Annotated in this window: 66 protein-coding genes and 1 pseudogene; 24 read left to right on the top strand and 43 right to left on the bottom strand. The window is 70.0% G+C overall.

The window, feature by feature from the left end:
* Nucleotides 1-174 precede the first annotated feature (174 nt).
* Genes ACGFYQ_RS33975 through ACGFYQ_RS33965 form a run of 3 tightly spaced genes read left to right on the top strand, consistent with a single transcriptional unit; the run spans nt 175 to nt 1,561 of the window.
* Complete coding sequence (locus ACGFYQ_RS33975; RefSeq protein WP_393750051.1) at nt 175-576, top strand: hypothetical protein; 402 nt, start codon at nt 175-177, stop codon at nt 574-576.
* A 34-nt stretch (nt 577-610) separates the two neighbouring features.
* Nucleotides 611-967, top strand: a complete 357-nt coding sequence (locus ACGFYQ_RS33970; protein ID WP_393750050.1) for a hypothetical protein — start codon at nt 611-613, stop codon at nt 965-967.
* 57 nt (nt 968-1,024) lie between these two features.
* Nucleotides 1,025-1,561: a DUF6233 domain-containing protein gene (locus ACGFYQ_RS33965; RefSeq protein ID WP_393750049.1), complete on the top strand. Its 537-nt coding sequence runs from the start codon at nt 1,025-1,027 to the stop codon at nt 1,559-1,561.
* Between the two features lie 72 nt (nt 1,562-1,633).
* On the opposite strand, the gene ACGFYQ_RS33960 is transcribed toward ACGFYQ_RS33965, so the two are convergent.
* The 9 genes from ACGFYQ_RS33960 to ACGFYQ_RS33920 form a co-directional block, all read right to left on the bottom strand.
* A complete protein-coding gene (locus ACGFYQ_RS33960; protein WP_393750048.1) occupies nt 1,634-2,098 on the bottom strand; it encodes a hypothetical protein in 465 nt (154 codons plus the stop codon).
* Nucleotides 2,095-2,655, bottom strand: coding sequence for a hypothetical protein (locus tag ACGFYQ_RS33955; RefSeq protein WP_393750047.1), 561 nt, complete (start codon nt 2,653-2,655; stop codon nt 2,095-2,097). Before ACGFYQ_RS33955 ends, ACGFYQ_RS33960 begins: the two co-directional genes overlap by 4 nt.
* A gap of 727 nt (nt 2,656-3,382) precedes the next feature.
* Nucleotides 3,383-4,402, bottom strand: coding sequence for a hypothetical protein (locus tag ACGFYQ_RS33950; protein WP_393750046.1), 1,020 nt, complete (start codon nt 4,400-4,402; stop codon nt 3,383-3,385).
* A gap of 52 nt (nt 4,403-4,454) precedes the next feature.
* Nucleotides 4,455-6,242: a hypothetical protein gene (locus ACGFYQ_RS33945; RefSeq protein ID WP_393750045.1), complete on the bottom strand. Its 1,788-nt coding sequence runs from the start codon at nt 6,240-6,242 to the stop codon at nt 4,455-4,457.
* 294 nt (nt 6,243-6,536) lie between these two features.
* Nucleotides 6,537-6,824 (bottom strand): hypothetical protein, encoded by a 288-nt coding sequence (locus tag ACGFYQ_RS33940; protein ID WP_393750044.1) that lies wholly within the window; start codon nt 6,822-6,824, stop codon nt 6,537-6,539.
* 297 nt (nt 6,825-7,121) lie between these two features.
* Nucleotides 7,122-7,736 (bottom strand): hypothetical protein, encoded by a 615-nt coding sequence (locus ACGFYQ_RS33935; protein WP_393750043.1) that lies wholly within the window; start codon nt 7,734-7,736, stop codon nt 7,122-7,124.
* Nucleotides 7,737-7,872: 136 nt separating this feature from the next.
* Complete coding sequence (locus tag ACGFYQ_RS33930) at nt 7,873-8,112, bottom strand: hypothetical protein (RefSeq protein ID WP_393750042.1); 240 nt, start codon at nt 8,110-8,112, stop codon at nt 7,873-7,875.
* Nucleotides 8,113-8,120: 8 nt separating this feature from the next.
* A complete protein-coding gene (locus tag ACGFYQ_RS33925) occupies nt 8,121-8,429 on the bottom strand; it encodes a hypothetical protein (RefSeq protein ID WP_393750041.1) in 309 nt (102 codons plus the stop codon).
* Nucleotides 8,430-8,491: 62 nt separating this feature from the next.
* Complete coding sequence (locus ACGFYQ_RS33920; RefSeq protein WP_393750040.1) at nt 8,492-8,845, bottom strand: HNH endonuclease; 354 nt, start codon at nt 8,843-8,845, stop codon at nt 8,492-8,494.
* A 146-nt stretch (nt 8,846-8,991) separates the two neighbouring features.
* Between ACGFYQ_RS33920 and ACGFYQ_RS33915 the strand changes: the two genes are divergently transcribed.
* Entirely contained in the window at nt 8,992-9,513 is a 522-nt protein-coding gene (locus ACGFYQ_RS33915; protein WP_393750039.1) for a hypothetical protein, read from the top strand.
* A 307-nt stretch (nt 9,514-9,820) separates the two neighbouring features.
* Here ACGFYQ_RS33915 and ACGFYQ_RS33910 read toward each other — a convergent pair whose 3' ends face one another.
* Both ACGFYQ_RS33910 and ACGFYQ_RS33905 read right to left on the bottom strand, forming a co-directional pair.
* Nucleotides 9,821-10,282, bottom strand: coding sequence for a hypothetical protein (locus ACGFYQ_RS33910; protein ID WP_393750038.1), 462 nt, complete (start codon nt 10,280-10,282; stop codon nt 9,821-9,823).
* Between the two features lie 28 nt (nt 10,283-10,310).
* A complete protein-coding gene (locus ACGFYQ_RS33905; RefSeq protein ID WP_393750037.1) occupies nt 10,311-11,351 on the bottom strand; it encodes a hypothetical protein in 1,041 nt (346 codons plus the stop codon).
* A gap of 283 nt (nt 11,352-11,634) precedes the next feature.
* Between ACGFYQ_RS33905 and ACGFYQ_RS33900 the strand changes: the two genes are divergently transcribed.
* Nucleotides 11,635-12,195: a hypothetical protein gene (locus tag ACGFYQ_RS33900; RefSeq protein WP_393750036.1), complete on the top strand. Its 561-nt coding sequence runs from the start codon at nt 11,635-11,637 to the stop codon at nt 12,193-12,195.
* Nucleotides 12,196-12,277: 82 nt separating this feature from the next.
* Here ACGFYQ_RS33900 and ACGFYQ_RS33895 read toward each other — a convergent pair whose 3' ends face one another.
* From ACGFYQ_RS33895 to ACGFYQ_RS33885, 3 genes are all read right to left on the bottom strand, one after another.
* On the bottom strand, nt 12,278-12,571 hold the full coding sequence (locus ACGFYQ_RS33895) for a hypothetical protein (RefSeq protein ID WP_393750035.1): 294 nt from the start codon (nt 12,569-12,571) through the stop codon (nt 12,278-12,280).
* A gap of 27 nt (nt 12,572-12,598) precedes the next feature.
* Nucleotides 12,599-14,080, bottom strand: coding sequence for a DNA-methyltransferase (locus ACGFYQ_RS33890; RefSeq protein ID WP_393750034.1), 1,482 nt, complete (start codon nt 14,078-14,080; stop codon nt 12,599-12,601).
* 96 nt (nt 14,081-14,176) lie between these two features.
* Nucleotides 14,177-14,392, bottom strand: coding sequence for a hypothetical protein (locus tag ACGFYQ_RS33885; protein ID WP_393750033.1), 216 nt, complete (start codon nt 14,390-14,392; stop codon nt 14,177-14,179).
* 73 nt (nt 14,393-14,465) lie between these two features.
* Here ACGFYQ_RS33885 and ACGFYQ_RS33880 point away from each other — a divergent pair, with 73 nt between their 5' ends.
* Nucleotides 14,466-14,765: a hypothetical protein gene (locus ACGFYQ_RS33880; RefSeq protein ID WP_393750032.1), complete on the top strand. Its 300-nt coding sequence runs from the start codon at nt 14,466-14,468 to the stop codon at nt 14,763-14,765.
* A 42-nt stretch (nt 14,766-14,807) separates the two neighbouring features.
* Here ACGFYQ_RS33880 and ACGFYQ_RS33875 read toward each other — a convergent pair whose 3' ends face one another.
* From ACGFYQ_RS33875 to ACGFYQ_RS33800, 16 genes are all read right to left on the bottom strand, one after another.
* Complete coding sequence (locus ACGFYQ_RS33875) at nt 14,808-15,284, bottom strand: DNA (cytosine-5-)-methyltransferase (RefSeq protein WP_393750031.1); 477 nt, start codon at nt 15,282-15,284, stop codon at nt 14,808-14,810.
* Between the two features lie 151 nt (nt 15,285-15,435).
* Complete coding sequence (locus ACGFYQ_RS33870) at nt 15,436-16,065, bottom strand: DNA cytosine methyltransferase (protein ID WP_393750030.1); 630 nt, start codon at nt 16,063-16,065, stop codon at nt 15,436-15,438.
* Between the two features lie 170 nt (nt 16,066-16,235).
* Nucleotides 16,236-16,700 (bottom strand): hypothetical protein, encoded by a 465-nt coding sequence (locus ACGFYQ_RS33865; protein ID WP_393750029.1) that lies wholly within the window; start codon nt 16,698-16,700, stop codon nt 16,236-16,238.
* 247 nt (nt 16,701-16,947) lie between these two features.
* Nucleotides 16,948-17,286, bottom strand: a complete 339-nt coding sequence (locus tag ACGFYQ_RS33860) for a hypothetical protein (protein ID WP_393750028.1) — start codon at nt 17,284-17,286, stop codon at nt 16,948-16,950.
* Nucleotides 17,287-17,440: 154 nt separating this feature from the next.
* Complete coding sequence (locus ACGFYQ_RS33855) at nt 17,441-17,770, bottom strand: hypothetical protein (protein ID WP_393750027.1); 330 nt, start codon at nt 17,768-17,770, stop codon at nt 17,441-17,443.
* A gap of 124 nt (nt 17,771-17,894) precedes the next feature.
* Complete coding sequence (locus ACGFYQ_RS33850; RefSeq protein WP_393750026.1) at nt 17,895-19,196, bottom strand: DNA cytosine methyltransferase; 1,302 nt, start codon at nt 19,194-19,196, stop codon at nt 17,895-17,897.
* Between the two features lie 197 nt (nt 19,197-19,393).
* Nucleotides 19,394-20,254: a hypothetical protein gene (locus tag ACGFYQ_RS33845; RefSeq protein ID WP_393750025.1), complete on the bottom strand. Its 861-nt coding sequence runs from the start codon at nt 20,252-20,254 to the stop codon at nt 19,394-19,396.
* Between the two features lie 72 nt (nt 20,255-20,326).
* Entirely contained in the window at nt 20,327-21,157 is an 831-nt protein-coding gene (locus tag ACGFYQ_RS33840; protein ID WP_393750024.1) for a hypothetical protein, read from the bottom strand.
* Between the two features lie 121 nt (nt 21,158-21,278).
* Nucleotides 21,279-21,761: a hypothetical protein gene (locus ACGFYQ_RS33835; RefSeq protein WP_393750023.1), complete on the bottom strand. Its 483-nt coding sequence runs from the start codon at nt 21,759-21,761 to the stop codon at nt 21,279-21,281.
* Between the two features lie 103 nt (nt 21,762-21,864).
* Nucleotides 21,865-22,347, bottom strand: coding sequence for a hypothetical protein (locus tag ACGFYQ_RS33830; protein ID WP_393750022.1), 483 nt, complete (start codon nt 22,345-22,347; stop codon nt 21,865-21,867).
* Between the two features lie 95 nt (nt 22,348-22,442).
* A complete protein-coding gene (locus ACGFYQ_RS33825; RefSeq protein WP_393750021.1) occupies nt 22,443-23,006 on the bottom strand; it encodes a hypothetical protein in 564 nt (187 codons plus the stop codon).
* 99 nt (nt 23,007-23,105) lie between these two features.
* Nucleotides 23,106-23,774, bottom strand: a complete 669-nt coding sequence (locus ACGFYQ_RS33820) for a hypothetical protein (RefSeq protein ID WP_393750020.1) — start codon at nt 23,772-23,774, stop codon at nt 23,106-23,108.
* A gap of 91 nt (nt 23,775-23,865) precedes the next feature.
* A complete protein-coding gene (locus ACGFYQ_RS33815) occupies nt 23,866-24,408 on the bottom strand; it encodes a hypothetical protein (protein ID WP_393750019.1) in 543 nt (180 codons plus the stop codon).
* 64 nt (nt 24,409-24,472) lie between these two features.
* Nucleotides 24,473-24,859 carry a hypothetical protein gene (locus tag ACGFYQ_RS33810; protein WP_393750018.1) on the bottom strand — a complete coding sequence of 129 codons (387 nt, stop codon included), beginning with the start codon at nt 24,857-24,859 and terminating at the stop codon, nt 24,473-24,475.
* A gap of 188 nt (nt 24,860-25,047) precedes the next feature.
* The gene (locus ACGFYQ_RS33805) at nt 25,048-25,290 is read right to left on the bottom strand and encodes a hypothetical protein (RefSeq protein WP_393750017.1); all 243 of its coding nucleotides are present in this window, start codon (nt 25,288-25,290) and stop codon (nt 25,048-25,050) included.
* A 310-nt stretch (nt 25,291-25,600) separates the two neighbouring features.
* A complete protein-coding gene (locus tag ACGFYQ_RS33800; protein WP_393750016.1) occupies nt 25,601-26,035 on the bottom strand; it encodes a hypothetical protein in 435 nt (144 codons plus the stop codon).
* A gap of 244 nt (nt 26,036-26,279) precedes the next feature.
* On the opposite strand from ACGFYQ_RS33800, the gene ACGFYQ_RS33795 reads away from it, so the two are divergent.
* The 7 genes from ACGFYQ_RS33795 to ACGFYQ_RS33765 all read left to right on the top strand — a co-directional run bounded on the left by ACGFYQ_RS33795 (nt 26,280) and on the right by ACGFYQ_RS33765 (nt 32,369).
* Nucleotides 26,280-26,573 (top strand): hypothetical protein, encoded by a 294-nt coding sequence (locus ACGFYQ_RS33795; RefSeq protein ID WP_393750015.1) that lies wholly within the window; start codon nt 26,280-26,282, stop codon nt 26,571-26,573.
* Nucleotides 26,574-26,735: 162 nt separating this feature from the next.
* Nucleotides 26,736-27,536: an SAM-dependent methyltransferase gene (locus ACGFYQ_RS33790; RefSeq protein ID WP_393750014.1), complete on the top strand. Its 801-nt coding sequence runs from the start codon at nt 26,736-26,738 to the stop codon at nt 27,534-27,536.
* A gap of 126 nt (nt 27,537-27,662) precedes the next feature.
* Nucleotides 27,663-28,355, top strand: a complete 693-nt coding sequence (locus ACGFYQ_RS33785; protein ID WP_393750013.1) for a hypothetical protein — start codon at nt 27,663-27,665, stop codon at nt 28,353-28,355.
* A 141-nt stretch (nt 28,356-28,496) separates the two neighbouring features.
* Nucleotides 28,497-29,579 carry a hypothetical protein gene (locus tag ACGFYQ_RS33780; protein ID WP_393750012.1) on the top strand — a complete coding sequence of 361 codons (1,083 nt, stop codon included), beginning with the start codon at nt 28,497-28,499 and terminating at the stop codon, nt 29,577-29,579.
* A gap of 228 nt (nt 29,580-29,807) precedes the next feature.
* Nucleotides 29,808-30,230 (top strand): hypothetical protein, encoded by a 423-nt coding sequence (locus ACGFYQ_RS33775; RefSeq protein WP_393750011.1) that lies wholly within the window; start codon nt 29,808-29,810, stop codon nt 30,228-30,230.
* Between the two features lie 130 nt (nt 30,231-30,360).
* Complete coding sequence (locus tag ACGFYQ_RS33770; protein WP_393750010.1) at nt 30,361-31,299, top strand: hypothetical protein; 939 nt, start codon at nt 30,361-30,363, stop codon at nt 31,297-31,299.
* A gap of 389 nt (nt 31,300-31,688) precedes the next feature.
* Nucleotides 31,689-32,369, top strand: a complete 681-nt coding sequence (locus tag ACGFYQ_RS33765; RefSeq protein ID WP_393750009.1) for a hypothetical protein — start codon at nt 31,689-31,691, stop codon at nt 32,367-32,369.
* A gap of 187 nt (nt 32,370-32,556) precedes the next feature.
* Here the strand turns inward: ACGFYQ_RS33765 and ACGFYQ_RS33760 are convergent, their stop codons facing one another.
* From ACGFYQ_RS33760 to ACGFYQ_RS33735, 6 genes are all read right to left on the bottom strand, one after another.
* Nucleotides 32,557-33,465, bottom strand: coding sequence for a hypothetical protein (locus ACGFYQ_RS33760; RefSeq protein WP_393750008.1), 909 nt, complete (start codon nt 33,463-33,465; stop codon nt 32,557-32,559).
* Nucleotides 33,462-34,310, bottom strand: coding sequence for a ParA family protein (locus ACGFYQ_RS33755; protein WP_393750007.1), 849 nt, complete (start codon nt 34,308-34,310; stop codon nt 33,462-33,464). The genes ACGFYQ_RS33760 and ACGFYQ_RS33755 overlap by 4 nt, the downstream gene beginning before the upstream one ends.
* Nucleotides 34,311-34,459: 149 nt before the next feature.
* Nucleotides 34,460-35,644: a cytochrome P450 gene (locus ACGFYQ_RS33750; RefSeq protein ID WP_393750006.1), complete on the bottom strand. Its 1,185-nt coding sequence runs from the start codon at nt 35,642-35,644 to the stop codon at nt 34,460-34,462.
* Nucleotides 35,641-36,852 carry an MAB_1171c family putative transporter gene (locus ACGFYQ_RS33745; protein ID WP_393750005.1) on the bottom strand — a complete coding sequence of 404 codons (1,212 nt, stop codon included), beginning with the start codon at nt 36,850-36,852 and terminating at the stop codon, nt 35,641-35,643. Before ACGFYQ_RS33745 ends, ACGFYQ_RS33750 begins: the two co-directional genes overlap by 4 nt.
* A 9-nt stretch (nt 36,853-36,861) precedes the next feature.
* Nucleotides 36,862-37,392 (bottom strand): toxin, encoded by a 531-nt coding sequence (locus tag ACGFYQ_RS33740; protein WP_393750004.1) that lies wholly within the window; start codon nt 37,390-37,392, stop codon nt 36,862-36,864.
* 114 nt (nt 37,393-37,506) lie between these two features.
* Nucleotides 37,507-37,983, bottom strand: a complete 477-nt coding sequence (locus tag ACGFYQ_RS33735; protein WP_393750003.1) for a helix-turn-helix domain-containing protein — start codon at nt 37,981-37,983, stop codon at nt 37,507-37,509.
* A 320-nt stretch (nt 37,984-38,303) separates the two neighbouring features.
* Between ACGFYQ_RS33735 and ACGFYQ_RS33730 the strand changes: the two genes are divergently transcribed.
* Nucleotides 38,304-38,774: a hypothetical protein gene (locus tag ACGFYQ_RS33730; RefSeq protein WP_393750002.1), complete on the top strand. Its 471-nt coding sequence runs from the start codon at nt 38,304-38,306 to the stop codon at nt 38,772-38,774.
* A gap of 53 nt (nt 38,775-38,827) precedes the next feature.
* On the opposite strand, the gene ACGFYQ_RS33725 is transcribed toward ACGFYQ_RS33730, so the two are convergent.
* Nucleotides 38,828-39,145 carry a type II toxin-antitoxin system PemK/MazF family toxin gene (locus ACGFYQ_RS33725; RefSeq protein WP_393750001.1) on the bottom strand — a complete coding sequence of 106 codons (318 nt, stop codon included), beginning with the start codon at nt 39,143-39,145 and terminating at the stop codon, nt 38,828-38,830.
* Nucleotides 39,142-39,351 (bottom strand): hypothetical protein, encoded by a 210-nt coding sequence (locus ACGFYQ_RS33720; RefSeq protein ID WP_393750000.1) that lies wholly within the window; start codon nt 39,349-39,351, stop codon nt 39,142-39,144. The genes ACGFYQ_RS33725 and ACGFYQ_RS33720 overlap by 4 nt, the downstream gene beginning before the upstream one ends.
* A 260-nt stretch (nt 39,352-39,611) precedes the next feature.
* Between ACGFYQ_RS33720 and ACGFYQ_RS33715 the strand changes: the two genes are divergently transcribed.
* Both ACGFYQ_RS33715 and ACGFYQ_RS33710 read left to right on the top strand, forming a co-directional pair.
* Nucleotides 39,612-40,913, top strand: a complete 1,302-nt coding sequence (locus tag ACGFYQ_RS33715) for a hypothetical protein (protein WP_393749999.1) — start codon at nt 39,612-39,614, stop codon at nt 40,911-40,913.
* A gap of 102 nt (nt 40,914-41,015) precedes the next feature.
* Entirely contained in the window at nt 41,016-41,534 is a 519-nt protein-coding gene (locus tag ACGFYQ_RS33710) for a hypothetical protein (protein WP_393749998.1), read from the top strand.
* A 138-nt stretch (nt 41,535-41,672) separates the two neighbouring features.
* On the opposite strand, the gene ACGFYQ_RS33705 is transcribed toward ACGFYQ_RS33710, so the two are convergent.
* Nucleotides 41,673-42,188, bottom strand: coding sequence for a hypothetical protein (locus tag ACGFYQ_RS33705; protein WP_393749997.1), 516 nt, complete (start codon nt 42,186-42,188; stop codon nt 41,673-41,675).
* A 683-nt stretch (nt 42,189-42,871) separates the two neighbouring features.
* Here ACGFYQ_RS33705 and ACGFYQ_RS33700 point away from each other — a divergent pair.
* Genes ACGFYQ_RS33700 through ACGFYQ_RS33690 form a run of 3 tightly spaced genes read left to right on the top strand, consistent with a single transcriptional unit; the run spans nt 42,872 to nt 45,538 of the window.
* Nucleotides 42,872-43,552, top strand: coding sequence for an RNA polymerase sigma factor (locus ACGFYQ_RS33700; protein ID WP_393749996.1), 681 nt, complete (start codon nt 42,872-42,874; stop codon nt 43,550-43,552).
* Nucleotides 43,536-43,922, top strand: coding sequence for a hypothetical protein (locus ACGFYQ_RS33695; protein ID WP_393749995.1), 387 nt, complete (start codon nt 43,536-43,538; stop codon nt 43,920-43,922). The genes ACGFYQ_RS33700 and ACGFYQ_RS33695 overlap by 17 nt, the downstream gene beginning before the upstream one ends.
* Nucleotides 43,919-45,538 carry a hypothetical protein gene (locus ACGFYQ_RS33690; protein ID WP_393749994.1) on the top strand — a complete coding sequence of 540 codons (1,620 nt, stop codon included), beginning with the start codon at nt 43,919-43,921 and terminating at the stop codon, nt 45,536-45,538. Before ACGFYQ_RS33695 ends, ACGFYQ_RS33690 begins: the two co-directional genes overlap by 4 nt.
* A 134-nt stretch (nt 45,539-45,672) precedes the next feature.
* Here the strand turns inward: ACGFYQ_RS33690 and ACGFYQ_RS33685 are convergent.
* The 4 genes and pseudogenes from ACGFYQ_RS33685 to ACGFYQ_RS33670 form a co-directional block, all read right to left on the bottom strand.
* Nucleotides 45,673-46,039 (bottom strand): annotated as a pseudogene (locus ACGFYQ_RS33685) (single-stranded DNA-binding protein); the annotation flags it as partial.
* Nucleotides 46,040-46,099: 60 nt separating this feature from the next.
* Complete coding sequence (locus tag ACGFYQ_RS33680) at nt 46,100-47,131, bottom strand: peptidoglycan-binding protein (protein ID WP_393749993.1); 1,032 nt, start codon at nt 47,129-47,131, stop codon at nt 46,100-46,102.
* Nucleotides 47,132-47,206: 75 nt separating this feature from the next.
* A complete protein-coding gene (locus ACGFYQ_RS33675; protein WP_393749992.1) occupies nt 47,207-47,848 on the bottom strand; it encodes a hypothetical protein in 642 nt (213 codons plus the stop codon).
* Nucleotides 47,849-47,866: 18 nt separating this feature from the next.
* Nucleotides 47,867-48,496 carry a hypothetical protein gene (locus ACGFYQ_RS33670; RefSeq protein ID WP_393749991.1) on the bottom strand — a complete coding sequence of 210 codons (630 nt, stop codon included), beginning with the start codon at nt 48,494-48,496 and terminating at the stop codon, nt 47,867-47,869.
* A 433-nt stretch (nt 48,497-48,929) separates the two neighbouring features.
* On the opposite strand from ACGFYQ_RS33670, the gene ACGFYQ_RS33665 reads away from it, so the two are divergent.
* The 5 genes from ACGFYQ_RS33665 (at nt 48,930) to ACGFYQ_RS33645 (ending at nt 53,046) form a co-directional block, all read left to right on the top strand.
* Nucleotides 48,930-49,511, top strand: a complete 582-nt coding sequence (locus ACGFYQ_RS33665) for a hypothetical protein (protein ID WP_393749990.1) — start codon at nt 48,930-48,932, stop codon at nt 49,509-49,511.
* Nucleotides 49,512-49,575: 64 nt separating this feature from the next.
* Nucleotides 49,576-49,890 (top strand): hypothetical protein, encoded by a 315-nt coding sequence (locus ACGFYQ_RS33660; RefSeq protein ID WP_393749989.1) that lies wholly within the window; start codon nt 49,576-49,578, stop codon nt 49,888-49,890.
* The gene (locus ACGFYQ_RS33655; RefSeq protein WP_393749988.1) at nt 49,887-50,879 is read left to right on the top strand and encodes a hypothetical protein; all 993 of its coding nucleotides are present in this window, start codon (nt 49,887-49,889) and stop codon (nt 50,877-50,879) included. The genes ACGFYQ_RS33660 and ACGFYQ_RS33655 overlap by 4 nt, the downstream gene beginning before the upstream one ends.
* A gap of 17 nt (nt 50,880-50,896) precedes the next feature.
* Nucleotides 50,897-51,712 (top strand): hypothetical protein, encoded by an 816-nt coding sequence (locus ACGFYQ_RS33650; protein WP_393749987.1) that lies wholly within the window; start codon nt 50,897-50,899, stop codon nt 51,710-51,712.
* A gap of 146 nt (nt 51,713-51,858) precedes the next feature.
* Nucleotides 51,859-53,046: a DUF2637 domain-containing protein gene (locus ACGFYQ_RS33645; protein WP_393749986.1), complete on the top strand. Its 1,188-nt coding sequence runs from the start codon at nt 51,859-51,861 to the stop codon at nt 53,044-53,046.
* Nucleotides 53,047-53,270 lie beyond the last annotated feature (224 nt).

The raw sequence follows: 53,270 nt of genomic DNA, 5'->3' as shown, positions 1-53,270 counted from the left end.
CTGGCACCTTCGCCTCAGTGCTCCCAGTCATGGGCTGAGACGAGCTTGGGCCGGTGCGCGGCCTGAGTAAAGCGTAGCCGAGACCACGGACCAAGCGTTTGCACAACGGGCAAAGTCCAGGGCCGACATAGTGGTGCCTGGCCGTCCGCAGCGCTTGCCGAAATGGAGATCATCATGACCATCGAGACGCCAGCCCAAGCCCTCATCGACGCCGCTTCGGACGGTATCGGCAATGAGCAAATGCTCGCCGCGATCCACCTGCTCGGCCACCACGATGGCGGCTACTGGCTGCGGCGATTCCTCACCCCTGATGAAGGACCGCAGTACGACCTCTTCGGCGAATCCTGGTCAGAGGTCGTACAACTCGACGAGAAGGGGCGCTCTCACCTGGGGTGGGACCGCATCGGCGAACTGCTCGAGGAAGACGCCTTCAAGGCCTCCAGCAGTCAGAAGGCGATCCTTTCCGTAGCCGTCTCCCTGACCGGGCACTACCGGGTCGACCTCCAGCGGATCGTCACCCTGCTCGATGACCAGCAGATGCGGCTGGTCAACGAAGCCCTCGCCAACGCCACCTGATCACCTGTCCGGCTATCGAAGAGGGATGGAATCCGTGACCACAGACAAGACTGCTGCTGCCGTCTCCGACGTCGCCGCCGAGGCGATCCGAGACCTGAACCACCTCACGCGCTCGGCCCGTGAAGGATTCGAGTACCCCGCTGACGCGTACAGCACGGTCGCCAATCTCGCCGCAATGGCAGCCCGCCTGCCACAGGCCCTCGACCAGCTCGCCGCGTTCATCAAAGGCCTGGAGGAGAGCGGACGCCTTCGCAGCGACAAGGACACCCTCGCTGACGACCTCGAGGCCACGTACGCGGGTCTGACCATCGCCGCCGGAGCCGCGAAGACTCTGCAAGGGGCACTGGACCGGGCGCACAACGGCCTCGGTCCGATTGCGTACAAGGAGTGATGCTCCGCAGCAGGCCCTGACGCTGTTCCCGGGACTTGACGCCGTACGGTGGGCCTCGTGAACGTCGATCCGCCCCCCACGCCGCCCCCAGTGCGGGTACGGCTCCCGGGAGGGGACGAAGTGACGGGCCTCCTCTTGGAACGGCGGCAACTCCCGGGCGGCTGGTACTACCTGGTCGCCGTCGACTTGTGGGTGTCCGACGAGGATGGCGTCATGGCAGCGGCGCCGGCGCGGATGTGGGTGGACGCCCCAGGCCACGTGCGGCCGGCCGAGGGGGTGGATCCGGCCGCGTACGAGGCGGTCCCCACCCACCCCCTGCCCGACGACGAAGCTCGGCCACCATCGCTGAAAGCCGAGCTCGGCCCGCGCCGGCCGCACGGATGGGTAGTGCAGAAGCTGAGCGCGCGCCGCGGCCCTGATCGCGCCGTAGTCCATGCAGTCGACTGCGAGGAGGCACCGGCCGGGGCGCCCGTCATGGGCTGGAAACAGGCGCTGGACGCCGCGGAGCGGCCCGGTACCCGCCTATGCGCCCTGTGCGGCGCGGCCCATGAGCTGACGCCACTGCTCAAGGGATTCGACACGGGCTTCGAGTAACCCGCGCACCAAGGTCATCCGTTTGCAAACCGGCGGAGGCCCGGAACGCGTTCCGGGCCTCGTCGTGCTTTCTCAGCCGGCGATGCGGAGGAACGGCTGCGCCTCGGGCATCGGGGCGTCTTCGCCGCCGTCGGGGTCTGGGTCGAAGTCCGTTCCGGCCCGGGCATCGAGGCGGCGGGGAGGCCGGACTCCGGCGTCGTACCGCAAGCCCCACACCTCTGTACTGGGGTCATTGAGCGTGTTGACCATATGCGCGAGCGACTCGTAGCCGGCCAGCATGGGGTTGATCCGGTACCGGCCGGGCGTCGTACGTGCGTGCAGAATGCCGAGGTCTCGGAGATCACCGATAGCCCGGCCTACACCGGACTGCTGTATCCCGAGCTTCTCCGCGATGTCCTTCTGCTTGATGACGACCAGGCCGCCGGGCTCCTGCCGAGACGTGAGGACGTCGAACACGTCGCGGGCCGTCCCGGACATCCGGGCGTTCGGAAGGTTCTCCCAGATCGCGGGGTTGTGCACCAGGGGTACGCCGCTCATGGCTTCCTCATCTCGGGCATGGGGATCACGATCGGCCGGTCCTTGAGCACCGGCGCCAGCTTCTCTACGAGCGCGCGCTGTCGGCGGCTTCCCCAACGGTACGAGGCGCCGGGGTGAAGTTGGTACAGGCCCTGCCGGGCCTTCCATGCCAGGTTGACTGAATCCAAGGCCTTCAAGGCCCGATTGATCTTCGAGTGGTGGCATCCGAAGTGCACGCCGAGTGCGGCTTGCGTGACCTTCGTCTGCCCTTCCGGGTCATGGTTCGCCTTGAAGTGGCTGAGCAGGTGGTGTGCCATCAACGGCAGGTTCAAGCGCCAGAGGTTGTCTTCCAGCGCAACCGACTCGGCGATGAAGTACTTGCCGCCCAGCAGGTTGAAGTCCTGCTTCTCGCCGTCGGAGGCGATCAAGCCGCCCTGACGGCTGATCTTCGTCAGCGTATCCAGCAGGACCTTGGCCTGCGAGGGCCCTGCCGGGTCGTCGACCTGTGGCTTCGGCGCAAGCTCGAGCTTGAGTGTGCGCCCCGCAGGATCGGTCGCCTTGCGCCTTGCTTGTGGCACCTGACCTGCTCCCTTATTCGTCCTACCTGCCACAGGCAGCATATCCAACAAGATATGCGATCCGAGTTGCCGCCGCACAACTTTCGCTGATCAATTTGTGCCAGCCAGGTTGTGCGTGCTGCTGCACAAAACCCGGGCTGGCACCGCATCCAGTTGTGCGTGCCAGTGCACAAAACTTGCGCATTAGCGCAGGTCAGAACGGTGCCACTATCTGCAAAGAAGGAACCCGCACCGCCGCGGCCGCCGCACCCCGTTCGACCGCCTGACGTGCAGCCTGCGGGCCGCCGTGGGGAACAGGTCGTTGGCACCCTGGACATGAACACAGTGGTAAGCGACCCGTCCCCAGGATCGGGTCAGTTGCCGCTGAGGACATCGCCGACGCGCCGGACCGTGGCGGGCTGGGGTCCGCGGGGTACCCGGCCCCGCACGCCGGCCGGGGCTACGCCCCCCGGCGGGCGGCTGCTCGCCCTCTCGCCCCGCGCTGCGCGCGGACCGAGCGCGCTCCCAGGTGGTCCCACCGCCCGGCACCCAACAGCGCTCGCCGTCGTGGCCGGGCAAGGGCGAGCAAGCAAATAGCGTGGCTGATGCCGGTGGGGGCTGAGCGAATCCCGCATTGCCGGACTCGGGCCGCGGCTCTCGTCGGGGCGCGCCTTCTATGGCTGAGGTCGCAGGAACTAAGGCCGGAGGGGGTCAGGGCTGCCTGATGGGTGCAGGGGAGACGAGGGTGTCATCCGGTGCAGCTCTCAAGGGCCTGACGCTCGGCAAGGAGGGTCCGGCGCATCGTCTCCCACCGAGTCGGCACCAGACCGTCAGCAGGTACGCCGGCAGCATCCTGCTTGACCTGCACGGCGTCGGCGACCTTCTTGTACCACTTGCTGATCCCGCGCCGAAGAATCGGTACCCCGGCATCCGGGTGGGGGAACGCTGAGAGCCACAAGTGGCGCGGGACACCGCCCTGCAGGCGGCTGATCAGATTCTCGCGCCGCTCCACCCAGTCACCGATCCGCCGTCCAGTCTCGTCGGACAGGGCCACCAGTTCCGGCTCGGGGATCTTCCCGCGTAGACCGCCCTGCGGCTGACGGATGATCGCGAGTCGGTAGCTGTCCTCGGTCAGTGTCAGATCGGGCAGCAGCATCCCCTCCAGCTCGCCGAGGCGGGGCAGGGCATCACACATGACGCCCCACATGGCCAGTCCACGCACAATCGCGTCCGGCCGGTCCGCGTCCGGCCACTTCTCGGCCTCCTCGTGCAGGTGCTCGGTGATCACGTCGCGGAAGCGCGGCGAGCACGTGGGGCGCAGCTCCATGGGCGGCATGTCGGGGGCCTCGAACGGCACCTTCGCCTGCCGGGCGAAGGCCTCGAGGCAGTAGATCCGGATACGCTGGGAGGCGTCGAAACTGCTCGGATCGGTGTCGACCGTCGGCATCGTGCGCAGGAACCCGCCGCGGGCGAGCGCCAGGTATGCCGTGACCGCGTCGGGGGCCAGGAGGTCGGCGAGCGACTCGCCGGCGGTCTCGGACAGCCCGAGGGGAAGCGCTATGGCCAGCTCGGCGGCCACCCATTCCAGCTGCTGCAGACGCGCGTCGGAGACGATGTCCTTGCTGGTCCTGTTGACCGTACGGAACGTGTCCAGGACCCGCTCGAGCGCACCCACCGCCGGGGCGTACGTGGGCACGGAAGCGAGGGGGACCGCCTGGGCGGACGACGGGCAGGTCCGTGCGGGGGCCGGCCGAGCGATCGTACTCATGGCAATAGAGTTTGCCGCCTCCACTGGAGATTTGTACGCCGGGGCAACGGATTTAGTTCAGAAGGCCGCGGCGCCGGGGCTGGATGAGGGGTTCCGGCTCGTACAACGCGAGCAGTACGGCCTCGGCCCGGTCGGGGCTCTTCATTCCCCTGCCCTTCATGGACTTCTTCGACTCGACCTGCACGAAGCCGCCGGTGTTGGACAGCAGCTTGGGGGTGGAGAGCTGAGCTGCGGCCCGTTTGTCGACGAGGAGGCGAAGCCGGCCGCGGCCGGTGGACGGGTCGGGCTGGAGCAGCGACCTGGTGGCCAGCCACATTTCGTCGCGCTTGCGCCAGGGCCGCATGACGGCGCCGGGATCGTCCTGGCTGGGTGACTCGGAGACCATAACGCCGACGATCTGCGCCCGGTGGCGGCCGCTGTCGGCCCAGCGCTCCAGCATCGACGTGACGCCGTGCCCAATCCCGTTCTTGTCGACCTTGACGCGGACCGGGTGCTGGCTGCCGAGGGCATCGGCCAGGCGCTGCGCGGCGTGGATCTCCTCGAGGACCTTCTCCGCAACGGTGACCTGGGAGTCGTTGGCGGCGCCGGCGGAGGCGTGACGGAACTCCACAGCATCACCTATCACCCGGTACACGGTGAATTCATCTCCACCGTCTGCGGCAACGTCGACGCCGAGGCGTACCCAGGCGCCTTCGCGGACGGTGTGGGTCGCGGTCTCGCCCTCCAGGCCCAGGTCGCACAGCCGCCGCCAGCCGGGCCCCGTGGGGTTGTCCTGGTCCATGGCGTCGTCGATCCAGGTCGGCGGGATCACGAGACCGCCACCGCCCTTGGGGAACCGCGCGTGGACCTTCGCGATGACGTAGGGGTGGTCCTCGCCGTACGAGCGGATCGTGCGGTCCACCCAGTCCTGGTCCGGCATGTGCTCCGCCAGGGAGTGCCGGGCGACGCCGGCCGGGCAGTCGTTGCAGTACGGCACCCGCTCCCCGGTGATCGCGGGGGAGTCCAGGGAGGAGATCGGCACGGTGACCGTCTTGGGTTCCTCGGGGTCGTCGCCCTCGAGGCACAGCTCCTCGAACCACGACGCCGGATCGTCCATGGCGGGGTTGCCGATGGCGAGCATCGCGGCGTGGCCGCCGGTGAGCAAGTTGTTCGTGCCTGCGCCGATCGACGGGTCGATGCCGCCGGCCTCGTCGACGATGAGCAGCAGGTGGGACATGTGGATGCCCTGCATGGCCGCTTCGTCGTTGGCGGGCGCGCTGAACCCATACGCGGCGACGAAGTCGTTGCCGAACGGGTCGGGCATCTTGTACTGGACGGTGTCGACCTTGCCGGGAAGCCCGGACCTGGGTACGACCTTGCGGATGTGCGGCCACAGCTGCCGCTGCACCTGCCTGAACCGGGTCGCGGTGGTGATGCACAGCGCGGTACCGACCGGGTACACGTTGACGAACCAGACCGCCGCCCGGGCCGCCAAGTGCGTCTTACCGACGCCGAACCCCGCGGGGACGGCGACTCTGGTGTGGTCGACGATGGCGTCCAGCACCGTGCGCTGCTTGGACCACAGGGTCTCGCCGAGGACGTCCTCCACGAACGCCGACGGCGAATCCCGCCACAGGCCGTACAGGGATCCGGTGGCGCGCTCTACCTCCGTCATGACGTACGGCCGCTCGCGGGCGGTGATCTGGTGCTTGAAGGCCTGCCGACGGGCCGGGACGGGGAGCCGGAGCAGGATGTCGGCGACGTTCGAGGCATCGCGGGAAACGACGCCGGGGCGCGAATGGCGCAGCTCGGATGCTGGGGGGACCACAGGATTGCGTGGGGGCGGGAGCGAACGCGACATGAGGCGCAGGGTGCGGTCCGCCTGCGGCTTGTGTCGCGGTCTGGCCGGGCGTCCATGCCCAGATACCCGACCAGCCGCGGCGGGGGGCTTCGGCACGGACCGGTGCAACCCGGGGGAAGGGGACCAGGTCCGTGCCGAAGCGGTGCCGGGGTGAGGCCGTCCCCCGGGGGGCGGGGGGTGGGCCTTCACCCCGGCAGGGGTGCATCGCGGGCCGTCGCTGGCCTCAGGAGGGAAGCGGCTCAGACGACCGGTGCCACGCGCTGCACTTAGTAGTACGTCGTCCGCCGGATTTTGTTACACCTTCGCGGCGGCCAAGGCGTTGGCGAACCAGATCGTGACCTCAGGCTGCCCCGCCAGGTCGCGGGCCGGCCGCCGAAAATGGGTGTCTATGGCTTCCTGCTCCGCAGCCGCCCGGCGGAGGGCTTCCCGGACGATGTCAGCTTCCGCCTGGGCGATCTGGCGTTCCTCGGCAGTGAGCTGGTACCAGGGCGTCGCCGGGATTCCCGCGTGCGCCAGGACTTCGCGGCGGGCCTCGTAGTAATGGCGGGTCAGTCCGTGCAGCGAGGGCATGTTCGTCGTCATGCACAAGGGAACGTCGCCTGCCGGAATTCTGTGACACCCCCGCCGCGGCCGGAAGGCGCCGAGGATCCTCGAGGGCCCTTGGAGGCCGGTACGCGCCGGTGCCCGAGCGTCAGCGAGGGCACCGGAACATGCTTGATTGGGGGTGCTTGATGTTATTACTAAAGGCGCCTGGCCCACCGGAAGCCGGGTACCCGGCGACCGGTTCACCGGAAGACGGTTTTCCAGGCCCCGGTCACCGGCGCCTGAAAAACCGGCCCCGGTTATCAGGGGCCGGCCCAGGAGGTACAACGCTCGAGGTCAGCCGCCAGCGGCCTTCCGGCGCCTCTTCTTGACGGCGTCCCACTGCTCCCAGATGAGCCTCCTGCTCACGCCGGCGTACGAGGCGATGCGGTCGGCGTCCCACCCGTACGGCTCTTCGGACAGGGCGAACGCCGCTTCCTGCATGAACGGGACCGCAGTCTTGCGGCGGGCCTGCGCTGCGGCGACGATCCGGGCCAGCTCGGGCAGCTTCTCCGCAGCGTCCTCAATGTGGGGGACACCCGCCTCCTCGGCCAATTGGGCCACCTCGGCGGTGCTCAGGGTCTCGGGCGGCAGGGGGCGCTTCGCATCGCCGTACAGCGCCTTGGCGAGGATCTCCCGGTAAGCCGTCGGGTAGACACCGAGCACCTTCGGCAGGCCCAGCACCCGCTCGTAGAACCAGAGACTCGCCACCGCGGCGTTGCGGTCCCCGACGTGCGCCGCGATCTCCGCATCCGCCTGGCGGATGATCGCGGCCGCACGCTCGACTCGGTCATCGGGACGGCTCAGGGCTCCGAGCGTGTCCTTGACCGCGTCCTCTTCGGCCTTGCGGATGCTGGCGTAGTCGGGGGCCGTGATCTTGCGGTTTGAGTAAGTGCCGGGTCGTCGGGGCATGGCCCGTTCTCCGTCTCGGGTGTGGCGCCGGAGTGCGCCGTAACGAGTGCTGGGGTATCCCCATGCCGCCTCGCTCCGAGGATAGTACAGCGACCGGTCTGGTCTGTCATGTGGGAGGCCGGTTGCGGGGCCGGTGTCAACGGGCCAGGGGGACGGACCGGCAGCGGAGCAGCGCGAACGCGGTACTGCCGACGACCAGGACCCAGCCATGCCCGTCCCGCGCCACGGCCCGCCCGCCTCTCGGCCGGTGGGGGGTGTCCGTCACCGCGATGCGCCCGTAGGCCAGGTTCGGCCCGCTGGGGATACGCCGTGCCCACAGCCACAACGGGCCCAGGCGCAGCCCGCGCGGCCGGCGGACCCGCGTACGAACCGTCATCCGCTCCGTCATCCCCGGCCCCCTCGGCGAGCCTTGTGCTCTGCCCAGTCCTTCCGGCTGTACGCGGCGAGGACCATCACGGTGGTCTGGCCGTAGATCAGCTGGATCCCGCACGGCTTCTGCGTGTCAGCGTTAAGGATGGTCGCAACCCAGGGGAAGCTCGGTGACATCGGGCGCACCTCGACATGCCAGCGGCCCACATTGAGGTACCGCGGACGGAGCACCGACAGTTCGGACAGGAAGTGGCTCACGCAGAACACGGCGGCGGCGGCCGGGAAGCCGAGCGCGATCAGCACCGCGCAGACGGCGCCGATCACGATCCATCCGTTGGGCCACCGAGCGGCCCCGTACCACGTGATTCGGTACGACTTCCAATTCGTCATCGGGCGGCCGCCACCATCACTCGGCGGGCACCGTCTGGGTCCAGCCGGTACAGCAGCCCGTCCGGGTACAGGACCTCGACCTCGCCGGGGAGCTCCGGCCGGCGGACCTTCCACCCGGCCGCGTAGGCCTCCTTCGGGTTGTCCTCGAACCAGCCGTTGCACACGGTGCAGACGGTCAGGAGGTTGTGCGCCTGGTTGATCCACGCCTCACGGGCTCCGCCCATGCCGCGGTTCACGCGGTGGTGGATCGTCAGGTTGTTCGTGGACCCGCAGCGCACGCAGGCGCCGCCGTCCCGGTCGTAGACGATCGTGCGGACGATCTCGGTGGGGCTGGTGCGGCGTCGGGCCACGGCGAGCAGTCTCCGATCTGCCCAGCACGTCGGGCGGCTGAGTCGCGGCCCTGATGCGCGCGCTGGGCGAAGACGGGGACTGTGAACGACCGCTGGCACTTGCGTCCTGCCGTCGCGCAGGACCAGGCGTCGCTACCCTGCGGTGCATGACCATCCACTTCACGACCTTCGTGATGCCGCCCGCACTCACCGGTCAGACCCACCACGTTCCGGTGATCGTTTTCGGGTCCGACACCAGGGGCGGGATGCGCACCTTCCCTCTGCCGACGTCACTGCACCGGATCGGCAACGAGGTCATGCCCTACGCCCACGCCACCCCGGGCTACCCGATGCCGGTGACGGACACATGGATCGAAGCGGCCGCCGAGTTCGGCGATGGACACGACGTCGCCGGCGGCGCGAAGGGCATCAGCGTGGCCTCCATCCTGGCCGTGCAGCAGCCGGTCGGGAAGGACATCGAAACCACGTACGCCCCCCTACCCGAGGGCGTCAACGGGCTGGACTTGCCGCCGTGGCTGGCAGGCCTCTTCGACCAGACCCTGACCTTCGCGAAGCGCGACGTCTTCATCTCCGAAGGCACCGACCCGATGGCCGTGATGATGGCCGTCGGCGCCCCGACGGCTCTTCCCGACTGGGCCCACCAGTTCGTCCACGCCCGCAAGGGCTGAGCCCGCAGGGGAACTGCGCGTATACCGACGGCCGAGCCCTGCAGGGCTGGTGCTGGCCCGCATCGGCGGCCAGCGCCAGGGGGCGGGGGACGCGAAGGTCGGCAAAGGCATACTGGCCGGGTGAGTAATCAGAAGAATTCTGGTGTGCGCGGTGGCTGGCTGACCCGTCTCCTTGAGCGCCGGCGGGAGGCCCGCCGCGCGCGTGGACCGCGACGACGGCCGTGGGATGAAGCCGCACAGCGGGCGGCGGACTCCCTGGAAGGCCTGAAGTAGCACAGGCGGACCTCGCCTGGACACGGTCGCAGGCTTACATGGAGCCCGTGCCGCTTCCATGCACGGCACCCGGCCCGGCCTCTTCCCCGAAGAGACGGTCGATCCCGATGCACGCGCTACAACCAAGGTGCTCGAGCTCCTCCTTCGCTCTCCGCGCGGTCTTCCACGTCAGAATGAAGTTCAGCCTAGGCACCCGGATCTCGAAGCCAGCCCAGCGCAGGGGAACACTCGGGCAGTGCGACACCCGGGCCAGGCCGCTGCCCTCCGCGATCATGCTCCAGACGTCACGGGACAGCCACTTTGCCCGGCCGTCCGTGCTGCCGTAGGCCGCCTGCTTGGTCTGGGTGATCCACGCCCCCTCCAGTCCAACGGGAAGCCAGCGGGCAGATACCGAGCACAGTCCCATCGTGATTCCGCCGATCTGCATGGACGAGGAGGTGACGAGAAGGAAACGGGCCACGACGCGGGTACGTGCGTTGCTCATAGCGTTCGACATGGTGGCGACGATGAACCATGGCCATGCCTTACGTCGTCTGCTGCATCGCGGGGAACTGGGCGTGCACGTGGCTGGTGACGTACGGGTGTGCGGCGCCGTACCGGGCGATTACCCGCTCGGCCCACCCCGGGTCGGGTACGTGGGCTCCCCAGGAGTGCCGTCCGGCCGAAGGCGGGCAGTCTGTGCATTCGCCGGCGAATTCCTTCGTGGCCGGGGGCAGGTCGGCGACGGTCATGCGGACGGTGTGCGTGCCCGGGCGTCCGGCCAGGTCCTCGAACCAGCTGCCGGGCAGTTGAGCGGGGGTGCCGACGGCGACGAGGCGGCCGGAGCCCGGGACGATGTAGTCGACGGCCGCGCCCTGCAGGGGCTGGTGGTGACCCGCGTCGGCGGCCACCACCAGGAGGTGGGGGCTGCGGACGTCCGCAAAGGCGTACTGCCCTCCCTCCTCGGGGTACGCGCACATCGCCGCGGCCAGCAGCATCGGCTGCCCTCCCACCACGTCGCTCCACCCGCGGTAGCTGGCGGAGGCCGAGCCGGGGAGCTCGGCGCGGCCGGCGAGCTGCGCCAGGTGCACCACGATTTCGGAGGCGGCCCGCGGGTCCGGGCAGGCGACACCAGCGAACGCGTCACCGGGCCGGTGCACCGCGATGTGCCAGACGGCGAGCGTCGCAGCGATCTCCGTCTTGGCCGCGCCGAAGCAGACAGGAGCGGCGACCTGGGGGCTCTGCACGGTGGCGTCCAGGATGGCTCGCTTACGAGACCACGAAGGCGTCCCAAGGATGTCCTCGGCGAAGCCGGACGGGGTGTCCGCCCACAGGGCGTACGGGGTTCCGGCGCGGAGGTAGGCGAGGACCAGGACGTCGCACAGCGCGTCGTCGTCCATCTCGGCGAGGCGCTTGCGGCGCAGCGGCGGGGGAGTGCTCCACAGTTGTTCGAGCTCGACGAGTCGGGCGGGCCAGTCCGGGACGGCGGCCGTGGACGGAACCAAGTTGGAGTCGACGATGTGGCGGGCGCGAACCGCGATCTGTGCGAAGCGGGTCCGGTGAGGGGCGGCGGGGGCGAGGTTCATGGCCCGGCACCGTAGGGACCCGCGGCGCTACCGTCGCGCAGCGCCGGAAGGCCCAGGCCGGGCCCGCGTACACGCCGCCGCTCCTCGCGACAACCTTCCGCCGAAGTCCGAACTCGCCGGTGGCAGACCGCTATCCTGGACTCCTGCCGCTCAGCGGCTGTCTCTTCCCGCGTGCGCGGGGTCCTTGGCCTCCTCGATGGGGCCGCTCCCTGCTGAGCAGGGACGCCGCCCCGGCCTCCGGCCGGGGGTGGATCGACCCACACCTGAGCCGGAAGAGGACCCCATGAATCCTGCCGAGCAGACCGCTGCCGCCGTCACCGCCGACTATCCCGGGCTGCGCCAGACCCAGCCTTTCTCGGTCGGCTCCCCGCTGGCCGCCGTAACCCTGGGTCCGGACGGCACTGCCCGCTTCTCCTGGGGCGGCTACGAGGTCCACGTCGCGGTCGGCCCGAGCGCGCACCTGAACAGTGACGACGTTGAGGACACTGTCCTGCACCGGCAGGTCCGAGCACACGCGACCCTGGCCGTGCACGGCCTCCACGAGGCGACCACGCGCGGACACGTCGAGTGGGACGTGGCCAGCACTGTTCCCGAGGTGCTGTTCCCCGCCGCGTACGCCGTCGCGGCGGCCGACCGGGATGACCCCCGTTTTGCGAGCGCCGTCTTGGCTACGGCGGCCAAGGCCCTGGACCACGCTCGTATCGCCACCGCCCAGGCCGGACAGAGCGCGGCGCAGGCCGCGGAGGAACTCCAGTGGGAGCGTGACCGGCCCGAAGGCGTACGTCGATCCGCGTGGCTGCGCCAGAAGCGCGCCGAACGCGAAGCCGCCCGCTCGGCCGAGTAGGCGGCGGGTGACCGGCAGGACCTTGCCCGCGTAGGTGACGTGACGCCGCCCAGTCCGAGGCGTCACGTCACCTACAGGTGCCCTAGCTTCGGCCGGTGCGGGTCAGCAGCAGGCGCAGCGCGTTCGCGGCCTGCGCCGGGACGACGCCGTTGCCGAGCGCCTTGAGCTGCGCGGAGCGGGACAGGCCCGGTACGGCAGTGATCCAGCCCGGGCGCAGGCCCATCATCCATTCGACGAACCGGGTGGAGAGCCGCCCGCGGGCGTCCGTCAGGGACCACAGCCCCAACGTGACTCCAGCCCATGTTCCCGTGGAGAAGTTGACGAGACGGAAGGGCCCCCAGGCCCTGATGCGTGCATTGCTCTTGCTGTTCGGCATGGCGCGGACCATGCCGCCCCGCCGTGCTTACGTCGCCTGCTCCCGTCCGCGCCCGCTGCCCAGACGCAGCCTGCACAGTTCGGCGTACGCAGGGTCCTTCTCGACGCCGACGGAAGGGAATCCCTCCAGGCGCGCGGCTTCCAGGGTTGTGCCAGTCCCGGCGAACGGATCAAAGACAGTCCCGCCCGGCGGGGTGAGCAGCCGCACCAGCCAGCGCATGAGGGCAACCGGCTTCACCGTCGGGTGCACAGTGCCATCCGGCAGCCGCGGGCGTTCCCTCGAGGGTGCCTTGGCCTGGTAGCGGAAGGCGGGGAAGAACCGGGACGCACCGCCGGAGTCGGCTCCGCGCACGGGCGTGCACGCGGCCTGCCCCTTGAAGTCGCCGTACACATCACGGAACTTGTCGGCGCTGCGGCGGCGTGGGTTCGCCCCGGAGTGCAGCAGCCCGGACTGCGCGTCGAGCTCGGCGACGGGGCATCCCTGCACGCAGCGGTCCCCGCACGCGTCGACGAGCTGCCCATCCTGGACAGCAGCCGCATGTGAGAGGAGCAGGTTCGTCGGCCAGCGCCCGGCCTCGTCCCCAGGGGGCGTCTTGCACGCGGCCGTGTTGATGCCGCCGGTGCCGTGCGCGAAGACGTTGGAAGCCACCGAGCCCTCGAGCGGCTTGCGTGCCAGAACGATGGGCTCATGGCCGGGCTTGAGGGTGGTGTTCCAGCCGTCCCACCGGGCGGCGGCATCGGTTGCCGGGGCGGTCACGTCGAACGTCTCGGAGGCGAGCTGGGGGAACACCCCGGAGTTGCCGCGCCGGCGGATGCCCTGGCCGATGACTTCGCGCTGCTCCCACGCTTCACCGAGGGCGTTCTTGCGACCGTTGAGGTGCTGCACCAGGTCGTCGAGGCCGGGGTCGGCGATACCGAGTTCGGCGCACAGCCGTTCCCACTGCTCGACCGTGGGCACCGCAGCGGTCTTGCGCTGGGTGGTCCAGTGCCCGGCCATCCCGTTGAAGCCGAGCAGGGCGTCAATCTGGGTGTTGGTCCAGCCTGCGGCGTCCCGGGCTGCGGCGAACGCCGCGGTGAACTCCAGGAGGCGGGGCCGGTCGTTGCGGCGCCGGTCGATGAGCTTGCCGACGTCCTGCCCCTTGGGGAAACCGGTGCCGTACATCCAGTGCAGGGAGTCGCGGATCTCGAATCCGGCGTCCTCGATGGCGACGGTCATGCGGTGATAGGTGCGAGTCGCGCCGAACGCGGCCAGATGCCCGCCCGGCTTGAGCACGCGCAGGCACTCCCGCCACAGGTCGACGTTGTAGGCGATCCCGGAGGCGTCCCAGGACTTTCCGAGGAACGCCAGCTCGTACGGCGGATCGGTGACGATCGCGTCCACCGACGCGTCGGGGAGGGTCGGCAGCAGGTCGAGGGCATCGGCGCAGTGCACGACGGCGCCCGGCCCAGGAAGCACGTCGATGCCTATCAGGGTCTCTTGCCCGGCCGGGGCACGGCGCAGTGTCGCCATGGAGTACGTCCGTCCTGCCCCTGCGCGCCGGGTCACCGGGCGGTGACCTCGAACTGGAGCGGCGGGGCAAGGCGGACCCTGCGCGGCCTCCGGCACTTACGTCGCGGGCTGCGCCGCGGGGAAGCCCGCGTGTACGTGGCTGGTGACGTATGGGTGCGCTGTGCCGTACCGGGCGATTGTCCGCTCGGCCCACGCCGGGTCGGGCACATGGGCCCCCGTGGACGGGACCAGGTTGGAGTCGACGATGTGGCGGGCGCGGACCGCGATCTGTGCGAAGCGTGTCCGGTATGGGGCGGCGGGGACGAGGTTCATGGCCCGGCACCGTAGGGACCGTGGCGCTACCGTCGCGGCCGTGGCCTGTGGTCACCGAAGTCGTTCTCCAGGCATGACGGATAACGAGCCTGTGGACCGACCGATGATGAAGGCAGCACTTGCGCTGCTGCGGCGGCTGATTGGTGAAGGTCCTGCGGAGTGCAGGCGAGTTGTCGCGCACCTGGTGGCGAAGATGCGCGGAGGGGCCCGGCGCGCTTCCGAGTTCGCGCGCTCCGTGGCCTTGGGCTTTGAGGAGATCGGGCGTGGCCTCGCCATGGTTGAGGAGGCGGGGACCCTGGTTCGCCAGGGCGTTGCCCTGTTGCGCCAGGCCGCTGCCCTGCTTCTCAACCCTCGCCCGACGCAGGCGACGTGACGCGGGCCCCAGCTGGGGGTACGTCACGTCACCTGCAATGCCTCAGGTTCGGCCGGTGCGGGTCAGCAGCAGACGCAGCGCGTTCGCGGCCTGCGCCGGGACGACACCGTTGCCCAGTGCCTTGAGCTGCGCCGAGCGGGACAGGCCCGGTACGGCAGTGATCCAGCCCGGGCGCAGGCCCATCATCCATTCGACGAACCGGGTGGAGAGCCGCCCGCGGGCGTCCGTCGCCGGCGGCGCGGCCCGGCCCAGGACCCGCTCCCAGCGGGCGATCACGGGAGCGTACGGCCCCCACACCGCCTCTCCGGGGATCGGCGGCCGCGGACTGCACGCGGTGCGCCCCGGTGAGGGGAGCAGCGCGGGCAGCTGCCCCTCGAGGGCCGCAGCCGGCGCCGGGCTGAGCGGGGACGGCTCGCTGTAGTGGACGGCCCCGGGCAGCAGGTGCTCGACCTCGTCGGCGAGCGTCGGCCCGTGCCCGCCCTCCCGCCGCTTGTCGGGGTGTTGGCTGCCCCCGTTCACGGCGAGCTGCGCCGTCGGCGTCTTGAGGAGCGGCAGCGCCGAGGGGCATTCGACCGCTGGCGCGACCGGTACCGGGTGCTGCCGGACCGCGGGGCGGCCGCCGCGGCGTACGGCGGCCGCGCGTGGGTAGCTGATGCCGGGCGCGGCAGGGCTACGTCGCCTGTGGCCAGGCGATGATGAAGACCCTCTCGCGGCGGTGTGGGGCTCCGGCGTCCGCGGCGCGGTGCACGACCCACTCCGCATCGAACCCGAGGGTGGCCAGATCTCCGAGAACGGCACCGAGACCTCGAAGAGTTCCTGCTGCGGGCTGCTGCGGGTCCACTGGCCTTCGATCGGGTCCCATGCTGCGAGCGGCTGATGCGGAGAGGAGACCGCGGACATTCTCGATCACCACCAATCGGGGGTTGAGGACGGAGATGGCCAGGGCGACGTGCGCCCAGATTCCGGAGCGGGTGCCGGGGGTGATGCCGGCGAGGCGTCCGGCGAGGCTGACGTCGGTGCAGGGGAAACCGGCGGTGAGGACGTCGACGGGTTCGACGGCCTGCCAGTCCACGGTGGTGATGTCGCCGTGGTTGGGGACGGTCGGCCAGTGATGGCCGAGGATCTCCGCCGCGTGCTGCGCAGGGTCCTCCGGGTCGTACTGGCAGTGCCAGACGACCGTGCCGTCCACGACGTCCTGCACTGCGAGGTCCAAGCCCCCGTAGCCGCTGCACAGGGAGCCGATACGGGGGTTGCGGGGGATCGAGGGGGCGGGGGTGCGCTGAAGGGCGCTGGTGAGCAATCGTGAACTCCTTCCGCTCGCGGCCGCGGGGCCGTACGCAAGGGGCCACAAGACGCGGCGCGGGCGAACGCAGCACGCTGCCTGCGCGATGATCTTTACGTCCGGCGGAAAGAGGGGGCAACCACGGTGATTCCGGTCACGCCCCGGGCTGGCGGACCTCGGCGCCCTCGTCAGCGCTTCCCGCGCCGGCGAGCCCGGATGGAGCGCTTGGATCCCTTCCCCGGAGTGCGGCAGTCCGGACAGATGAGTGCAGTCACCAGGAGCACCCCATCAGCCTGCTGGCCTCGCTGAGTCCAAACCCGCATGTCCCGGGCCGCCAAGTGCCCACACGCGCAGCAGGAGCGTTCAGCCTGGTCCAGCAGGTGGCAGGCCAGGCAGCGCGGACGGTCGGCCTGTTCCGCCCACACCATGACTGGCATGGGCGAAGTCGCGGCGGCCACATGCGTGCACGGGGACCGGAGCGCGCCTGGCGTGGAGGCCGCCTTCTCCAGCGCGGCACGAAACCAGGGCGGGTTGTCGCCGGAAAGGATCCGCTTGGGCGGGGAAATCAAGCGGGCGCCGAGTTCATGGGTGTGGGCTGCGGCAGCTTCGTGCTGGTCGCGGCGGGCGTTGGCCGCCGGGTCCTGGTCGCTCATGGCCTCAACGTAGGGGCCGGTTCTAGGCGTTGGGGCCAGTTTCAGTAGCCGTGAAATTGCATGAGCGCATGAAAGATCGCCCGTGCAATTGCACGGGCTGGGAGACCCGGATGTGACAGCCCTGACGAGCCCGAATCCACCCCTTCGGGGGGCCTCGCAGAAGCTGACGCAAAATCGACCACGCGACGCCGCCACGCACCGGGGAGCAGGCGGGCGCAGCGCCACCCAGATCAGCCGATGGCCGGGATCAGGCGGCGGATGCCTGCGCTGCGGCCCGGTAGGCGGCGATCAGGCGGTCAAGCTCCACGTCGCCTGTTCCCTCAGCGGCTTCCAGCGCGGCCGCGGGCAGCGGGTCCGCCGCGTCGTAGCCGAGCGCGGGCAGGCCGTCCAGGTGCGCGTGCAGCGCTTCCAGGCGGTCCAGAAGAGCAGCGCGGCGCGCCTGATCGGCGTCCAGAGAACGCCACCACTCATACCGGGCTGCGGGAAACACGGGCAAGCTGCCCCGGAGAACGTCCACGCGGGCCGCCAAGACGGTCTGTACGGGGCCGCGGAGCCGCTCGGCAAGCTCGCCGTTCACGGCGGTCACGACGGCAGTCACGGCGCGCCGCCCGGGTCGGACATCTCGGTCATGAGCCCAGCGTTCCACCGGCCACTGACAACAGAGCCGCGCCCGGGCGGGGGGTTCACCCGCCTGGGCGCGGCCTGGGGCTCACCGCGGCGTGTTACCGCCTACGGCCCGGTCAGACGCCGCCCGCGTCGTCGGCCAGCTCACCGCCGGCGCCACCGGTGCCGCTCGGCGTGCCGGGCGGCATGGTCGGCGGCTGTCCGTTCCCCCCGCCGACGGTGCCGCCGGTCGACGGCCAGGACGGGCGCGGCGTCGGCACGGTCGGGCTGGCCGTGCCCGGGCTGGGGGTACTGCTCACGCTCGGGCGCGGGCCCGGGGTGTCGCACTCGCTGATCCGGCCGATCTGGCCGAGCAGGGTCGCGAGGCAGGCGAGGAGGCCCACCAAGAGCGCCGCGAGGATGAGGGCCAGGGCGTCGAGTCGGGTGATGTTGGGTTTGGTAGGCACGGGGGTGTCCTTCCGGTCGGTGATGACCGGCGGACTATGAGCGGCGCGCGGTGCTTGTGGCGCGCCCTGCCCGGGGTACGCCGAAGGCCCGGCCCCGCGAGGGGCCGGGCCTTGGGGTCCGGGGTTACACGGTGAGGTCGTAGGCCTCGGCCAGGCCGTACAGGCTGGTGACGTAGTCCCTCACCAGGGGCTCCCAGTTGACGCGGTACAGGGCCCCCAGGATCACCCCGGCCATGGCCGGGCAGACGACGTCTCCGGCCTGCTGGAAGGCGGAGGAGCGTGAGCCTTGCCAGGGGTAGGAGCGGCGGAAGGAGACGAGGAGTCCGGCTTCGGCTTCGGTGAAGCGCAGTCCGTCGCTCTCCCGGTACCAGGTGCGGGACTTGCCGGTGAGGCACCACGACGGCTTGTCGGCGGAGAAGGTGTTGCCGCCCTTGGTCCGGCCGGTGGCCGGGTCGATGGGCCGGTTGCCCCGCGTGTTGATCCGCTCGCCGGGGGCCCAGCCGAGGGCCTCGGCGAGGGTCGTCGTCGGGAAGGGGATGAGCGGCTTCGGCTGGGGGAGGAGCACCCAGTCGTGCCGGGTGGCGATCATGAAGACGCGCTCCCGGCGGGACGCGACACCGTAGTTGGCGGCCTCCATCACCGCGTAGTCGCTGTTGAACCAGTCGGCGCACTCGAACTCAAGGGTGAGGTCTTCAAGAACCTGCTCGGGGAGGTTCGCCGACTGCTCCATGGCCACCCACTTGATGGGCGCGCCCGCAGCTTGCAGGCCCAGCGGCCAGATCGCGGCCTCGGCCATCAGGCCGATGAGGGGGTCGGTGAGCGGTTCGAGCATGGCGCGGACCTCGGGCCAGGAGGCGCCGGAGCGCGGGGCGTAGCCCTCGTGGTAGCCGAATTTGGCGCACTGCTCGCAGTCGTCTTCGCAGTCGTCTACCTCGTCGACGCGGATGAATCCGGCGGCCTCGCCGCAGTAGGTGATGACCTCGCACAGGACGTCGATGTTGGACTGGAGCAGACCGGCGCGCTTTCCGCTGGTCGAGAAGGCCGGGCAGGGCGGGGAGATGATGACGCCGCTGGTGTGGCGGAGCGCGTAGTGCTCGGGGTCGAGGGTGGTGATGTCGGCGCAGATCCGCTGGTGTCCGGCGGCCCGGGCGGTGGCGCAGGCGTCGGCGGACTTGTCCACGCCGATCGCGTCGACCTTGATGCCGAGGACGGTGGCCATGCCCTCGGACCATCCGCCGGGACCGGCGAACAGCTCGATCCAACGCTCGGGGTCCTCCGGGCGCTTGGAGAGCATCCAGCGGGCGGGCCACGGAGTGGCGGCTTCTTCGAAGATGGGGAGGAGCTTGGCGGGGATGGGCAGACCGGCCTCGCGGGCGAGTTCGGCGATGTGTATGGCGGTCAGAACCTCGGCGCTCAGCTCGTTCACTGCGACGTTCCTTCGTTTCGGGTTGCGGCGGTGCTCTCCGCCAACGTCGATAATACAGTAACCGTATTCGAAGTGATATTGAGCAGCTAGAAGTACCGACGTAGGCCGGTCACTGAACAATCGAGTGTGTGCCCGCACGCGACGACGCCCGGTCTTCCCCGCGGGGCGACCGGGCGCACGGGGGCGGCGTGGTCGGGTCAGCGAGTCAGCTGGCCAGCGCGGGAGAGCAGCAGGTCGATACCGACGCCGTGCAGGTCAACGCTGACCGGGGTGCTGTCGCGGACGCGGGCGGCGGGGTCCAAGGCCGGCGCGGCGTAGCCGTACGGGCCCGACCCCGTGCCGAACGCCATTCCGCCCTCACCTTGCAGTTGGTCCACAGCCGTGAACTGCACCAGGTGGGAGGCCAGGCGCCGCAGAAGCCGACCCCGGATCCGCCGCAGAGGGTAGCGGGGCGTCTCGGCACCCGGCATCGGCAGGAACAGCGGCAACACCCGCTCCACGGCGCGCACCGGGCCCGTGACCGACACGTCGCATACGGGGTTGGTGCCGTGCATCGACACCGCGAACCGCACCCCCGACGGCGTGCCCCAGGCCAGCACTGAACTGTTCGCGTGCAGGCCGACATGGTTGTGCGTGGCCGGGCCGCGCTCCCGTATGGCCCACCCGATCTCGTGCAGCGCCTGGAGCCGCCCGATCACCTGACGCCCGCCCGGCCGGGCGCGGGATGCCGCCTCGTCGTCCAGGACGGGCAGCACCAGGCGCAGCACTTCCCGGGCGATCAACTCGGGGGCCACGCTCGCGAGACGCACATCCGGCTCGTACGCCTCCCGACCGGCGGCCTCCCACGCCACCTCGGTCTGCCCGCTGCCCGTCACGAGGATCAGGGCACGCTCCGCCTGCACCAGGCGGGCGGCCGGATGCGTCGACCACCACGCGGCGTACGGCTCCACCGTCCACGGCTGGTCGTTACGGGCGGGCAGCAGCGCGGCGACGCGAACGGCCAGGGCCTGCGCATCGTTGGCGGTCGCGGCCGGCGCGGCAATGTCGGTGAGGGTCATCGCAGGGTCCTTCCAAGGGGGCGGCCGCGCCCCGGGAGAGGGGGCGGAGCGCGGCCGTACAGGGGGATTGGGTCAGATCAGCTGTGCGGCGGCGGCGAGCAGCAGGTCCACGCCGAGGGCCGAGAACTCGCCAACCACTGGCGTCTGGTCATCGGCGTAGCCGGTCGGCAACTCGTCCGGCAGGACGATGTACCCGCCGGGCTGCCGGTAGCAGGGCAGCATCACCTCGTCAGCCTCAATCGGGACGAGCTGCGGGAACTGGTCCGTCAGGTACCTGGTGAACGCGCTGCCGACGTCCGCAGGCGTCCGCCCCTCAGCCGAGGGCAGCAGGAACGGCAGGACGCCGAACAGGCCGTTCACGGGGCCGTCGTAGCGGGCGGACAGGTACTCGCCCGCCCCCAGCACCCACACGCCCCAGGTTCCGCCGTTCGCGGTCGCCCAGACCAGACCCGGGCCGCCACGTGCGCTCTCCACCGCGTCCGGGTGCGCGCCGTGGTCGATGAGCGTGAAGCCCAGCTCCGTCATGTCTCCCAGGTGTCGCTGGAGTACCTGGTTGCAGCCGAACTGCGAGCGCGCCGACACCGCGCCGGACTCGGCGTCCAGACGCGGCAGAACCGTGCGCAGCAACTGCGCCGCGATCCCGGCGGCCGCGTGCGGGCCAGTGGCCTCGGCGACGATGGCCACAGTGGCCGGGTACTCCTCCGGGTACTCGGCGAACACCTCTACCCGGGCATCGTCAGGCTGGACGATCAGCAGCGCCCTTACTCCGTCGGTGAGGCGGGCGCAGGGGGCGCCGTGCCGCATCGCGTGCAGGTGAGGGGTGGCGGTCCAAGGCCGGCTCCGGCGCGCGGCGAGCTCGGCGGTGATGTCCGGCACGGCCGGGGCGGCGGGGGCGGTGGTCACAGTGGTGTTCCTTCGGTTCGGGTTCCGGGCGGTGCTCTCCGGCCGGGAAATGGGGTCATGCGGTGGGGGCTTGCGTCGCCCCCCGGGCCGCACGGGAGGGTGCGGCCCGGGAAGGGCGTCGTTACAGGCCGAGCTGGATCAGGAGCCGTTCGGTGGCAGTCGCGTCTCGTAGCCAGCCCACGATGGCGTCCGGGTCCTCGGCGTAGCAGTCCTCGGCGATGTCATCGAAGGAGGCGGCGGGGTCATCGAGCAGCGTCATGACGGCGTTCAGCGCGAGGTTGTCGATGTCGTCCGTGCCGTGCTGGCCGAAGTTGTCGGCGGCGAGCTCGATGCCGTCCCAGACCCGGGTGTTCACCTCGTCGCGAGTGAACGTCGTCCCGTCCTCGGCGGCCGCTCCGGCGGTGTCCTCGGCGGCTCGGAGTTCGGCGTACCGCACCAGGGCGTCGTCCCATGTCGCGGCAGGGTTGTCCAGACGGGCCAGAACGGCGGACAGCGCCAGGGCGAAGCGCCTCTCCGTAACGGAGCGCCCCGACTCGTCGGCGGCGAGCTCAAGGCCCTCCTCGACTGCAATGACGACCTGGGCGCGGGTGTACGTGGTGCTCATGGGTACGGGTGTTCCTTCGGTTCGGGTGTACCGGCGTGCTCTCGCCGGCGAGTAGGCCGGGCCGGGCGGCCTTGTGTCGCCCGCCCGTGCCCGAAGGGTGGGTCTACTGCGGAAGGTTGCGGCGTGCGGCTCGCTGGCCGGAACGGCGGACCAGGGCCAGGCTCCGGGAGCGGACCTGAGCGATGCGCGCCACCTGCGCGGCTTCGGCGTTCGCCGCGAGGCGCTGGTCCTGCCAGGCGCGGGCGGCCGCCTCGGGGTCGTCCCCCAGAGACAGGTCCCACAGGGCGTGTCCCTGGCGCAGCGCGCGGATCCTGGCGCGGTCGTACGGCGCAACGGAGTCGATGACCGGGCCGTCTGACGTCCAGCGGGTGACCAGGATCCACAGCCGCGACAGGTCGGTGTCGGCGGGCAAGGCCGGGCAGTCGATGGCCATGTGGCTGGACTGGAGGCCGTGGTGGGCGGTGCAGCCGGACGGCGTGATGCCAGGGCCGGACTCAGCCGCGCCACACGCTGCGCGCAGGCAGGTGCAGGTGGCGGGCGGCTGGAGGCTGCCGACGGTGTGGGAGTGGCGGGCGAGGAGGTTCACGAGCGGTTCCGTTCCGTGGTCGGGGTATGCCTGGCGTGCTCTCGCCGGGTAGTTGGCCGGGCCGGGCGACCTTGCGTCACCCGCCCGGCGGTGCGCTACGGACGGTGCTGGCCCTCGGCGCAGCTCGGCGGGCAGGAGGGCGGGGTGACCCCGGAGAGTAGGGAGCGGACCGCGTTGGTGCCCTTCTCCTCGACGCGGTGGGCGCCGCGTCCGTGGGTGAGCTGGCCCCGCAGGATCTTCCCGGTGCGGGCGCCGATCGTTATGGAGCCGAACACGCCGTGCATGCAGGAGGCCCGGAAGTGGAAGTGGTGGGCCTTCCCAAGCGTGTGCCAGGTACCGCTCAACTCCTTCTCTTCGGCGAGGCGGACCACACCAAGGGTGAAGACCGTCAGGCCTTCGGGGGCTTCGTGCCGGGCGCTGCCGGGGCTCTGGACCGGGGTGCCTATGTGCAGCGCGCCGGAGCGGAGAGCCAGGGTCTGCCCGGGCTTGAGGCGGTCGGCCAGCTCCTCGATGTGGACGTACGGAAGGTGTCCGTGGACCTGGCACCGGGTGCAGCGGAAGCTGTCGGTGCGGTCACTGTCGTTGAGCACGAACTGGGAGCTGTCGTCGCTGCACGTCGTGCAGCGCATCGGGGACCAGGCGTAGCGGGTGCTGCTCATAGCGGTGGTGCCTTCCATTCGGGGTTGGTCCGGCGTGCTCTCGCCGGGGAGTTGGCCGGGCGGGGCGGGTTTGTGTCACCCCGCCCGGCGGGGGCTGCGTCAGGCCGAGACGGCGTACGGCAGGACCGCGTACAGGAGCGCGGCAGTGTCCTCCGCGAAGTCGCCGGGCATGACGGGGGACTCGTAGACGAGCGTGGTGTCCTCGCCGTGGCGCAGTACGGCCGTCCACCGCTCGTGGTCCTCGGGGGCGTAATCGACGCACACGTCGCCCCCGGTGCGGGAGGCACCGCTGATGGTGATCTCCCCCTGGTTGTGGCCAGCCAGGACGATGCAGGTGCCTGCCGAGTGGGGGTCCACTGCGGTGCGGCGTCCGCGCGCGGCGCACGCGGCCATCAGGTGCTGACCGACGTCCCAGGGCTCGGCGGCGTCGTCGTCGTGCTGCATCGTGCGAACGGTGATGGCGACGGCATCGGCCAGCAGTTCCAGCGCGTTACCGGGGCCCAGGTTCGGCAGGATGCGCCGGTCGACGTCGCACTCGACGTACAGCTCCTCGTTCGTCTTGCCGGTGTCACCGACCTTGACCAGGTAGAAGTCGCCGTCAGCGGATTCCATGACACCGCTTGCTCCCCGGCATCCGGCGTCGGCGTCGGCGTCCCAGTCGTCGCCGATGAGCTGCGCGGCGGCGCGCGCGATGTCGGAGATGGAGAACGGGTACTCGGTGCCCGGGGCGGGCAGGAAGCGGCCGTTCTTGAACGGGTTGCTGCTCATGGTGGTGTTCCTTCCTTCGGGTTCGGCGGTGCTCTTCGCCGGGGAGTGGGCCGGGCAGGGCGGGCTTGTGTCGCCCCGCCCGGCGGGATGGCTACGGCTGGGCGGGCTGCGCCTTGAAAGCGGCGCGCACGGCCGTGCTGGCCTGGCGGCAGGGACGGGCGTTGTCGGCGATGACGCTGAGGGTGATCCGTTCAAGCTGCGTGCGCAGCCGGTCGGCGGCCGCCCCGTAGAGGCTCGCTACCTCGGGGCCGCCCCCGTCGGCCTGCTTCGACACGAAGTTCAGGCGGTCCTTGCGGTCGGCGAGCTGTGCGGCGAGCTGGGGACTGGCCGGGGTCGTGATCGCGGTGAGGGCGGCGAGGAGTCCGGAGATGTCCGCCGTGAGGTCGGTCAGGTCCGAGGCGTAGAGGTTCGTGAAGCGGCCGCCGTCGGTCGGGTCGGGGTAGTAGCGGGCCCACAGCCCGTGGTGCTCCTCGGGGGCGTACAGGGTGTGGCCGTCGGGGTCGCTGACCCATATCTCTCCCGGCAGGTAGCCGAGGTTCAGGGCGAGCGCCGAGTGCGGGTGGCTGACGTCGGCGTTGGTGGGGGCGTATCCGGCGTTGGTGAGGGCGTCGCGGATGAGTGCGTCGGTGTTCAAGGTGGTGTCTCCGATCAGGTGCGGGGCCGGGGGCGCGGAGTGTGCGCCCCCGGCGGGGGCTACGTCAGGCGGTGACCAGAGCGGCGCGGATGGCCTTGTACTCGGCCTTGCGCGGCTTGTAGTTCGCGACGATCGCGGCGACCTGTTCGCGGGTGTAGCGGTAGGCGGTGACCGCGTGGCGCATCCAGCCGGTGCGGGTGCGGCGGATGCGGGTGGCCTTGCCCCGGATACCGGCCTTCTTGGCCTGGGTGCGCAGTGCGGCGACTGCGCCGGAGATGACGTCGGGGGTGGCGCCGGTGGCGATGACGTGGGTGGCCAGGGAGCGGGGGCCGGTGCGGACGCGGCGGGCGGCGGTGGCCACGGCGCGGCGGTCACGGGCAGCGGCGCGGGAGGCGCGGATGCGGTCGCGGAGGACGACGGCGGCGCGGCGGGGGCTGTGGGCAGAAGCCATGGTGTGTTCCTTTGTTCGAGGTTGTGGCGGTGCTCTCCGCCAACAAGAGAAATAATACAGCAACCGTATCGACGGGGGGAAGTAGGCACCTAAGAAATCTTCAAGTACCCATGCTCACCAGTAGGAACCAAGAGAGTGCGAGCGGCAGTCCTGGGGTATCGCGTCGGCTTGCTGTAATAAGCGGCCCTCTAGAACAGGGTGTCGGCCTCGGGGAGGGGCTTCGGGGCCGGCATGCGGTGCGCGGCGCGCTGAGGCCTCGGGGCATCCCCGAACAGGGCCTCGGTGCCGTACGCGTCGGGGACGGCCGGCACAGGGCGGACCACGGCCTCGGGCTCGATCAGAGCCGCCGGGGCCGACGGGTCGAAGTCGGCGCGCCCCATGGCCGTCCAGTCCTGCTCGGGGGTGGGCGCGGGGTTCGAGGGAAGGGACACGGCGGATCTCCTGTCTCGGGGGTTCGTGTGCGGGTGCTGGGGCCCCGGGGCGCAGCATGGCGCCCCGGGCCCGGTTCGGTCAGTTGGTCGTCTGCTCGGGCTTCTCGTACTTCATCCAGGGCCACAGACCGCCGATGAGGTACCGGTCGTCAGCGTCCGGCTCGACAATCTCGCGGCCGGAGTCGTCCCGGTAGCGCTCGTCCCAGGTGAACGTCGGTGTTGCCGGGGATGGTGAGCGTGCGCATGGGGTTTCCTTCGGGCAGCGGGGAGGGGCCGGGGCGCGGCGCGGTCGCCGCGCCCCGTGCGGGCGTCAGTGGTGGTTGCGCCAGTCCGCGTCGTACGCGGCGAGGAGCTCGGGGAACTCGGGGTCGCCCGGCTTGGCGTACAGGTCCTGGAGCAGGGTGCGGCCGTCGGGCAGGTCCGCCTCGACCTCCCCGTCGGGGCCGTTCCACCCGAAGGCCGGCCGCGCGGCGACCGTCATGCAGAGCTGGAGCAGGTCACCGGCGCCCTCGCACTCCGGCGGGACGTCGGCGCCGCACACCTTGTTGCCCATCCGGGCGCAGTCCCACCCGGACTCGTCTTCGTCGATCACGCCGTCGCGGTTGTCGTCCCCGGCCAGGACGGACGCCGCCGCAGGGGCGTTGTGGTGGGGCAGCGACGATGCGGCGCCCAGGAACAGCAGGGCGATAGCGGCGGCGGTGGCGGCCGCCGTGGTGCGGCGCGAGGTGTAGCGCAGGAAGCGCACGGGTGCTCCTTCGTTCGGGGTTGTCCGGGGTGCTCTCCCCGGGCTGCCTTGCGGCGTGATGAGAAACGTACACACCATCCGCAGAAAAGTACAGCGGCCGGATTGCGTCGCTAGGGCAATGCCTCCTTGAGTTGCTGCTTTAAGGGGTTTCAGGGTCAGACTTCCCAAGCTCACTCCGGTTGCTGTACTGTGATGCTCATCGCCCCGGAGAGCACCGGGGAAACCCAAACCGAAGGAACCCCCCATGTCCGTCTCGCTCGACAAGACGCCCCAGCTCCTGTTCTTCCTCGCGATCGTCACCGACCCCGGCACCCCCGACGCGAAGGTCCACCGCCTCACGCTCACCCCCGCCGACAACACGTACGACGACGTGGTGAACGAAATGAACCTCCAGACCCGCGCCGTCAACAACGGCGAACTCGTCTGCGTCATCGCCGCCGACCGGTCCGCCGGATACACCGCCGCGCTCCTCGGAGAGGCCGACGACGAACTGTGGAGCAAGTGGCTTGAACAGGATCGGATCGCCGCCGGGCTGTAGGCCCCGCCGCGCACCGCCCGCCACACGGCGGGCGGTGCGCCCCGCCCCCGCCCCGGATCACCCGGGGCCGGCGCAGGGCGCACCGCCCCAAGGCGGCAGGGCAGATGTCCTCCCTGCTGCTCTCCCAGCCCTTACCGCACCCCCTCCTGGAAGGAATCCCCTGTGCAGATCTCGAAGGCCACCCGTACCGAACTGGAGCGCGCCGTCTGCGAAGGACCCGTGGTCCGCCTCCACGAAGACGCCACCGAACAGGGCGCGGAGGGCGCTCACCGGGTCCTCACCCGCTCCGGCGCCACCTGGAGCCTGCGACACCAGGGCTACATGTTCGCCGACCTGTTCCCGTTCGGGCAGGCCGCCGACCTGGTCCGCCTGATCATCGACCGCCGCAGCGCCGTGAACCGGCCCGACCGCGGCATCGTGTCCTGCCCGCAGTCGATCGCGGAAACCATCTGGGCCAACCTGCCCGGCGTCCGCAAGGGCTGGCAGGTACTCGAGCCCTCCGCGGGCCACGGAGTGCTCGCCGCCGAAGGAACTTCCCAGGGGTGCGTCGTCGACTGCTACGAGATCGACGCCCACCGCGCCGCGGAGATCACGCGCGCAGGCATCGCCACCACCGTGACCACCACCGACTTCCTGACCGTCACCGCCCAGCCGACCTACGACGCCGTCGTCATGTACCCGCCTCACCGCCGCGACCTGGCCGTCCAGCATGTCCTGCACGCCTACCGCTTCTTGCGCCCGGGAGGCGTCCTGACGGCCCTGGTGTCGCTGGGCCTGCAGAATGCGGCTGGTGGGCGCGGGGACCAGTTCCGCCAGCTCCTCAGCCGCTCCGGCAACCTGCAGGTCCTCGACGAGGCGGACTCCGCCGACGGCCTCCTCCTGTCGCAGTCGGGCCTGCGCCTGTCAGCCCAGCTGGTCCACCTCTACGCCCCCGACGAGGAGACGGCCCCCGGCCAGCGGTAGGCCTCCGAGTCGGCCTGATTTCCGGCCCCGGCCCACACCCCCGCTCCCGGCACGTGAGCCGGGGCGCGCACCGCCCCACACCGCCCGCAGAGCAGCCGGGCCAACCCGAACCGAAGGACATCACCCGTGAGCCGCACCGCAATCCCCCAGTGGGTCATCAAGGGCATCACCGACGACTGCACCACCTGCGAGTGCTGCGGACGCACGAACCTCAAGCGGACCGTCGCACTCGCCCCGCTCGACGCCGACGGCAACGAGGACGGCGAACCCGCGTACTACGGCACCAGCTGCGCCGCCATCGCCCTTGGCCGCACCCAGACCTGGATCAGCAACACCGCCGCGGGGGCCGCAATCCAGTACCACGAGCGCGACAACTGGGCCCGCCGCGTCATCAGCGTCTACGGCCCCGTCGAGTTCGCCACCGTCCGCGAGAAGGCCGCCGCCTGGTTCAGCCGCAACACCCACCGTGAAGGCACCCCGGGCGCCAGCGCACAGATCGCCACGTTCCTCCGCAACGCCCGCGCCCAGCTCCAGGACACCACCCTCGCGCCCGCCCGCCCTCACACCGTGGCCGACTTCCGCCCGCACCTGGTCATCACCACCGCGGACCGCTCGCGCATCGAGTGGGCCGGCCCCGTCCCCACCGACGACGAAGAGGCGCTCACCAACCTGCACCGCGCGTGCCGGAACCGCGCCCAACGCCTCAACGGCGGCCACGTCTTCACCGTGTGGGCCCTGGACGCCCAGTCCGCCACGGAAGTCGCCTACGCCCAGCAGGCCCGCGCCCGATACGAGTCGGACCGCGCCGCGTTCCAGTGACCCCACCCGGTGCCGCCGACCGACCACCCGGGCGGCACCGCCGACCTCTTACGCGCCCGCGCGCGTAAGGGGGGTCCAGAAAGTCCAGAAACCCCCGCTGGTCAGTCCCTCCAGTCCCTTTGTATGCCAAGGAGAATCACCGTGCCGATCACTGCCACCGAGCGCGCCGAGGCGATGGCTCTGCAAGTACTTATCTCTGCTCGTCTTCACCACGGCGGCGTGGTGACTCACGGCCTGGTGGACGCGGTCATGTCCCGTGACGCCGGACAGGAGCAGGGCAAGGCGAACAAGGCGACCGTCCGCCGCATCATCCGTACGCGGGCCGACTCGGAGAACGTCCGCGTCATCTTCACGGCGGACGAGCGGTACTGGGCGATCCGTGAGCAGCTGCACCACATGACCGGTGAACAGGTCGACGCGCTCTCCGACGACATCGCGAACGGTGGTGACGACGATCCCCGGGGATGGGACCGTCCCCTGATCAACGCCATTGCCGCGCGCCGCTCCACCCGGGCCGCCGCCAGTCGGCTGCGCGGCTGCACCCCGGTCGCCGTCCCCCTGTGGCGTGAGCCCCTGCGAAACCTTCCCACGCCAGACGATGTCCGCGACGTCCTGCACGAGGTCCACCAAGGCGGGCACCGCGTTCACGCCGGCATCCCCGCCGACCACGTCCGCACGGTCGTATCGAATCTCCGCGTCAAGCAGAAGCCGTTCACCCAGGGCCCCGACGGCACCATCCACGTGGAGGACCGGGCGTACGTCCCCCTCCGCCGCTTCCACATGCGCATCGTCAACGGCGGCACCCCCGAGCGTGTCGAGACCCGTGCAGCGCTGGACGAGATCAACAACGCGATGATGGTGCCAGGCAAGCAGGCCGTCCGTGAGATGTCCGCGGCCGGATCGCGGGCCCGCATCGTCTACAAGGGCATCCGGGGCACGGTCCTGCTGCGCCCGGCCACCGCCGAGGAGGCCGCGGCCACCGTCAAGCCCGAGGCAGAGCGGTACACGGCGGGGGACCAGGTCACCGTTCGTCCCGTCGTCTACAACCCCGAGCGTCGCGAGCACCGCGTGCTGGCGGAGTACACCGGCACGGTCGTGAACTGGCACGGGGGCCACTACAACGTCCGAGCTGTCGTAGCTGATGAGCACGGGGTGGGTGGCGTACGGCAGTGCCAGGTCCACGAGCTGCGGCCCGCCGGCCCGTGCCCGGCCACTGAGCACTGACGCGCCCTGGGGCCGTCCGTGCTGTACGGGCGGCCCGCCGTCCTCGCCCGTGGTGACGGAAACTGCGTGTGGTGTGGAGAGTCAGTCGCCGCACAGTTGTACAGCAGCCTGATCGAGCAGCCAAGTAGAGCCGCGTTGCGTGGGGGACTACCCAAGTCGCTACGGCTGCTGTACTATTTTCTTGTTGGCGGAGAGCACCGCCACAAACCCGAACAAAGGAACACCCCGATGATTGCTGCCCTGGCTGTGAAGCCCCTGCCGCGACTCAACGCCCAGTACGGGCCCATGCGCACCGTCCTGCACGCCACGAAGCGCACCGACGTCGCACCCGAGCAGCGCGACGCCTTCACCCTGAACCTCCTGGGCGGCAAGGAGCTGCGGGAGTCCTACATCCGTGCGGCCGACGGATCCGCGGATCTGACCATCCGGTTCGTCGAGTACATCGACCCCGTCACACACAAGATCTTGTACGCCATCGACTACTGGTCGGTCGCCGGTTACTGGGCCACCGACCATCCGATCCGCGCCGTGGCGGAGAAGGCCTACGAGGAGGCCGTGCGCGTCGAGTTCGCCCACCCGACGCTGCCCCTCTCGCCGGAGCGGTTCAAGGGCGGCCTGGCGCACTTCTACGACGTCACCGACGTCTTCTGACCGATCCGGTCCCATCGCCGGGGCGCGACGTTCACTACCGCGCCCCGGCATGCTCACCGCGTCCGCCCGAGTTCATCGCCCGACGCGGAGCCGACCTCCGCGTCGAACTCTGCACCCGAAAGGTAGCCGTATGAGCACCCAGTCCAAACTGCGCATCCTCAGCCTCGGCGCTGGTGTCCAATCCACCACCGTGGCCCTACTTTCCGCAGCTGGCCACCTGCCCAGGCTGGACGCCGCGATCTTCGCTGACACCGGCTGGGAACCCCGCGCTGTGTACGCCCACCTCGACCGGCTGGAGCGCGAGGTGCTTCAGCCCGCCGGGATCCCGCTGTACCGCGTATCCGTCGGCAACATCCGCGACGACGCCCTCGACCCCGAGCACCGGTTCGCGTCCATGCCCCTGTTCATCAAGAACCGCAACGGTGGCGACGGGATGACCCGACGCCAGTGCACCTCGGAGTACAAGCTGAAGCCGATCAAGCGGAAGGTCCGGCAGCTCCTCGGCTACCCGCACCCGACGCCCGTACCGCGCGGCCTGTATGCCGAGCAGTGGATCGGCATCAGCCGCGACGAGATCGGTCGCGCCAAGGACTCCGGCATCCAGTACCTCCGCTCCGCATTCCCGCTCCTCGACCTCGACGGAGCCGCCGACGGCCGCGAGGGCTGGACCCGCGACGACTGCCTCCGCTACCTCCGCGCCAACGGCTGGGAAACCACGCCGAAAAGTGCGTGCATTGGGTGTCCATTTCACGGCAACTCGCAGTGGCGTCGCCTGAGGGACGAGCAGCCGCAGGAGTGGGCCGACGCCGTCGCCTTCGACGCCGCCATACGGTCCGGGAACGCCCGAGGCAACGCAAACGGCAAGCCGCTTCTCGGCGAAGCATTTCTTCACCGCTCCCGCGTCCCGCTCGACCAGGCGCCCGTCGACCGCATCACCGCCCACGAATGGGCCGCCAAGCAGACCGACATCTTCGGGCAGATCGCCGACGCCGAACTCGAAGACGGGGACCCCGACGGCTGCTCGCCCTGGTCCTGCCGCTCCGGACAGCCCGCCAACACCGCCGCCTGACCCCACCCCGCCTCAGTCATACGGCCATGCACCGCCGTGTAGCCCCACTCCGTCCGCGCCGCATTCGACGGCGCGGGCGGCCCTCTACTCCGGCACACCCCACTCGAAGGATTCTCATGCTGGAGCAGCACACCCCGTCCGCCGCCCACCGTGCCGCCCTGCTCGCCGCAGTCGACCACGACGGGCGAGTTCCTGCTGACACCACTGCCTGAACGCTGGGAGCGCTGCTGGGGCGCGGCTGGATCCGCAAGGTCACCGCTGAGCACCTTTCTCCTGGCGGCAGAGGCGAGTTCCGGCAAAGCGGCTTGCCGCACTGCCCCCCGGTCCGCCACACCAGCCCCGAGCCGACGGCGGCTCAGCCCCTTCCGCACCCACCCCTGGAGAACCTGATGAGCACCGAGTTCAGCGAGTACAACGTGACCTGGGAGAGCAACATTGACGGGAGGGGCCCGGCCGACGCCGCTCGGCGCGCGCTGGCCAGACTGCGGGCCGACGGCCCGGACGACGACTCGCACGTGTTGTTCACCGTGTACGCCGGCGATGGGGCCGCCTTCGAGGTCGACCTCGACGCCGCCACCCCGACGGGCCGCCAAGTCGAGCCCGCCAAGACGCCAGAGCCCGTACGCGGCACGCTGCCGGTAGATGTGAACGCCACCCTCGTGGACCTGCGCAGGCAGGCGGGAGCGTGGCAGGCCAACGCCGAGGACACCCGTGGTGCGGCCGCCACACTCTCCTGGGGCCAGAGCATCGACCGCATGGGCGAGCGCGACGACCTGGCGCACGACATCGTCACGGACTTCGCCCGGCTCGACCACGCCATGACGAACGGGCAACTGCGAGATGTTCCGACCGACTGGCGCCCTGCGGCCCTCACCGATGAGCAGTTCGCGGCGGCCATGGCGGACTGGCCGGAGCTGGACGTACTGGGGGAGCGGAACGTTCGGCACCTGGCCGGGTTCCTCGGCATCCGTGCCGTCCGGTACCTCGCCCAGGACGCCCTCAAGAATGCCCGCCGCTTCATGGCCGATGCCGAGGGACAGGGCTCGGCCGAGCAGCCCTCTTACGGATGACCCCCGGTCACGGCCATGCCCCCCGGCGTGGCCGTGGCCGCGAGTCCAAGGCTCTATGGGGATGCGGGCCAGTCGTCCTTGTTCTGATCGCATGGCCGACCGGCCGTCTTGTCGTATGCTGCGTGTAGCTTCAAACGTTGATGCCCGGCCACCTCAACTGGCCGGGCATCAGCGCGTTTTGCGGCCCTTATGGCTTCGGCGTCTGCTTCATCCGGGCCAGGACGGCGTCGAAGACCGTGGAGTCCTTCTCGTCGGCGAATGCCTCCAGGAGGTGACGTTCGACCTCCGTGCGCGGGATCCGGCTGCGATCCAAGACGTTCGCCAGGTCGACGGCGCGGCGGTCGACAGCCCGTCGGACAGCGGGCGGAATCGCGGCCACGGGGCGGGGCGACGGTTTGCCGACCAGAACGCCCTCGATCGTCTTCGCGAGGACTTCGGGATCGTCTTCCTCGTTGAGCTGGAGATTGCCCGGCATCATCTTGACCGTCTCTTGCAGGCGGGCTGCCGTGACCTTGTCCGCGCCAACGCTGTCGGCCACCAGGACGTACACCGCGACGGCCCCGTTGAGACCGTAGGCGTTCTTCACCGGGACGATCTCGCGGACCTGTCCCGGATTGGATTCGTAGCCCCGGGCCTTGAGGACTTCCCCGATTTCCCAGGCGGCGCGCAGTTGGCTGCACCGTGAGACGGAGATGCCCTTCTCGAGGAGAGCCCACTCCTCGATGGTGTTGTAGTAGCGCTCCGGTTCCAGCTTGTGCCGGGTACGCCGGAACAGTCGGCCGACGGCGACCGTGTCCAGCGACTTGCCGAGCATGAACCATGCGGTTTCGTGCAGTGCGATGCCGTCGACGCAGAGCGCGAACCGCTCCTGCTCCTCGGGGGTGAGGTCGCCGTCGCCGGCCGGAAGGACTGGATCGGGAATCTTGTGCAGGCCCGGCCGAGCCGCCTCTAGCGCGGCATCGACGCGCTCGGCGATCACGCTCTCCTGCGCCTGCTGGCGGTTGCTGTCCCGGGTGGTGTCGACGGCCGCGAGGACCTGCGCGGCGGCCTCAGCCTCTTCGGGTTCGTCCCAACCGGCCAAATTGAACTGGCTCACGCGGCCTTCACCATCCCTGCGTTGGCGGCGATCGTGCGGTAGAAGCCGGCGGTGTCCGTGCGGGGACGGAAGTGCGTCACGGGAAGACCCGCATCGCGGGCTTCCTTGATGTCGGCCGCGCGGACGGGAACTTCTCCGAGGAAGGGGATGGTCGGGTGGCTCTTGAGCAGCTTGTAGACCTCGGCATCGAAGCGGCCCATGGGCTTGGTGACGCAACCGACTGCAAGGCCGATCACCTCGAAGTCCGTGCGCTGGCAGCGCGCCATGACCTTCTTGTGCATCGCAACCTGCTGCCGCAGGCCCATCATGGACCACTCGTCGACGTCGGTCATGATGATGGCCGCGTCACAGCCGGCCAGCTGGGACTCGGTGTCCATGTCGAGTGCGGGGCGCTGGTCGAGCAGGATGTCGTCGTACAGGTCGCGGAGCTTGTCCAGCATGATCGTGTACAGGGTTAGCCCGGCGCCTGTGTCACGAAGGGCGGTGGAAATACCGGCCATGTCGAGGCTGGCGGGCAGGACGTCGATGTTCTCCACCTTCGTCTTGGCGATCAGGGGGCGGGGGTCCATCGCGTCGAGCACGACCTGGGCCTGCGTGAGGGCGTTGGGGCCCGGGATGGGGACCTTGAATCCCTGGGTCGCGTTGCACTGCGGGTCTCCGTCGACGACGAGGACGCGGCGTCCGTGCTCGGCCAGCGCTCCGGCCAGATTGATGGAGGTCGTCGTCTTGCCGACGCCGCCCTTCTGGTTGCACATCGCGATAACGCGGGCCCGCATACCCTCGCTCAGGCGCGGCTCTTCGTGGCTCTGGGCGCCGATGAGGGGCCCGGTGGTGGTTTCCGTCATGGTAGGGACGATAGTCAGACCGTGGGCCCTACTCGGCCACCACACCCGATTCGGTGGGACCTGAGACACGAAAAGCCCCTGTGAAGGGGCCTTCCGGGTTCGCACAATTGGGCAAGAATGATCTTGATCGCTGGCCCGGGCGCTGCCTGTCACCAGGTGATCGGTAGCTGCTGCAGTCCCCGCTTGTGGTACGACGGCCACCACTTGAGCTCGTCGGGCCCGGCCGCCAGCTTCATGGTGGGGAAGCGTTGCAGGAGGGCTGTCAGCGCGACTTCCCCTTCAAGGCGGGCGAGCGGGGCGCCGAGGCAGTAGTGGATGCCGTGGCCGAAGCTGAGGTGGGCGGCTGGCCGGCCCGGGTCGAAGCTGTCGGGTGCCGTGAACTGCCCGCCGTCACGGTTGGCCGAGACCAAAGACACCCAGACGCGACCGCCGGCGGGGATCGGGACGCCGCCGATGGTGAGGTCTTCGAGGGCGAAGCGGCGGACGCCGAGGGTGAACGGCGCGTTCCAGCGCAGGGTCTCTTCCAGCACCGCACGGATCGGCGTGCGGCCGTTGCGGGTCGCGGTCATCTGCTCGGGGTGGAGGAGCAGCGCGAGCGCAGCGTTGCCGATCAGGTTGACCGCGTTGTCGTAGCCCGCGAACAAGATCAGGAAGGACATGGCCAACAGCTCGGGTTCGCTCAGGCTGTCGTGGTCGTCCCGCGCCTGGGTCATCGCCGAGAGAAGGTCGTCGGCGGGGTGGGCGCGCTTGGCCGCGATGATGTCGACGAGGAAGCGGTACATGTCCCGCATTGCCGTACGGGATTCCACGGCGGCGTCCGGGGCCGGTGCGAGGAGCGTGTTGGTCCATCCCCGGAAGTCGTGTCGGGCGTCCCGGGGGATGCCGAGCAGGTCGCAGATGACCGCCATGGGCAGAGGGTTGGCCAGGCCGTCCATGAGGTCTGCGCGGCCGTCGGTGAAGGCGTCCAGGAGGTCGTCGGTGTGCGCCTGGACCTGCTCGCGCAGTGCCTCGAGGCGGCGTGGGGTGAACGCCTTCGATACCAGCCTTCGCAGCCGGGTGTGGTCGGGTGCGTCCATGTTGAGCAGGTGGGCGTCCAGCTCGGGCGGCATCGAGGACTGGTAGCGGCCGCTGGTGTGGGCGTTGGCCTTGTTCAGGGACAGCCGAGGGTCCGCCAGCGCTGCGCGGACGTCGTCGTAGCGGGTGACGAGCCAGACCGGAGCGCCGTCCGGCGTGGTCGTGCGGTGTACCGGGCCCGCTTCCCGCAGCTCGGCGTATACCGCGTGGGGGTCCGCCATGAGCGCATCCCCGAAGAGGCTGGCCGTCGGTTCGCTCATGCTCGTGCGGCTTCCGCGAGGAGGTCGCGGCGGCGGAAGGCGTCGGCTACGCGCATCAGCCGCTTGCGTTCGACGCGCATGTCGCCGGCCGCGGGGTCGGGCGGGACGGCGGCAGCGTGACGGATGTCGCCTCCCTCCTTGAGCGCTTGGAGCCCGGCCCGTATCTGGGCTGCTTCGACGAGTGCTTCGGTCTCGTCGGCGGAGATTCCCTTGGCCGCGCTGACCTCGCGCATGTTCCGGGCCACGGCGGGGTCGATGTAGGGGAGCAGGGCCAGTTGGCCGTCGAGGATTTCGACGGTCAGACGGCCGACCAGGAACGACAGGTCGTCGTCGGTGAACGCGCGCCGGGGGCTCTTGGGGTGGAGGTCGGGGAAGAGCACCACTTCGGGGAACGCCTCGGTCAGGGCCGCCCACAGAGGGTGGAGCCGCCGGTAGGCGCGGTAGTGGATGATCCGGGCACGCGCGGAATCAAGTCCGACGCCCCAGGCCGGCATGGTGAAGCCGACCGCGAAGAGCCAGGCCGAGACGCTCGCGGACATCGGAGCGACGACCACGCTCACGAAGTGCAGAGGCGAGGTGCCGACCAGGTCCCATGTGAGGGAGACGACCTTGGGGATGCCGTAGCCGAGGCCGAACACGGCGCCGGCCGCGACCACTCGAAGTCCGCGGCGCAGCCAGGGGCGGTCCACTGCCTTGGCGTAGCGCCAGCACATGTTCATCAGGCCAGTCATGCCGACAACGAACAGCAGGGCGTAGATCAGCAGAAACTGCGTGATGTAGGGCGTCTCGGCGTAATGCACATCGAAGTCGACGTGGTGCTCACCGTCGCTGACGTCACCGAGGACGAACAAGGTGATCATCGAGCCCACCGAGGTGACGGCGTACGCGACGAGTACCCGGTGCCAGAGCCTGACGCGGTCTTGAGCCGAGGACCAGCGCACCAGCAGGGCGAGGAACGATGCGAGGCAGATCGCCACCGAGGTGTAGGTGATCAGGGTGGCGATGTTGGTTATGCCCAACAGCCGGTCGATACGCACGTACACCCAGGGCGCGGCGACCACGAACGGCGTGGCGAACGTCGCGATGGCCAGGCACAGCAGCCGAAGGTCGGGGTTGCCGCGGTCGCGGAGCAGGTCGCGCAGCTTGTAGACGAAGGCGCTCCAGGAGATCACTGCCAGGACGCCGTAGACGAGGTTGAAGAGAAGCACGTGTCAGTCTTACCTACTGGTGGCGCGCTCCAGTGAGCGCCCGAGGTGCGTGACGAGATTCGCCACACCCGGCGAGACGTTCGCCGGTGGCCGGTGGCAGCTTGCGCTTGCCCGCATCGGCATCAGCGATGCGACCAGTTCGGCGGCGCGTTCTTCCTCCGTCGAATACTGGGTTCGTGCGAGCACGCTGCGCACCAGGGTCGGCGAGAGCGTTGGCATCAGAAGCTGAGCTACCTCGTCGGCCATGGCGGGGGCGGCTTCGTGCCCGCACAGCATGTGCCCGATCTCGTGCCGGGCGATGTGCTGCTGGTGGGCCAGGGTGGTGAACTTCTGGTAGCAGATGTAGTCGGCGTCGTCGGTCGCCACCCACAGCCCACACGGCTTCCCTGCGCCGGTGGGCATGGGGACCTCTATGAGGGAGATGGGGCGGCCGCGGAGTTGCTCAAGGCGGTCGCACAGCTCGTTGACGTCGGCCCCTGCCGGGATGTCCAGATTATCGACCACGTCGGCGCAGTACCGACGGAGCTCCTTGTTGTTCATCCCCTCACCCCTTGAATGGCCGTCCGGCCATTGCCATCTCGTGACGATCATGCGTGCCCCCGTGGTGTTCGTGCCCCTGCGAGGACGTGGTGTTCCTCGGTGGGTGGGGCGTGGTCATAACGGGGAGGGGTCCCCGGGGGCCGCCTCACCCGCACGCCCTGTTGGCATCCGTCGGCCGGCTTGGGCCTTGCCGAGGTGCTTGAGGACCGGCACGAGCGCGTTGAGGGCGTCGTCGTCTAGGGCTGCGACTGTGCGGAGCGCAATCTGGCGGGCGCCGACGCCCTTGAGCGCCGAGAGCAGGGCCAGGTCCTCACGGACCTTCTCGCCTTCTCCGTCGTCGACGAAGTACTTGACTGGCACGCCGAAGAAGTCGGCGAGCGCGGTCATCTGGGCGAGTGTCGGGTTGCTGCTCGTGCCCTTGCGGAGATTGCCGACGTACGTCGGTGAGACGCTGACGGCTCGGGCGACTTCGGCGTTGGTCCAGGGACCTCGGTCTGCCGGATGGATGGTTTCGAAGAGGCGGTTGAGCCTGGCGGCGAATGTGTCCTGGTCCGGCTCGGCCGGTTCGTCAGCACGAGCGGTGTCGACCATCGCTATGCCACCTCCCTCGTTCAACTATCAATTAATTCAAGCCATGGCGTGATGAACTGAAATGGAGTCTACCAGCCGCTTCTCTTCGTTCTCAGTTGACGTAGGGGGCCCGGCGGGGCACAGTGGATCGCCGGGCCCGGACTCCCAGGAAAAGGCTGGTCAGGGCAGACTGAGTCGCAGTCTGCGCGGCTGGAGACATCCTGGGAGCACACCCGACACCCTGTACCGGCGGCGTGCGTGCGGCTTCCGCCACGCTTTGCACACCGCCCACCAGATCGAACTGACATTCGAGGGCAGTTCTTCGGCGGGACGGAGAAAACATGACGATCTCTGATGCAATCCCAAACAACTGGATGATCGGAACGCCGCACGGGGAGCTGTCGATGCCGCCGCTCTGGCTGAGCCCGGAAAGCGCCATCGATTTCACCATCGGACCGGAAAGCACACCGGTAGAGGCCATGAAGCAGGCCGCGGCCATGGTCGGCATGACCCTTCCTACGTGCCTGTCGGAGGTCCCCGATCCCGAGGCGGTGTGCGAGACCGTCAAGGCGGTACTCACCGAGCTCGTCGACGTCACCGCCAGGCACCGGGCCAGTCTCGATCTGGTGGGGAAGGTCAAGTTCGACGGGGCCCATGTGACCGTGTCCGTAGGCGACATGAACTGTCTGCTTCCTGCGCCCAGCGAGGAACCTGGCCTGTATCTGGTGCACCGCCACGCCGACGAGGTGGGGCAGTACGCCGGCGACCTCGGCGGCCGGGTCACCTGGGCAGCGATCCGGGTCCTGCAATGACAACGCCTCCGTCCGGACTGGCCGGCGGAGGCGGGAAGCGGGACGGGGAGGGGCTACAGGTCGAGAACGGCCCGCAGGGCCCGCTCCACGCGCTCCATGTCTTCGGGGGAGAGGAAGCCGAGGAGCTTGCCTTCTTCGAACCGCTGGGGCCGGAACGCGGACACGTCGGGGGCCATGACGACGCCGCGCACTGGTGTCTCGATCGGGATGGTGACGAGGGTGTCCAAGGCGTCCTCGGCCTCTTGGACGAGGACGCAGACAATGCCGCCCGGGTGCAGGCGGATGACAGCCGAGTCCTCGATCACGAGGACGGTGCGTTCCCGGCCCACCGTGGGGACACGCCACACCGAACCCCGCTGGATGTCGATCACGCAGCATCCGCCTCGAGGGCGTCGTACACGTCGTCGGCCGGGTCGCTCAGGCGCAGCCGGTGGTACTCGGCCATTGCGTCAGCCAGCAGCTTTTCCTCCACCGCCTTGGACACGAAGTCCGACAGGTTGTCGCCGCTGGCTGTCACAGCGCGGCTGTGAAGGTCGTGCGGCATCGTGATGCTGACCTTCTTCCTCGTTGTCGTCATGACGCCAATCCTACCGCCGGGATGACTCGCGTGTAAGGTGTGACCACCGCCACGAAAGTAGCGGTAGAAATGCAGAAGGGGCACCGACCTGGCCCGGTCAGTGCCCCAAAAGCCCTACCCACCCATTGCAAGAGAAGTAGGGGCTGCTTGCTTCCGAGCATACAGGCTGTCCAGCTCGGAACAATGAGCGTTCGCGCCATCGCGCCGTACCTCCATGCGCAGAACCTGCGTCTCTGTCCGTAATCAGAGAGCACATCTCAGTGAAGAAGCGCGCGGGCCGTCCGGCCCGGTTCACGATGATTGCCAACACGGCGATCGACGACGAGTCCCTCGATATGACAGAGCTGGGGCTCCACACCTTCCTCGTCCGCTGCAAGGACGGGTACGACATCGACATGGACACCCTCGCCAAACGGCGAGGGCCGGGCCGTAGGGCCCTGTACTCCGCCATGAGGAAGCTCGTCGAGCGCGGGTACGTCATCAAGGTCAAGTTCCAGGACAAGGGTGGCCTGTGGGCCACCGAGGTCGTCATCTACGACACGCCCGCCGAGCTCCACGAGGTGGAGGAGCTCCTGCAGGAGTTCGCCCACTGCAAGAACGTCCGCCTCGAGCCGCTGTGGCTGGACCCGCGCAAGCAGGAGAAGGAGCCGCCGGCGGAGACCGAGGAGCTGGAGGGTGAGGAAAAGCCCAGCTCAGCACCGACCGACCGGAACCGGCAGGCCGGTGAGGTCGGTCCTGATTCACCGGCCTGCCAGAACCGGCAGGCCGGTAACCGACAGGTCGGTGACCGGCAGGTCGTGAACCGGCAGGCTAAAGACAGAAAGACAGACACGGAGACAGACACCAAGACCGTCCATCCCTCCGTAGGTTCCAGCCAGGCCGGACCCGGACTGGACGATGGAGGGAGGGACGGCCAGCAGATCGGCACTCGGGAGAGGGCGCAGGCCCGCACCATCGAGCGCACTCCCGGAGTGGGGCTTTTGCTGGGTCTCGGCTACGAGCGGCCCGAAATGCTGCTCACGGGGAAGGTGCTGGCGGACCAGGCCCTCGTGGTCGACGGGCTGCTCCTGGACGGCTGGACGAAGGATCACGTCCTGACCGCGCTGCTGCGTCCTTTGCCGCCGCAGACCCGTTCGGTGGGCGCGGTCATCTCCCGGCGACTGACGGACATGGCGGCCAGCCCCGTACCCGCGCCCATTGCGATGCCCGGGCCGCGAAACCCGCAGGGGTCGGACTGGGAGCGCTACGAGGAGGGCAAACGGCACGGGACCTGGACACCGGATCCGTGGGACGGCCAGGACGTCGACGCCTTCGTGAACAGCCGTCAGCGCTGGGCGGACTGCCAGGAGTGCAAGGACCCGATCATCACGCCGACCGGCACGGACCGTTGCGGGAACTGCCTGGGCTGGGCTCACTGCCCGCTCTGCAGCAAGCTCGTTCCCCCCGGTACGCACTGCGTGACCTGCGAGCAGGACACGCTGGCGCTGGAGTTCGCGGTGTGCGAGGAGCACGGGGACCGTTTCGTGGCCGGGACGGCGTGCTTCCAGTGTCAGGGGGAGTGAGGGAGGCAACCGGAATACGTCGGATTCGTGCCGCAGGTCGTCAGACCTGCCCGATCGTGTGATGTGCCTACCCGCGCGGCTTTGCCGTCGTACGTTGAGCGAGTGACTGAGCAACGAGGCCCCAGGCTTGAGGGCGAGCTGACCGACGAGCAGGCCGCCCTGCTCTTGCAGTCCTTCACCGAGACCCTCAACGAGGCCGGGCAGATCGCAGCGATGCTGTCCAAGTACCTAGCGGCGGGCGGCCGGGATTGGGAGACGTACGAGCGGCTGCTGGACCACTGGGCCCGCCAGGGCTTGAAGATGGTTCACGCCGGACGTGGGGCCCTGCGTCCCGAGCTGGCCCGGCTGTCGGCAAAGCAGATCGAGCAGGCCGCCGGGATCACCGGCCGCGAGGGCGGGATGCGCGAGCACGTGCACCAGCGTGTGGCGGCCGCGGTGCTGTCCACGGTGTGGTTCGCTGGTGAGCACCACCTGATCGAGGCTGAGGACTGGCCCGAGGACTTGCCCGACGTCGTCCTGACCGCCGTGCGGCAGGCGCCAGGCATCAACGACGATCCGACCATGCGCAACCTCCGCGACACAGGCGGGCCTGTCCCACCCACCTTCCGAAGCGGCGGATAGCGCTGCCGCCCATGCCGATGCGGCGTGAGACCGCTGACACCGTGGGTCTTGCCGCAACGGCACGGTCCCGCCGTACTCCGGCTGGCACCCAGTGAGACCCGCCCCGCCCCCGCCCCGCACAGCCGCGGGGCGGGGCGTTCAGCCCGCTTCTCGCAGACGGGTGGCCGTGTCGGCCACCGTCTCGGCGAGGTCCCGGTCGTCGTACCAGCTGACGGGCTTGCCGTCGTGGGTGTCCACCACGGCGTACGGCAGCAGCTTCCCGTGGTGGCGCATGTTGTCGCCGGGCCGCTCGCGGACAGCGAAGCGGGCTTCCGGTTCGTCGGGGGCCCCGGCGTGCGCGAAGCGGTCGGCGATCCGGGCCTCGTCGACAGAGCGCGCCGGCGGGGGAGCGGGGCGCCCTCGGCGCGCGGGCATCGGCAGATCCTCGGGGCGTACGCCGAGCTGCTGCAGCGCCTCGGGCAGGACGCCGAGGGTGCGGGCGATGATGTACGTGTTCTGCTGCTCGACGGTGCCGGCCTGACGGTTGCCCAGGCGCGTGTACACGGCGAGCAGTTCATCGAGCGCCTTCCCCGCGGCGCGGGTCTCTCCGGCCGTACGGGCCGCGTGGATCTGGGTGATGAGGTGTGCGGACGTCGAGGCGAACGAGTCGGACACGGAAAGGGCTCCTAACCACTCCGGTGTGGCACGCTCCGCCACGGTACTACCGGTGCGGCATCGTTGATAACGGGCCAGGGCGGCCCCTCTCCTAGGCGCTTTGCGCGGGGGCAGGCCCGGCGCCTGGCGGCGCGGCTGGCAAGGAGGGAGGGCCGCCCTGGCCCGTTATCAAGGAGTCAGGAGGAGGCTGATCGGTTCCGCCGGAACGGTTTGTCGTGAACACGCATGACAAAGCTCACGTGAGGCGTCCGGCGAACGAGCAGTACGCCGCGGCGGCGGCCGGCCCGCAGAGCGCTCGTGAGGGCATGCCTCGGCAGACCCTGCTCCCGAAAGTGGCGAGCCGCCTCCGGCATCGGGATCCAGTGACGGGGGAACCGCATCACCGTCTCGTCCAGAGATTCCGGGTACGCGGTCGCCGGCGTGCCTGAGGCCATGACAGGGGGTGCTCCTTCGATTCGGGTTCAGCGCCGGACCGGGTGCTCTCCCGGCGGCAGCTTCAAGGCGATCGACGTCACAGTACAGCTACCGGAGTGGATCGGAAGTATTTCATCCGCCACACCGTCAGGGCCGGGTCGTATGCTGCACAAGCGCCACACCGGAAGAAGATCCTCCGATGCTCAGGCGGGTTGCTGGTCAATCCCCAGGGTCGGCGCCCATCCGACACCCGGGGGGATGTCACTTCTGTGACCGACACGACCGAGAGCATCGACGACCTCATCGCGCGCGCAGCCGCAGGCGGCCCCGACGCCCTGGAAGCAATGAGCGCGCTGTATCTGCGCATGAACCAGACCGTCTACAACTGGGTTCGCCAGTACATCACCGACGGCCACCTGGCCGAGGACCTGTCTCAAGAGGTCTGGATGAAGGTCTCGCAGAAGGCGCGCCTCTACCAGCCGGGCACCAACCTGGTGGGCTGGCTCAGCACCATCACCCGTAACACCGTCTTCGACTACCTTCGCACCGCCCAGCGCCGGCCCGACGAGGTCCTGCACGCCGACTACCTCGAACTCGACCAGCCGCGCCCCGGGCTCACCCCCCACCAGTACGCCGAACGCAAGGACCTGGCGCGGGCCATCGAGTCGCAAATGGGTAAACTCCGCCCCGAACAGCGCCGATGCCTCCAGCTGCGTTTCTACGCGGGGTGCACGCCAGCGCATACTGCCGAGATCATGGGCAAGACGGAGGGCGCCGTGAGAGTCCTCACGGTACGGTCTCTGCGCAAACTCGCGAAGGTACTCCCCGCCGGGGACTCCTCTGCCGAGTTGGTGGAGGAACTGCTCACCATCGCAGTGAACAGAGGGAAAGTTGTCGGTGTTCGGGTGCAGACACAAGAGGCAGGGGCGCACCATGTTGCGACGCGCTGAACAGGCCGAGCGCCTGGAGCGGGCCCTCAGCGGCGGTCCCGTGCCGCACGACCAGGAGACCCGCCGGGCCCTCGCCGCGGCCGGGGCCCTGACGCCCGGACACCGTCGCAGCCCGGCCCGCATCCAGGCAACCCACGACGCGCTGCTCCTCGCCTTCCAGCGGACCCTGAACCCGCTGGAGACCCGCGACGACGCGGGCAGCGGCGACGGCCTGGAGGAAACCGAGCTCCACCGCGAGGAGGTCGCCCTCCCCGGGGGCGGCAAGCTTGTCGTCTCCGACCTCGAAGAGATCTCGGCCGACCGCCTCGAGGCGGCCGCCGAACAGTTCGCCGAGATCATCGCGAGCCGCGCGAAGGACCGGCAGAGTTGATACCCCGCCTGGAGATCATCGTCGGCGACTACCCCGTCGACGGCGGCCACATCGCCCACAACGGCACGCGCCTGCTCTTCCTGCGGCCCCAGGCATTCAGCACCGCCGTGCGGCACGTGCGCAACGTAGTGCCCGAGCTCACCCTCGAGGACGCCGAGCGGCTTGTCCGTGAGCAGTGTCCGGAGTTTGCGGACTTCGACGACCTGCTGGGCAGCAACAGTCCGCCCGCACCGCGCCTGGACCTCACGGCACCCCCCGCACCGGTGGCCGCGCCGCCCCGCCCGCGCGGCCGGCGCCGGCGCCAGGCAGCCATCGCCGCGGCGCTTCTGCCCGCCCTCGCCGCGAGCTGGGCCCTCGGCCGCTACATGGACATCAGCGTCACCCGGGCACACGACGCCAGCACCACTGCCGCCACCGCGGCCGCGCCCCCCACCGACCCGGGGCCGCACCCGTTCACCGACTCCACGTTCAAGTACTTCGCTGGCGCGGGCAGCATCGACTGCAACCCGGTCAGCACGCTCGCAGCCGAGTGCACCGACGCGGACGGCATGGTGATGTCCACGACCGCCGCGACCGGACCAGACTCCACGATCTTCACGTTCTCCTACGGCTCCGAGCGCATCGGGTTGCGCATCTTCCACGACCCCGGTTACGCCGCCACCTGGGCGCGTCAAGACGGCACCACCGGCCTGTACCCGAACCTGGAGATACACGGCCGGTACGGACTGTGGGGCACCGACAAAGCCCGCATCGGCGTGTACGGAGCCCTGCTGGACGACGCGGACAAAGCGCGCCGCCCGGCTGGCCCACCGAACGGCCCGCAGGCGATGGGGGGAGCCGCGGCGCTTCCCCCGCGGCTTGCGGCGCTCACCCTGGGCACTTTGGGCCTAGACCAGCACGACGTCCACCAGATCATCGCTGCCCGGGCCGACTCCTCAGTGGATCCTCCGGTCGTGATGGCGGCCCGCATGGTGTTGGGCCTCGACGTTTCCCCGCGCACCGCTCCGCCGCCGACCGATGACATCGTGGCCATGGCGGCCGGCCTCGAGCCCCAGGCGCAGACTCCACCTCCTCCGGTGCCGGTTCCAACGCCACCTCCCGCACGGGAACCGACGGCCACCCCGGAGCCGAAGACGCTTCCCACCCCGGGGCCGAATCCCGAGCCGGTTCCCAACAAGCCGCCGTCCAAGCCCACGCCGACACCGACGCCCACGCCGACGCCGGACCCGACGCCCACGCCGACGCCGGACCCGACGCCCACGCCGGAGCCCACGCCGACGCCGGACCCGACGCCCACGCCGGACCCGTCGCCGGAGCCGACGCCAGACCCGACGCCCACGCCGACGCCAGACCCGACGCCCACGCCGGAGCCCACGCCCACGCCGGACCCGACGCCCACGCCGGACCCGACGCCCACGCCGGACCCGTCGCCGGAGCCGACGCCCACGCCGGAGCCGTCGCCGGACCCGACGCCCACGCCGGCGCCGGAGGGCTCGGCCCCCGCGGTGCCCGGACAGGACCCCGGCACAGCGCCGGTAGGTCTCATCCCCGTTGACTTCCGCGACGACGACGATGAGCTGTTGCGCCTGCCGCCCGCGTGGGTGGCTACTGCCTGAGAAACGGGGAGGGGCCTCGGATTCGGTCCGAGGCCCCTCCCTTGTGCCCCGCGTTCAGAACGGCGGCTGTGGGCCCGCCCACTGGTCGTCAGCCACCGAGCGGCCTTGGCCGGCGGACGCCGCCGGGCGCTGCGCCCCACCCGTCCTTGTGACGACCGCCGTGGCGTTCTTGAGGCTCGCTCCTACCTCGTCGATGTCCAGCTCGTAGACCGTGCGCCGTACGCCCTCACGGTCCTCGTACGACCGCTGCCTCAGTCGGCCCTGCACGATGACGCGCATGCCCCGCTGGAGGGACTCGGCGACGTTCTCGGCCGCCTGCCGCCATACCGCGCAGGTCAGGAACAGGCTCTCGCCGTCCTTCCACTCGTTGGTCTGACGGTCGAAGGTGCGGGGGGTGGACGCGACACGGAACTTCGCGACCGCCGCACCCGAGGGGGTGAAGCGCAGCTCGGGGTCATCGACGAGGTTGCCGACGACCGTGATGACGGTTTCGCCTGCCACGGGGGGCCTTTCAGTTGAGGGGGAAGGTCGGCCCGCGGCGGCGGGCCGACCGGGGGGGGGTCAGGAGAACAGGAGCTTCCAGGTGAGCGGGCCGGGCAGCCCGTCGGCGTCACCGCGCAGTTCGGCGCGGGCTCGCTGGAAGGCAGCGACGTTCCGGCGGTCGGCTTCCGACCACCGCGGCCCGGGACCCTCGGTGTAGTGCTGGCCGAAGCCGCGGCGCACGAGCTGGCGGCCGAGAGCCGTGATGTGGTCGTTGACCTTCCCGGGCCCGAACTTGTCGGTGCCGGGGAACGGCGGCGGGCCCGGCTTTGCGCCGCCCGGCAGGGTGCCGAGGAGGTCCCGCAGTGAGCTCTCGCCCGGGACACCGTCGGCCGCCGAGCCGGTGTGGCCGAGGGACTTCTGGTAGTCGGAGTAGTTCTCGGTGTCGGCATCCGACCAGGTCGGTCCCGGGCCTTCGGCGTAGTGCCGGCCGAAGCCGCGGGCCACCAGGGCCTTGCCGACCTGCGTGACGTGGTCGCCGTTGGCGCCGTAGCCGTAGGCGAGTCCGTTGATGGTGACCTGGTAGCGCGCGACGGATGATCCGGTGCCGGAGCCCGAGCCGCTGTCCTCGCTGCCCTCAGCAGGCATTCCCGCCTGCACCCAGGCGTACAGGAGCTCGCCCGGGCACTCGGTGGCGAAGCCGTCCTTGTGGCCCTTCTTGGCCAGGGTCTTGCCGGTCTTGCGGCACGCCTCGTCGTACAGCCAGCGGCAGGCAGCGAGCGCCTTCGCACTCGGTTCCTGGTCGCCGCCGATGGCCACCTGGACGCCGAGGCCGGAGATGTTGTGGTTGGGACAGTGCGCGCCCTGCAGAGTCCAGCCGCGCCCCTCGAAAATGTTGCCGTCCTGGTCGACGACGAAGTTATAGCCAATGCCTGCCCACCCCTGGTTCAGGTGCGTGCGCTCGATCGCCTTGGGCACGCTGGTGCCGGTACGGGTGATCGGGTCTTCACCGTCGTGGTGGACGAAAAATTCGGAGCGCTGGGAGAGCGCAACGTAGTCCGGTGTGCCGTTCCAGGCCTTCGCGCCCCATTCGGCGCGGGAGACGATGTTCATGGGTGGTGCCCTCCGGTGCTGGTGATCAGGGAGGGAGCACCGTGCACGGCGGCCCGCGTTAGCGTCGCGTCCTCGTCAGGATTCGACGACCTCGGCGTCGACGACGTGGCCGTCTTCCAGCGCGGGTGGGTATTGGACGGCGAACAGCGTCTTGTCGAGGCGCTCGGCCAGGGCGGTCAGGTCGACAGGGGGTTCGTCGTGCGCGGCCGGTCCGCCCAGGCCGGTGATCTCCACGGCCAGCGTGGCGTCCCTGCCGTAGTGCTCGCGGTGCTGTCGCTCCAGGTACCAGGCATCGGCGCGCCAGTCCGGCGGTGTCCGGTCTTCGACGGTCTCTTCGACGATTTCGCCGGTTACCGAGTCCCGGAATCGGCGGGTGGTGACCTTGGTGACCACGCCGCCGTCGGCGACGCGCCGGATGTTGAGCATGGCTCGGGTCGCGGCCATGGCGCGGGCGGTGCGGACCCTCTCATACAGGGTTGCGTACTCCTCCTCGCTCGGTCGCGGGTCCTGCCCCTGCTCGCGGGCCTCTGTCTCGTCCCTGCCGCGCGCCATCCAGGCCAGGAAGGTGGAGCGGGCGATACCTGCTGACTCCGCGGCCAGTTCCACCGCTACGCCGGCCCGTGAGGCTGCGACCAGGCGCGCCTCGACCTCTTCGGAGAGCAGGCGTGGGCGTCCGGCGGATGGCCGGGGCCGGCGGGTCTTGCGGCGAGTGGACATGGGCGGACCTCGGCGGGTTCAGCGGGCGTTGGTGAACATGTGGCCGCATGCCGGGCAGGTGGAGTGCGGGGAGCGGCCGTCGTCGTCTGGACTGAGGCCGTCACCGGGGCCGTCGTCGGGCAGGTGCAGGGTCGCAGGTTCGTCCTCGCGGCCGCCGCCGGGCAGGGTCTCGGGGTCGACCTGCCGCAGGAGCTGGTCGATCTCGTCGTGGGGGATGGCGAGCGAGTCGAACAGGGCGGCGTCGCTGGTGGCCAGGTCCTCGAGGACAGCGGCGAACTCGCGGGGGTCCCAGCCGCCTTCGCCGGGAAGGCGGTTCAGTTTGATGGCCAAGGCCTCGGCCTCGGCGTCGGTGCGCGAGGACCAGCCCCGAAGGAGTGGCACGAGCCACCCGCTGTCTTCGTCCAGGGCCATGCCGGCGGGCAGAGGCTCCCCTCGCACGTGCATCTCTATGAGGGCTTCTCGGCGGCCGTGTCCGTGCAGGGTGACCTGGGTGCGTTCGTCGACGACCGGGATCTCCACCAGGCCGTGCATCTGGATCGAGTCGATGATCAGCTCGAGCTGGTGGCGCTTGGGGTTGCGGGGGGCCGGGTTGAGGTCGGTGAGCGGCACGTAGGTGACGTAGCGCGGGGCGGTGATGGTCTCGGTCACGGCTGGTGCGGTCCTCTCCCAAGTGCGGTGTTACCGGCGGCGGGGGAGGACTGCGAGCCCGCGGACTTCTACCGCGGCGCCCCGCCTCGCAAGCGGGACATGCCGTCATGGCCGGTCCTCCACCCGCTGCCGGACCGGCGTCGGCCCCTGTTTCCGGATGGGGCTGGCGCCGGGGTCCTGCCGGGCTTCCGGAGACGTCGCCGGGAGGGGCAGGGCCGGGCGTGAGGGTAGGGAGTTGGGCGCTTAGTGTCGCCCTACCCCCGCCAGTACGGTTGCTGTACTATTTTCCTTGGCTGGGAGAGCGACCCAGCTGCCTGGGCCTAGGTGTAACAAAAATCGGCGGTTGTCGTACTTACTAGCGACGGCCTCGAAACGCCCCGCCCGGGAAGACCCAAATCCCGGGCTGCGGTCCGGGGAAGAAGGGAACACCGACATGTCGAACGACATCGCCGACGAGCAGCAGGCGGAGCAGCCTGCCCCCATGCCCCTGGACCGGGTGGCGCTCGCGGCCGCGCTCGCACGCCTTTTCAGCGAGGAGATCGGGCCGGCCATCGACGAGCGGATGAGCGCACCGGTGGAGCGGCTGATCGAGGCGTACGAGAAGAGCGGCCAGCCGGGCGTGGTCGCCAGGATCGGTGACCGCGTCGCGGGCAAGTACACCGTGAACGTGACCCACCCCAAGTACACGGTCGAGGACGGCAAGGCCCTCGATGACTACGCCGCGACCCACGAAGGGCTCGAGGTCATCCTGCGCCGCAATCCGACCTGGGAGAAGGCACTGCTCAAGCACGTTGCGCAGACCGACAGCGGTGAAATCGTCGATACCCGCACGGGCGAGGTGGTCCCTGGCCTCAAGTACGTTCCCGGCGGACGCCCCAACGGACAGATCACCTTCACCTGGGCCGACGGTGGCGCCGGGCGAAAGGCACTGATGCAGGCATGGCAGCGGGGAGAGCTCAACGACCTCCTCGACGAATTGCCGATGCTCATGCCCGCCCCCACCGCGAGTAGCTGAGCCGACCGCCTGCCGGTCCGGCCGCTCAGCGGCCGGACCCCCGCGCCCCGAGGACCACCACACCATGAACAACCCGCACACCGCGGTCGTACAAGAACTTGCCACTGACATATCCGACCGGGCGTTCCGCCTGTACTGCGTCTTTGTCCTGCGCACCTCGGGGGAGTGGACGACCGTGCCCGCCCTGGCCGCTGCCTGTGGGCTCAAGCACCACCAGGTGCGCGCGCCTCTCACGGAGTTGCACAGGGCCGCCCTCATCGAACGGGACCGGGTCTACCAGAAGGCCGGCGCCGGCCGCATGACGTGGCGCACATATTTCCGACTGCCCGAGGACACCAGCGCGGCCACCACCGCCCCCACCAGCAAGGCCGCAGCATGAGCCGCACCGCCGTCCGCGTCAACCGCCGCGCCCGTTACCTGCACATCGAGTCCGCGACCGTCCGCGACAGCCGGATCAGTTACCGCGCCCTCGGCCTGCTTAGCTACCTCCTCGACCAGAGCGACGAATGGCAGGTCCGTTCCGAACAGCTCTGCAAGGGAGAGGCGCGCGAAGGCCGCGACGCGGTACGCAAGGCGCTGCGGGAGCTGGCCGCCGCCGGGTACTACCGGCTGGAGCGGCGCCAATTCCGCGACGGCAAGCAGGCAATGGGTACGGCCGTCTCGGAGTTCCCTGTTGAGCAGTGGGCCGAAGACTTCAAGACGTTCGGCGAGAAGATGCAGATCCCCGTGGTCGAGCAGCAGGACGGCACCTTCCTCGTCCGTTACCCCGACGGCTCCTTCGGGTCCGACGGATTCGAGGCGGACCCGGCCGATCAGGCCCCTGCGGACGGACCCGCCGAGGCCGACGACCCCGGAGCCGAGGACACAGTCGACGCGCCCGAGCCGAAGCCCCGGCCGGCAGCTGCGACCCCATCGCGGACGCGGGCGTCCACGCCCAAGGTGACAGTCACCGAGAGGAAGGCGGCTGCTGAGGAGAAGGCCGAGGAGGAGAAGGCCTTCAACGCCGCCGCAGAGGAGGTCGCGGCCTGGTGGTGGGCGCACGCCGAACAACACCTCGGCGCCTACGTCGGAAAGAAGGGCGGATACCTGGCGATGCGCAAGCAGGTCCGCGCTGCCTTGGTCAAGAACTACAGCCCAAAGCAGTGCGCCCTCGCGCTGCAGCACGCCCGTAAGCACTGGCCCAGCGCCCAGCAGTGGCAGTACTCCCTGGGCGTTGTCACCAACCACATCCAGCCCGCGCAGCGGGACGGCCGGATCGCCTACAGCGACGTCGCCACCTGGGGCCCCGCGGTGACCGAGCCCACCGAGACGACCACGACGGACACCCCCGACGACGATGACGCCACGTTCGGCGTCCTCACCGACTGACGAGGAGCGTGACCCTGATGTCGGTCGCCATGGACACCTACCCCATCACACCGGGGAGCGAGCCGAGACCTCTCTTCCAGGTGACGGACGCGGTCATTGAAGTGCTGCGCCGAGGCGGAGCTGACCTCAGCCAACTCGGCGTACCCGCCCAGCCGGAACCCGAAGACGGCCTGTGGGAGAAGGTCTCCGTCCCCCAGGCCAGAGCCCTCAAGAACATTTGGACGAACAGCATGAAGGAAGCCGCTCACGACGACTATCTGCGGTGGCGTCTTGACGACCTGGACCCCCTGCAGAAGCCGAATACGCTCCGGAACTGGCTCGACTCCCTCGTGCAGGCCAAGGAGCGCAAAGGCCGCCCCGAGACGCTGAACCTGATCGTGCCGGGCAATGTCGGCACCGGGAAGACCACCGCGCTGGCCGCCCTTGGTAACGAGGCCAGCGAGCGGGGGCTGGTGACACGGTTCGTGAAGCACGCGACGTACCTGGCGTGGCGTCGCCCGGATGGCAGCCCGGACGACCTGCGCGCCTACCAGGTCCGCAAGCGCCACGTCGAGGCGGACCTGCTCATCCTTGACGAGTTGTGCGGGGAGATGGACGGCATCGCCACCGAGTTCGCGCGCAGGGAGACCATCGACCTGGTGGACTCCCGGCTCGCGGCCGGCCGCGCCACCGCCTTCTCCACCAACCTGAAAAGTCGCGGCGCACCAGGGAAGCCCCCTGGCATCGCCGACATTCTCGGCGACCGGTTCCTGTCACGGATCGAGGCCCGCGCCCACCTGGTGACGATCCAGGGCCCCGACCGGAGGAAGCCGCACAAGCCCCTCGACTGGTGACGGACCGCCATTTTTCCCCGGTCGGCCCTGATCTGAGGGGGCGTGCGGAACACTTGGGGCGCACGAAGTGGAGGACGTATATCGTTTGGTCAACCCGGCGGCCATGAGCATAAGCCGCCCGGGAAACCCGAACGAGAGGACGTGCCTTGCCGAAGCTGTTGCCCAACCTCAGCACGGCGGCCGCACCACAGCGGCCCGAAGTGCCGCCACTGACGTGGCCGGACAAGATCCTGATCAGCTTCGCGATCCTGTTCGGGGCCGGAGTCGGCGCACTGGGACTCGCGACCTCATTCGGCGCTCTCTCCCGGGCTGCGCAGGCGTGGGGCTTCGGCTATCCGTGGATGCTGCCGGCCGGGGTGGACCTCGCGGTCCCTGCCTTCTCGGCTGCGTACCTCGTTCTCATCCGCCTGAACATGCCGCTCGCCTGGGTGCGGTTCGTTCCCTGGGCTCTGACCGCGGTGACGTGCTGGCTGAATGTCGAGGCGGGGGACTCGCTGTCGTCGAAGCTGGCGCACGGGACGATGCCAATGCTGTGGGTCGGCTTCGCCGAGATCGTCGCTCACGTCTACAAGTCGTGGATCGGCGCGGCGACCGGCCGACGGATGGAGTCGATCCGATTCCTGCGCTGGTTCCTGGCGCCCGTGTCCACGTTCATCATCTGGCGCCGCATGACGCTGTGGGAGATCACGTCCTACGCCGTAGCGCTCGAACGTGAACGGGACCGCCAGCTGGTGCGGGCCGAACTCCGCGAGAAGTACGGGAGGGGATGGCGCAGGAAGACCCCGGCCCGTGAGCGCGTACTGCTCAAGATGGGCGGACTCATCGCTGTGATCGACGAACCGCACGCCCCGTCGGCTGAGGTACCCGCCCAGCTCCCGGCCCCTGCGGTGGAGCAGCTCGTGGCCGAGACCGACCGACTCGCCGACCCGGCAGCGATCCCGGCGGTCTTGCCCGCTCCCCGGGCACAGGTCACCGCATCGATCGTGCCCGCCCAGTTTCAGCCCGGGCAGGCCATCGACGTTCCTGCACCCGATGTCGCCGAACCTGCAACGCCCCCGCCGGCAGCGACGAGTGACGAGACACCCGTCGCGGTCATGAGCGAGGAGGAGCTGTACGCCGTTGTGTGCGCCGCCATCGAGGCGGGCGAGGTGGATCGATTCACCAAGCAGAACGGTGACCTGACCGGGTCCAACATGGGGCGCGCCCTCGGGCAGACCGCGGGCAACGGCCGTAAGGTACGCCACCGGCTGCTCAAGCGGTACGCGGCGGCCACTGGCAAGGAACTCGGCGACGAGTTCACCGTCGAGGACCTGATGACCGCAGCCAACAGCTGAGGCATCCTGCCCACACCCGCACGTCTCGCGGCGGGGGGGCCCCCCCCCCGGGGGGCCCCCCCCCGGCCCCCGCCGCCCCCCCCCCCCCCCCCCGCCCGGGCCCCCCCCCCCCCCCCCCCCCCCCCCCCCCCCCCCGCGCCCCCCCCCCCCCCCCCCCCCCCCCCCCCCGCCGCCCCCGCCCCCCCCGGGGTCCGGGGGCCGGCCCCCGGCAGCGGCGCCGCAGG

Origin of the sequence: Streptomyces sp. NPDC048258 (assembly GCF_043201995.1) — a bacterium.
In the GTDB taxonomy this organism is placed as follows: Bacteria; Actinomycetota; Actinomycetes; order Streptomycetales; family Streptomycetaceae; genus Streptomyces.
This window is presented reverse-complemented; position numbering and strand designations above follow the sequence as displayed.

Bases quoted from the DNA above. Each gene is read 5' to 3' on its own strand.
- ACGFYQ_RS33930 (WP_393750042.1), bottom strand. From the start codon at position 8,112: ATGACGGTTCGTACGCGGGTCCGCCGGCCGCGCGGGCTGCGCCTGGGC.
- ACGFYQ_RS33810 (WP_393750018.1), bottom strand. From the start codon at position 24,859: ATGGCTTCTGCCCACAGCCCCCGCCGCGCCGCCGTCGTCCTCCGCGAC.
- ACGFYQ_RS33950 (WP_393750046.1), bottom strand. From the start codon at position 4,402: ATGAGTACGATCGCTCGGCCGGCCCCCGCACGGACCTGCCCGTCGTCC.
- ACGFYQ_RS33845 (WP_393750025.1), bottom strand. From the start codon at position 20,254: ATGACCCTCACCGACATTGCCGCGCCGGCCGCGACCGCCAACGATGCG.
- ACGFYQ_RS33960 (WP_393750048.1), bottom strand. From the start codon at position 2,098: ATGAGCGGCGTACCCCTGGTGCACAACCCCGCGATCTGGGAGAACCTT.
- ACGFYQ_RS33655 (WP_393749988.1), top strand. From the start codon at position 49,887: ATGAGCCGCACCGCCGTCCGCGTCAACCGCCGCGCCCGTTACCTGCAC.
- ACGFYQ_RS33650 (WP_393749987.1), top strand. From the start codon at position 50,897: ATGTCGGTCGCCATGGACACCTACCCCATCACACCGGGGAGCGAGCCG.
- ACGFYQ_RS33880 (WP_393750032.1), top strand. From the start codon at position 14,466: ATGACGGATAACGAGCCTGTGGACCGACCGATGATGAAGGCAGCACTT.
- ACGFYQ_RS33765 (WP_393750009.1), top strand. From the start codon at position 31,689: ATGAGCACCGAGTTCAGCGAGTACAACGTGACCTGGGAGAGCAACATT.
- ACGFYQ_RS33865 (WP_393750029.1), bottom strand. From the start codon at position 16,700: ATGAGCGACCAGGACCCGGCGGCCAACGCCCGCCGCGACCAGCACGAA.
- ACGFYQ_RS33695 (WP_393749995.1), top strand. From the start codon at position 43,536: ATGTTGCGACGCGCTGAACAGGCCGAGCGCCTGGAGCGGGCCCTCAGC.
- ACGFYQ_RS33935 (WP_393750043.1), bottom strand. From the start codon at position 7,736: ATGCCCCGACGACCCGGCACTTACTCAAACCGCAAGATCACGGCCCCC.
- ACGFYQ_RS33895 (WP_393750035.1), bottom strand. From the start codon at position 12,571: ATGCCGAACAGCAAGAGCAATGCACGCATCAGGGCCTGGGGGCCCTTC.
- ACGFYQ_RS33660 (WP_393749989.1), top strand. From the start codon at position 49,576: ATGAACAACCCGCACACCGCGGTCGTACAAGAACTTGCCACTGACATA.
- ACGFYQ_RS33665 (WP_393749990.1), top strand. From the start codon at position 48,930: ATGTCGAACGACATCGCCGACGAGCAGCAGGCGGAGCAGCCTGCCCCC.
- ACGFYQ_RS33835 (WP_393750023.1), bottom strand. From the start codon at position 21,761: ATGAGCACCACGTACACCCGCGCCCAGGTCGTCATTGCAGTCGAGGAG.
- ACGFYQ_RS33770 (WP_393750010.1), top strand. From the start codon at position 30,361: ATGAGCACCCAGTCCAAACTGCGCATCCTCAGCCTCGGCGCTGGTGTC.
- ACGFYQ_RS33945 (WP_393750045.1), bottom strand. From the start codon at position 6,242: ATGTCGCGTTCGCTCCCGCCCCCACGCAATCCTGTGGTCCCCCCAGCA.
- ACGFYQ_RS33890 (WP_393750034.1), bottom strand. From the start codon at position 14,080: ATGGCGACACTGCGCCGTGCCCCGGCCGGGCAAGAGACCCTGATAGGC.
- ACGFYQ_RS33915 (WP_393750039.1), top strand. From the start codon at position 8,992: ATGACCATCCACTTCACGACCTTCGTGATGCCGCCCGCACTCACCGGT.
- ACGFYQ_RS33720 (WP_393750000.1), bottom strand. From the start codon at position 39,351: ATGACGACAACGAGGAAGAAGGTCAGCATCACGATGCCGCACGACCTT.
- ACGFYQ_RS33775 (WP_393750011.1), top strand. From the start codon at position 29,808: ATGATTGCTGCCCTGGCTGTGAAGCCCCTGCCGCGACTCAACGCCCAG.
- ACGFYQ_RS33795 (WP_393750015.1), top strand. From the start codon at position 26,280: ATGTCCGTCTCGCTCGACAAGACGCCCCAGCTCCTGTTCTTCCTCGCG.
- ACGFYQ_RS33975 (WP_393750051.1), top strand. From the start codon at position 175: ATGACCATCGAGACGCCAGCCCAAGCCCTCATCGACGCCGCTTCGGAC.
- ACGFYQ_RS33905 (WP_393750037.1), bottom strand. From the start codon at position 11,351: ATGAACCTCGCCCCCGCCGCCCCTCACCGGACCCGCTTCGCACAGATC.
- ACGFYQ_RS33910 (WP_393750038.1), bottom strand. From the start codon at position 10,282: ATGTCGAACGCTATGAGCAACGCACGTACCCGCGTCGTGGCCCGTTTC.
- ACGFYQ_RS33750 (WP_393750006.1), bottom strand. From the start codon at position 35,644: ATGAGCGAACCGACGGCCAGCCTCTTCGGGGATGCGCTCATGGCGGAC.
- ACGFYQ_RS33885 (WP_393750033.1), bottom strand. From the start codon at position 14,392: ATGAACCTCGTCCCCGCCGCCCCATACCGGACACGCTTCGCACAGATC.
- ACGFYQ_RS33740 (WP_393750004.1), bottom strand. From the start codon at position 37,392: ATGAACAACAAGGAGCTCCGTCGGTACTGCGCCGACGTGGTCGATAAT.
- ACGFYQ_RS33735 (WP_393750003.1), bottom strand. From the start codon at position 37,983: ATGGTCGACACCGCTCGTGCTGACGAACCGGCCGAGCCGGACCAGGAC.
- ACGFYQ_RS33680 (WP_393749993.1), bottom strand. From the start codon at position 47,131: ATGAACATCGTCTCCCGCGCCGAATGGGGCGCGAAGGCCTGGAACGGC.
- ACGFYQ_RS33900 (WP_393750036.1), top strand. From the start codon at position 11,635: ATGAATCCTGCCGAGCAGACCGCTGCCGCCGTCACCGCCGACTATCCC.
- ACGFYQ_RS33940 (WP_393750044.1), bottom strand. From the start codon at position 6,824: ATGACGACGAACATGCCCTCGCTGCACGGACTGACCCGCCATTACTAC.
- ACGFYQ_RS33820 (WP_393750020.1), bottom strand. From the start codon at position 23,774: ATGAGCAGCAACCCGTTCAAGAACGGCCGCTTCCTGCCCGCCCCGGGC.
- ACGFYQ_RS33755 (WP_393750007.1), bottom strand. From the start codon at position 34,310: ATGACGGAAACCACCACCGGGCCCCTCATCGGCGCCCAGAGCCACGAA.
- ACGFYQ_RS33825 (WP_393750021.1), bottom strand. From the start codon at position 23,006: ATGAGCAGCACCCGCTACGCCTGGTCCCCGATGCGCTGCACGACGTGC.
- ACGFYQ_RS33675 (WP_393749992.1), bottom strand. From the start codon at position 47,848: ATGTCCACTCGCCGCAAGACCCGCCGGCCCCGGCCATCCGCCGGACGC.
- ACGFYQ_RS33730 (WP_393750002.1), top strand. From the start codon at position 38,304: ATGACGATCTCTGATGCAATCCCAAACAACTGGATGATCGGAACGCCG.